Here is a 57671-nt window from a genome sequence, read left to right on the forward strand (position 1 = left end):
GCCGAGGCCAGGGCCAGGCACAACGACAGTCGGCGCAAGCGCGGAAGAAGGCCGAGGTGGAGAACAGGCGTCGTCATGTCGTGGGCGGATCTCGTCTGGCGGCCGCTCATTGTTGCGAGCGACACTCAATTGCATCTCAATGTTGATGAGACGAAACCAGGCGGCGAGATCCCCTAGCGTCCGCGCGCTTTTTTTTGCGGAACGCCGGAACCGTTTCAGTAAAGCAGGATGAAAGCGCCCACTCGGGCCGTGCGCAGGCGCAGCGACGCCGCCAGGGCGTCGATCGCGGCGTCCGGCTCGCCGACGTCGAAGACGCCCGAGACCGGCTTGGCCGCCAGGGCCTGGCCGCGCAAGAACACCTTGCCCCGGCGATAACGGCCGATCTCGTCGACCACCTCGGACAGCGGCCGGTGATAGACGACTAGGCGTCCCTGCCGCCAGGCGTCGACCGCCGCCGGATCTTCCAGGGCCGTGGCCTGGGGCGCCGCGCCGTCCAGCCAGGCTCCCTGCCCCGCCCGCACCACGGCCGCGCCGCCGCCGCGCGCCGGCTCGACCCGCACCGCGCCGCGCAGCACATCGACCCGCGCCTTGTCGCCGCTCAGCCGCACGTCGAAGGCCGTTCCCAGCACCCGCGCGCTGCCCGCCCGGCTCTCGACGACGAAAGGGCGCGTCGGATCATGGACGACGTCGAAGAACGCCTCGCCCTTCACCAGCCGCACCTTGCGCCCCTCGGGGCCATAGCGGACGTCGAGCACCGCGCCGGTGTTCAGCGTCACCGCGCTGCCGTCGGCCAGGACGTGGCGGCGCGTCTCGCCGATCCCTGCGATCAGGTGGTCGGGATCCGCGGGCGCAAGGGCCTTGAACGCCACGCCCGTTCCCAAGGCGAGCATCAGGCAGGCGGCCGCCGCCGCGGGGATCGTCCAGGCGCGGTGACGCGCCCGCGACAGAAGCGCCCTCTCGCGCCGACGCGGTTGAACCGCCGGGGTCGCGGCGGACGCGCTCATCAGGCCGAGGATCAGATCGGCCTCTTCCATGGCCTCGGCCCGCCCCGGATCAGCGGCCAGCCACGCCGCGTGTTCGGCCCGCGCGGCCTCGCCCGCGCCATCGCGCAGCCGCAGCGTCCAGCGCGCCGCCGCGTCGAACACCGCCTCGTTCTCGCTCCCGCCTTTGACCGTGTCGTTCATGTGGACTTTCGGGTCCTCCCGATCACAGGACGAACCGGAAAGCGCCCTTCCCCTAGTCTCATGCTCATGCATCGCCGCGCGCCTCCTTCAGGCGACGCCGGCAGTGGCTCATGGCCCTGGCCAGATGGTTCTCGACCGTGCGCGGCGAGATCCGCAGCCGCTCGGCCACCTGCTTCATGGTCAGGTCCTGGCCGCGGTAGAGCAGGATCACCTCGCGGCACTTGTCGGGCAGTTCGGCGATGGCGGCCTGGACGACGGCCATCTCCTGGCGGCCCGCCACCACCTGGAAGGCCGACGGCGCCTCGCTGCGCGCGTCCGCCGGCAGGTCGCCCGTCGTGACGCGGCGAGCCTGCACCGAGGCCTGCCGCTGCCGGTCGACGACGAGGTTGGCGATGATCCGGCGCAAGTAGCTGAGTGGATTGCGCACCGCCCGGCCGTCGAAGTCTGGCGAGCGGACGAGGTCGAAGAGCTTCAGCCAGGCGTCCTGCATGACGTCGTCGGCCAGGCTGGCCGACCGCGTCTTGCGAAGGGCGAAGCGCCGAAGCTCGTCGTAGTGGACTTCCAGCAGCCCCGGCAGGTCAGGCGTCGTTCCCCGCTCGCCCGTCAGCATGACCCCACGCACCCGAAATTAATGAGAATGATTCTCAGAAACTTCCGCCGGTTTAAAGGGGGCGACGGAGCGCGTCAAAGGCTTCGAGCGCGTTCCTGACAGTCGCGGCTTCTCCCCCTTCGCGAAGCCGCCATGCTGAAAGGGTTCCTAGTGGCGGGGCGCCTCGATGAGCGACAGCAGGACGATCCCGATCAAGGCCACGACCGCGAGAGGGGTCATCGACGCGACGACGGCGCCGGCGCTCTGGCTCGCTTGCAGCAGTTGTCCGCCGACCAGGGGCCCGACGACGGCGCCCAGCCGTCCCCAGGCGACGGCCGCGCCCGATCCCCTGCCCCGGGCCTCCGCCGGATAGTAGGAGGCCGCGGCCCCGTAGAGCGCATAGTTGGCGCCGAGCACGCAGAAGCCGACCGCCCCGCTCAGGGCCAGCACCGCCGTCAGGCCGTCGGCCCGGGCCAGCAGCATCAGGCTGAGCGTCAGGCCGACATAGCCGGCGATCATCGGCCAGCGCAGGCCGAAGCGATCGACCAGCCGCCCCAGGATCAGGGCGCCGACGACGCTGGCGAAGTTGAAGCAGGCCGAGGCCAGGCTGGCCTGGGGCGCGAAGCCCTTGGCGATGACCAGGGTCGGCAGCCAGTTCAGCACCAGATAGAGGATCAGCAGGGTCGGGAAGAACACCAGCCACAGCAGCAGCGACGGCAAGGCCCGCTTCTCGCCGAACAGGGCGGCGCGGTTCACGACCATGTAGGCGATGATCACCGTCGGCAGGGTCGCCAGCCAGGGCGCCAGGCCGCGCAGCGATCCCAGGCCCGGAAGGCCGCCGAGCCACAGCAGGGCCAGATAGGACAGGCCATAGAGCGGGATCAGGCCCAGCCACCGCCAGGCCGCGCCCTTGGAGGGCGCCTGCGCGGGCCGTGCGGTCTCCTTCATCAGCACCAGGATCAACGGGGCCAGCAGCAACGGCGCCAGGCCGCCGATCAGGAACAGGTGCCGCCAGTCGAGATGCGGGTTCAGCCAGCTGACCAGGGCCACCAGCCCGCCGCCCAGCGGCATGCCGCAGAACATCATCGTGCCGGTCGAACCGCGCTTGCCGGCCGGTGCCACCTCGGCGGCCAGGGCCATGATGTTGGGCAGGGCCGCGCCGAAGCCGAGTCCTGCACCCAGCCGCGCGGCGAACAGCATCGAGAAGTCGTGGGCGAACATGGTCAGCAGGGTGAAACCGCCAAAGCACAGCACCGCGCCGATCAGCACCGCCTTGCGCCCCAGGCGGTCGGCCAGCCAGCCGCCGAGCACCGCGCCCAGCACCAGGCCGATGTTGCTGGCGGCCAGGGCCTCGCCCAGCACGGCCTTGGCCAGGCCCAGCTCAGGTCCCAGCTTCGGCGCGGCTACGCCCATGGCCTGGATGTCGAAGCCTTCGAGCACGGCGACAAGGAAGCACAGCAGGACGGTGATCGCCCCGCTTTCCATGGCCGGCCGGCGCGCGGCCTCTGATCCCGTGGTCATCGTTTCCTCCAGGCCCTTCGCGGACGCTTGGTCTTTATCACTGCGTAGTCAGGCGACCTTGAAGACGCCCAGCTCCACTCGGCGCGGCCGCCGCGCCCCGGCGCTGACGAAGACGCTTTCGGTCAGCCACAGATGCGGCCCCGGCCCGACCTCGAAGACCGGCGTGGCGCGGAAATAGTAGAGCGACGGATCGACGTCCTCGCCGGCGGTCAGGCGGCGCACGACCTCGGCGTCGGCCCGGCGCACGCCGGTGTTGATGACGCCGATCGTCGCCCCGTCGCTCATCCGCACGGTGTAGCGGGCCTGCAGCAGGGTGACGCCGTCCGGCCGGATGGTTTGCCAGTCGGCCCCGCCCGGCAGCACCTCGCCCGACAGGCCCTGCCCCGTCAGGCTGCCGCCGGTAATCGGGATCACCCGCCGCCGCCCGCCGCCGACGTCGCCCAGTTCCTGGGCCGGCCCGACCTCGACGGCGAGGTCGAAGACGTGCGCCAGGGCCGGCGGCGGATTGGCGGCGGCGGCCTGAGTCGCGCTCGCCAGGCCGGCCGCGGCGACGCCGAGACCCAGCCCGCGCCGGCTGATGGGCGGCGTCTTCATGCAGGAGTCCTTTCCAGGATCAGGGCCTTGAGGATCGCCTTCTGGATCTTGCCAGACCCGGTGCGCGGCAGGCTGTCGACGATGGTCGTGGCCTTGGGCAGCTTGTAGCGGGCCAGGCGCGGCTCGAGATGCGCCAGAAGGCCGGCATGGCTGAGGATCACGCCTGGCTGCGGCACGACGACCAGGCGCCCCACCTCGCCCCAGCGGGGATCTGGCAAGCCCAGCACCGCGCATTCGGCGATGCCGGGATGGTCGGCCAGGGCCGCCTCGATCTCGGCCGGATAGACGTTCTCGCCGCCCGAAATGAACATGTCCTTCTTGCGGTCGACCAGCCAGTGGAAGCCCTCGGCGTCGGCGCGGGCGATGTCGCCGGTGCGGAACCAGCCATCGGCGGTGAAGGCACCAGCGGTGTCATCCGGACGCCGCCAGTAGCCGGCAAAGACGTTGTCGCCCTTGAGCAGCAGCTCGCCGGGCTGGTCGTCGGGGCAGTCGTGGCCGGCGGCGTCGACGATGCGGCTGCGCACCCCCGGCAGGGCCACGCCCACCGAGCCGGCGCGGGCGTCGATCTGGGCCGGATCGACCGGCATGCCGAACACCGTGCCGGTCTCGCTCATGCCGAAGCCGTCGACCACCGGCACGCCGATCGCCAGCCAGGCGCGGATGTCGGCGGCCGCGTGCGGCGCCCCGCCGGTGAAGATCGCGGTCAAGCCGACCAGGCGGTCGGGGACCAGGTCGGGGTGATGGCGCAGGGCCTGGGCCATCTGCGGCACGCAGAAATAGTGGCTGACGCCGAGGGCCGGATCGGACAGCCGCGCCAGGGTGCGGGCCGGCTCGAACCCGTCCGAGACCAGGATCGTCCCGCCGTGCAGCAGCGGCGGCCGCACCGTGGTGACCAGACCCAGCACATGGAACATCGGGGCGTCGATCAGGAAGGCGCTCTGGTGCGTCACCCGTCCCAGGCGGCCGAAATTGACCGCCGTGTGGTCGAGATTGCGCTCGGACAGCACCACGCCCTTGGGACGGCCGGAGGTGCCCGAGGTGTAGAGGATCAGAGAGGGCCGGCCGCGATCGAACGGCGCGGCTGCAAGCGGATCGGCGGCCGCGATCTCGGCGGCCAGGCGGTCGAGGGACAGGCCCTCCAGCCCGACGCGGTCGAGTTCCTGGTCGCCGACCACCAGCCGGGGATCGGCGTCCTCGACCAGGACCAGGATCTCGGCCGGGCTCAGTCGCCAGTTCAGCGGCGCATAGACCGCGCCGATCCGGGCGCAGGCCAGGTGCAGGATCACGAGCTCGACCCGGTTCCGGGCCAGGCTGACGACCCGCTCGCCGAGCGCCACGCCGCGCTCGGCCAGCACGCGCGTGCAGGCGGCGACGTCAACGTCGAGCTGGGCATAGGTCCAGCGCCTCCCGCTGGTCAGATCAACGGCCGCGAGGCGCGTGGGCTGGAGCCTGGCCTGCAGGCCGACATGGTCGATGGGGCCGCTCATGGAACCCTCCCCTTTTCGCCGTTTCCTCCCTGCCCCGTCTCAGCTCTGCTTGGCCAGATCGTAGGCGCCCAGTCCGGGCTTGTAGCTCTTGTCGTCGATGAACTGCTTGATGCCCTCCTTGCGACCATCGTTGTCGAAGGAGTTGGCCGCCTCCTGGGCCCTGACCAGGTAGTCCTCGGCGTTGTCATAGGTCATTTCCTTGACCCTGCGGACGGCGTCCTTGGTCGCCTTCAGGGCCACGGGGTTCTTCTTGAGCAGCACCTCGGCGAGTTCGCGAACCCGCGCCTCCAGCCGATCCAGCGGCACGCTTTCGTTGACCAGGCGCCATTCGGCGGCCTTGCGGCCGTCGATCAGCTCGCCGGTCAGGGCGTGGTACATGGCGTCGCGCATCGGGATCAGGTCGACGACCACCTTGGTGGCCCCGCCGCCGGGCAGGATGCCCCAGTTGATCTCCGACAGCGCGAACTGGGCCTCGTCGGCGGCGATCGCCAGGTCGCAGGAATAGAGCGGGCCGTAGCCGCCACCGAAACACCAGCCGTTGACCATGGCGATGGTCGGCTTGTTGTACCAGCGCAGGCGCCGCCACCAGCCGTAGGACTCACGCTGGGCCTGGCGCACCGCGCCCAGGCCCTTGGCTTCGGTCTCGCGGAAATATTCCTTCAGGTCCATGCCCGCCGACCAGGCCGAGCCCTCGCCGGTCAGCACCACCACCCCGACGTCGTCGCGGTATTCCAGTTCGTCCAGCACCTCCATCATACGACGGTTCAGGGTCGGGCTCATGCAGTTGCGCTTTTCGGGGCGGTTGAACTTCACCCAGGCGATGCGGTTCTCGACCGTGAAGGTGGCGGTGTCGTTGACCTGCGTCATGACGGATCCTTGAGAAGCTGAAGGTGACGCGGCGCGTCAGATCGGGAAATGGCCGGGCTGGGTCTCGATGGTGATCCAGCGCAGGTCGGTGAAGGCCTCGATCCCGGCCTTGCCGCCGAACCGGCCGTAGCCGCTGGCCTTGACTCCGCCGAACGGCATCTGGGCCTCGTCGTGCACGGTCGGGCCGTTGACGTGGCAGATGCCGGACTTGATCTGGCGGGCCACGCGCAGGCCGCGGGCGGTGTCGCGGGTGAAGACCGCCGCCGACAGGCCGTATTCGGTGTCGTTGGCCAGTTCGATGGCGTGGGCCTCGTCGCGGGCGCGGGTGATCCCCACCACCGGACCGAAGCTCTCCTCGCGGAACAGCTTCATGTCGGGCGTGACCTTGTCGACGACGGTGGCCGGCATCAGCACGCCGTCGGCCGCGCCGCCGTTGACCTGCACCGCCCCGGCGCCGACCGCGTCGGCCACCAGGCCTTGGACATGGGCGACGGTCTTCAGGTCCACGACCGCGCCCAGCGGCGTCTTGCCGGCGCGCGGATCGCCGGCCGTCAGGGTGGAGACCTTGGCCTGGAACTTGTCGACGAAGGCGTCGGCGACGGCCTCGACGACGATGATCCGCTCGGTCGACATGCAGATCTGGCCCTGGTTCATGAAGGCCCCGAAGGCGGCGGCCTTGACCGCCTCGTCCAGGTCGGCGTCGTCCAGAACGATCAGCGGGGCCTTGCCGCCCAGCTCAAGCAGCGCGGGCTTCAGGTGCTCGGCGCAGCGCCTGGCGATGATCTTGCCGACAGCGGTCGAGCCGGTGAAGTTGACGCGACGCACGGCCGGATGGTCGATCAGGGCGCCGACGATCTCGCCGGCGTCGGCCGGCGCGTTGGTCACCACATTGACCACGCCTGGCGGCAGGCCCGCCTCGGCGAAGGCCTCGATGATCAGGCTGTGGGTGCGCGGGCAGGTCTCCGACGCCTTCAGCACCACGGTGTTGCCGCAGGCCAGGGGCGTGGCGATGGCCCGCACGCCCAGGATGATCGGCGCGTTCCAGGGGGCCACGCCCAGCACCACCCCGGCCGGCTCGCGCACGGCCATGGAGATGCAGCCGGGCTTGTCGGACGGGATCACCTCGCCGGCGACCTGGGTGGTCAGTGCGGCGGCCTCGCGGACGATGCCGACGGCCAGCATCAGGTTGAACCGCGCCCAGCCCTCCGTGGCGCCGATCTCGCCCATCATCGCCTCGACGAAGGCGCCGGCCTTGGCCTCCAGGGCGTCGGCGGCCTTGGACAGCAGGGCGCGGCGGGCGTTGGGGCCCAGGGCGCTCCAGCCGGCGAAGGCGGCCTGGGCGGCGTCGGCGGCGGCTTGCGCCTGCGCCACCGTCATCGCCTCGGAGGTGCTGGCGACCGCGCCGGTCACCGGGTCGCGGCGTTCGAACGTCGTGCTCATGGTCATCTTTCCTTCGATCAGGCCTTCGAGGCGGCGATCGCGACGTCGCCCTCATCGGCGGCGTCGTCATTGAGGCGGAGCTTGGCCAGCAGACGGCCCAGTTGCGCGCGCTCGGCCGGGTCGAGCGGCGCGAAGGCGGCGATGTCATGCTCGCGGGTCACCGCCTCGACCTGATGGCGCAGGGCGGCGCCGGCGGCGGTCAGGTGCAGGGCGTTGGTGCGGCGGTCGCGGCCGGGCCGGCGTTCGAGCACGCCCAGCGCTTCCAGCTCGTCGACCGCCTTCATGGTGCTGGCGCGATTGACCCCGAGCGCGCGGCCCAGGGTGATCTGGTCGCAGCCCTCGTGCAGGGCGATATAGACGACGGCGGTGGCCCGGGCGGGCGTCACACCCAGCGGGGCCAGGCGCTCGGCCAGGGCCGCCATGGCGCGGACGTCGGCATAGTGAAGCTGAAGGCCCAGGCGTTCGCCCAGGGCGCCGAACGCCTCGATCTCTTCCACGCTTCGCTCCCTGGCGCGTTCATTGGTTGATCAATTCGTATGCCTGACAAACAGTATCGTCAACATCGATTTCAACCGTCGCCAGGACCCGTCACTCGGCCTTGGGCGCCTTGCATTGAAAGCTGCCCGCGTCCTGCAGCGCGCCTTTGCCGTCATAGCGGGCGGCGGCCGGATAGGCGCAGATCGGACGGGTCACCCCCGGGAAGGCCTGGCCCTTGGCTACGAAGAGATCCGGGCCGGGCTTGCCCTCGGTCCAGGCCACCAGGGACGGCAGCGGATCGAAATCGTCCAGCCCCGCCCCGCCGCCGCAGTGCTCCATGCCCGGCACCACGAACAGCCGTGCGAAGTCTGCGGCGGGCCGACCGGTGGCGACCTGCATGTCCGACGACAGCCGGCCGTACCAGGCCTCCAGCTGCGGGGCCGAGAAGATCGGATCCGAGCCGCCGGTGACCAGGATCAGCTTGCCGCCGCGCGCCTCGAAGGTGCGTAAGTCGGTGGCGTCGGCGTCGGTATAGGCAGCGGTGGCCGCCACGGCCTTGAGCAGCGGGGCGACGTCGTCAGTATTGATGGGCCGCTTGAGCGCCGGGAACGCGAAATAGTCGCTCAGGGAATTGGTCACCAGGTCGCGCAGCAGGGTGAAGGCGCCGCCGTTGGGAGTAGGCGCGCCGGTCTGCCAGATCCGCCAGCCCTGGCTGAACTGGCTGGCGTCGTAGGACCAGCTGCCGACCACGGCCTTGCCGTCGCGGTCGCGGGGGCCACGGAAGGCCTTCTCCACCGCCTGCGCCTTGTCGGGCGCCAGGCAGCCTTCGCTTTCCTTGCCCTTGCAGGTGATCTTGCGGATGTCGAAGCGGCAGGCGCCGAAGATCATGCCGTCCTTGGCGCCGTCGAGGTCGTCGCACTGGGCCAGGATCGCCTTTTGCAGCAAGGCGCCGTCGGCCGGGGTCAGCAGGCGCGAGGCGTCGGTCTGGCGGCGGGCGGCGGCCGCTGCGAAGACGTTGGCCGAATAGGTCGACAGGATCGCCGCGCGGCTGAGCTCGAAGGCCGGATTGGCGGCGATGACGCCGTCGAACTCGGTGGGATAGCGCTGGGCGGCGATCAGGGCCTCGCGGCCGCCGTTCGAGCAGCCCATGAAGTAGCTCTTGGCCGGCGCGCGACCGGTCAGCTCGCCGATCAGCAGCTTGGACCCGGCCGTGACCTTGCCGATCGCGGCATAGCCGTAGTCGAGCTTGGCCTGCTGGTCCCTGGCGAAGCGGGAGTCGGCGGGATTGGCGGCCTGGTGGCCGCTGTCGGTGGAAACCACCGCGAAGCCTCGCGCCAGGGCCGGCGGTTCGCGACTGCCGGACGGGGTCGGCTCGCCAAGCGCGGTCATCACCACGCCGTTCATGCCGCCGCCGCCCTGGTAGAGGAAGCGTCCGTTCCAGTCGGCCGGCACGCGCAGCTCGATCTTGATGGCGTAGGGCTGGCCGTCGGCCCCGGTCCGCCGGGCGATGTCGGCGGTGACCAGACAGTGCGCCGGCAAGGGCGGCCGGGCGGCAGGCGGGCCGCCGTTAGGCGACATCAGCGCCGGCGCCGGAGCCGGCCCCGCCGCGACCTCCTGGGCGCCGGTGACCACCAGGTCGCCGAACGCCCTCCCCTGCAGCGCCGCGCAGGTCTGGCCGAAGGCGGCGGGATCGGGCGCGGCGACGGCGCTGGCGAGAAGAGCTGCGAACAACATGCTGAAACCTCTATGAAAAACTGCGCGGCTTCAGGCGAAGGCCCGCCGGAAGGCCGAGATCTTCGCCGCCGCGAACCGCCGGGCGACGGAGGTGGCCGGCGCGATGCCGTCGAAGCCGTGGAAGGCTCCGGGCACGACCAGCAGCTCGGTCGCCACGCCGGCGTCGATCAGGCGCTTGGCGTAGTCCACATCCTCGTCGACGAAGAGATCGATCGAGCCGACGCCGATGAAGGTCGGCGGCAGGTCCGCCAGGCTGGCGGTCCGGGCGGGCACGGCCCTGGCCGGGACCTTGGATCCCCCAGGCTCCCGCCCCAGGAAGGACCGCCAGCCGAAGGCGTTGGCCTTGGCGTCCCAGCCGATCCTGCCGATCGGCCCCGACGGCAGGCGCGTGCCGCCCGTGCGGTCGTCGAGCATGGGATAGATCAGCATCTGGAACGCCAGCGGGATCTCGCCCCGGTCGCGGGCGGCGATGGCCAGCAGGGCCGCATGCCCTCCGCCCGCGCTCTCGCCCATGACCGCGATCTTCGCCGGATCGATCCCGACCTCGGCGGCGTGGTCGCGCAGCCAAAGCAGCGCGGCGTAGTTGTCCTCGACCGAGGCGGCGTAGGTCGCCTCCGGCGCCAGCCGGTACTCGACCGTGACGACGCCGTAGTCGAGCATCGCGGCCAGGTCCTGCAACGGGCGAACGCCGGACTCGGCGCTACCGCCGACGAAGCCGCCGCCATGCATGTGGACGATCGCCGGACGCGCGGCGCCCGGCCTGGCGTTGATGACGAAGATCGTGACGTCGGGCGCGCCCGGGGCTCCCTTGATCGCCAGCTTGCGGACCGGCGGCGTCGCGGCGGCCGGCGCGCCGAAGCCCGACACCAGCTTGCGCCACGGGACCAAGGTTTCCTCGGACGGCGGCGGGAACCGGGCGTCCAGGGCCTGGATCTGGCGGGCGGCGGGCCGCAGCTCGGGATCGACGAAGGCCAGCGGGTCATCGACCTCGCCGACGCCAACCGCCATGACCCTACCCGCCACGGAGGCCATGGCGGCGCTCGCGCCGAGGAGCCCCAGTCGCCGCCTGCTCAGACCCTGCATGTCAGTGACCGCGCTTGGCCTGCATGGCGGCCAAGTCCTTGTCGATCTTGGCCAGCTTCTCGGCCGTCAGGGTCGGTTCGAACTGGGCGATGTCGCGCAGCTTCAGGCCGTAGCCTATCGTCAGCTGCGGGTTGGCCACGACCTCGGGGATATTGGCGGTCAGCACGGCCTTGGCGTCGGCGTCCTTGATCAGGTCGCCGACCAGGCTGTCGACGCTCAGCCTGGAAGTCGGCGCGGCGGCCGGCGCCGGGGTCTGGGCCATGGTCGCGCCGGCGCCGCCGAGAGCGAGCGTCAGGCCGAGCATGAAGGCGGTCGCGGACTTGGACATTGGGTGTCTCCGATATGGGAAATGCCGTGGGGCTCGGGCGGGCGCTCGCGGCTACGCTGACTTCCTCCGGGCCCCGTGGCGCTGTGCTGCATTCGCGGCGGGGACAACGCCCTTCCGCTTGGGGGACGATCTAAGTCGGAGACGGCGCCTTTAAATAGCGCCCACAATTGACCGTGCGGCGGTCCCTTCAGGCTCGCATCAGACGCCTGGGGCCGGGGATGAAGATCGCCCGGGCCCGCTCGTGGCCCGCATTCGCCAACGTCGCGTCGCGCTCGGACACGCCGCGGACGATCGTCCAGCCGGCCTCGCGGATTCCGCCCGTCAGGGCGGGATCCGACGCCGGCGGCGCGGCGGCCTGGGTCCGGACGGTGAAGCCCGCGAAGCAAACGGCCAGCAGGTGCAAGGCGCCGTTGTCCGCGATCTCGTAGAGCCGCCGCTGCAGCGCGAACCAGGCCCTCGCCCTGACAGGCTCGGGAGCGGCCTCGACAAGCCCCCAGAGCCGGCCCAGGTCGTCCATCTGCGCGTTCGAGCGCGTTTGCGCCGCGCGTTCGGTGGCCCAGGCGTTGAGGTGGAAACAGACCTCGGCCTCGGGCATGGCCGCGTGGGCGACCAGATAGCCGTGGACGGTGGTGATGATCGACGCGGGATCGGGCTGGCGCAGGCGCACGCCGCCGCCCCGCCCCTTGACGCTCCTGGCCACGCCCGCGTCCTCGAGCAGGCGCACCGCCTCGATCATCACGCCCGGACTGACGCCGTATCGCTCCGACAAGGTCCAGACGGTTCCGAGGGGATCGCCGTTGCGGCAGGCCTCCGGGTGGATCTCCGCGCCGATGCGCGCCGCGACCCTGGCCGCCAGGTTGTGGCCGACCATAGCGCCGGGGAAGCTCGGGACGCTTCCGGCGACGACGGCCGGGCCCAGGCCGCGGCGGATCCTGACGCTCTCGCGGGCCAGGTCGAAGGCGCGGTCGGCGTGGCCTGAGCGCAGCGCCGCATCGAGCGCGCGGCTCAGCTCCGCCGGAGCGCTCGACATTCCGCCGCCGAAGCGCTCCAGGCACGCCAGGGCCAGGCCCAGGAACGGCGGGGTCGAAGCTTGCGCCGCCGCGGCCGCTGCAGCCAGAGGCTCGATGAGCTCGCGCGCCTCCCAGACATCGTCGTCGCGAACGCCGGTCCACAACAGGTGATTGGCCATGGCCGCGGCGATGGCCGCCTGGTCCGGCGCCAGGACGATCAAGCCGCCCGAAGGACCTCGCCGAGGCCGGCAGGAGCCCCTCGCCTCCAATATCCGCAAGGCCTGGCGAAGCACTCGCACCGAGACGTCGAAATTGTCGGCCAACGCCGTTTCCGGACCGCAGACCCGGCCGACCGGCCAGCCGGCCTGGTCCAGGGCGTCCTCGATGGCCATGGCGATCTGCGGCGCCAGGCGCTCGTCGTCGGCATGTCGTCCAGTCAGCGCGCCGTATTGGGCCAGCATGTCGGGCGTGGCGCGAAACGGGGCGGGCGCCAGATCGAACGCCAGGATCGGCACGCCCATCGCCATATGTCGCCCCCCCACACCCTCACGCCTTGAGGCCCTCACGCCTTCAGGCGCTGTTGCGGGTACTAGGTCGACGCCCGGCGCAAGTTGTCAATCGGGCCGCCCGACCAAGGTCGCGGGGCGGCCCAAGGCGACGACGCCGCTAGCCTCCCGGGTGCAGCCCCGGCGCTTCCTGGCCCGTGCGGCTGACATATTCCGTATAGCCGCCGCCGTACTGATGAACGCCCTCGGGCGTCAGCTCCAGCACGCGGTTGCTCAGGGCCGCCAGGAAATGGCGGTCGTGCGAGACGAACAGCATGGTGCCCTCGAAGTCGGCCAGGGCCGCGACCAGCATCTCCTTGGTCGCCATGTCGAGGTGGTTGGTCGGCTCGTCGAGCACCAGCAGGTTCGGCGGATCGAACAGCATCTTGGCCATGACCAGGCGGGCCTTCTCGCCGCCGGACAGCACGCGGCAGGGCTTTTCGACATCGTCGCCGGAGAATCCGAAGCACCCCGCCAGGGTGCGCAGCGCGCCCTGCCCGGCCTGCGGGAACGAGCGCTCCAGGGACTCGAAGATCGTCTCTTCGCCGTCCAGCAGGTCCATGGAGTGCTGGGCGAAATAGCCCATCCTGACGCTGGAGCCGATGCTGACCGCGCCCTGGTCGGGCTTGGTGTCGCCGGCAACCAGCTTCAGCAGCGTCGACTTGCCGGCGCCGTTGGCGCCGAGCACGCACCAGCGCTCCTTGCGGCGCACCAGGAAGTCGAGGGACTCGTAGATCGGCTTGTCGCCATAGCCCTTGTGGACATTGCGCAGGCTGATGACGTCGTCGCCCGACCGCGGCGGGCTCTGGAACTCGAACTGGACCGCCTGGCGACGGCGCGGCGCCTCGACGCGTTCGATCTTGTCGAGCTTCTTGACCCGGCTCTGGACCTGGGCGGCGTGCGAGGCGCGCGCCTTGAACTTCTCGATGAACTTGATTTCCTTGGCCAACATGGCCTGCTGGCGCTCGTACTGCGCCTGGCGCTGCGCCTCGCCGAGCGCGCGCTGCTGTTCGTAGAAGTCCAGATCGCCCGAATAGGTGATGAGCGAGCCGCCGTCGATCTCCACCACCTTGCCGATGATGCGGTTCATGAAGGCGCGGTCGTGCGACGTCATCAGCAGAGCGCCGTCGTAGTTCTTCAAGAACGCTTCGAGCCAGATCAGGCTTTCCAGATCCAGGTGGTTGGAGGGTTCGTCCAGCAGCATGCCGTCAGGCCGCATCAGCAGGATGCGGGCCAGCGCCACGCGCATCTTCCAGCCGCCGGACAGCAGGCCGACGTCGCCGTTCATGCGCTCCTGGCTGAAGCTCAGGCCGGCCAGCACCTCGCGCGCCCGCGCTTCCAGCGCGTAGCCGTCCAGCTCCTGGAAGCGCTCCAGCACCTCGCCATAGCGTTCGAGGGTGGCGTCCATCTGGTCGGCCTGGTCCGGATCGACCATGGCCGCCTCGAGCTTGGCCATCTCGGCGGCCAGGGCGCTGACGGGACCGACGCCGTCCATCACCGCGGCGACCGCGCTCTGGCCCGACATCTCGCCGACATCCTGGCTGAAATAGCCGATCGTCATGCCGGCATCGATCGCGACCAGCCCGTCGTCGGGCTGCTCCTGACCGGTGATCATGCGGAACAGCGTCGTCTTGCCGGCGCCGTTCGGGCCGACTAGCCCGACCTTTTCGCCCTTCTGGACGCCCATCGAGGCTTCGATGAACAGCAGCTGGTGGCCGTTCTGCTTGGAGATATTGTCGAGGCGGATCATGGGGCGGTCTGCTAGCCCGGGCGGGCGGAGAACGCCAGCCCCGGCGCCGCATCAATTCCAAGCGCGACGATTAGCCATCGACCCGACACCCCGACACCATGCTCCGCGCCTCTCCTCCCGACGTCCCTCTCCGCCCACCGATCAGAACCGCCAGCTGAGTTGGGCGCGAGCAGCGCGCCGCCCTGCTCGCGGGCATCGGAGCCGACCAGCGCGACATAGGCCAGGGGCGCCCTCAGTCGCTGGCGCGCCCGGTGATCGGATTGGCCCTATAGCCTTTCGGGTCGGGCGAGACGGCGTAGCCGTTGCCGAAGATGTTGGGCGCCGACGGATAGTCGGTGGAGACGATCTGGGCGCCGCTGGCCAAGGCGGCGTCGCGGCGTTTCACATCGTCATGTCGAGCTTCGTAGGTGTCGATGTCCGAGCGCGTGCGGACGATGTAACCCTGCTTGACCAGCGCCTTGATCCGCTCGCCCTGGGTCAGGGCGTTGTCGATCATGACGAAGGCGGTGTGCCCCATGCCCGGCTCGCCCTGTACGAAGGCCATGCGGCCCTCGAGGTTTGGTCGGCCCTCCAGATAGGGGGCGAAAGTCTTCAGGTTCATGCCCGGAACCAGCATCAGGAAGACGAACTTGCCTCGCGCCTTGTCGAGCGTCGGCCAGCCGCCGGCCTTGACCGCCGCTTCCAGACTAGCCTTGCCCGCCCGGACGTCGTCGGGCGCGACCACGCGCTCGCGGCCGAGCACCTGCTGGATGGAGGCGTCGATCTCGTCGAAGGCGGCCTTGTCGAACGGATCCAGCTTGGTTCCCCCTGCCCGCTCGGTGAAGCCCTGGAACTTGGGTTCGAGAAGGATGAAAACCGGCGTGTGGTCGGGATTGGCGTCCGACCAAGAGCGCAGCTGCCGCAGGCAGAGGCGGAAGGTCGGGCAACTGCTGCGGAAGTCGAGGTCGGCCATGTGCAGGACCTTGAGCCCCGGCTCCTTCAGGGCGTCGGCGTAGAGCGGCGCCAAGTCGCGCTCGCCCTTGGTCGCCAGGAGACGGTAGGCCATCGGGTCAAGGAACTTGCCGCCCTCGGCGTCGACATTGAGGTCGAACTCCAGGCTGCGCAGGCCCATCCGGAGCTGCCCTTCGAGAGGCGCGTGGACGTAGTCCAGCCCGGCCTGGATGTCGGCGGCCAGCGGATTGGGGTGCTCGTCGGCCATCTGGGCGGCCATGGCCGCCGGCATCATCTTCATCATGCCGTCGAGCATCGGCTGCAGCAGCGGTTTCATCACCGGGAACACCCGCGGATCGGCCGGCTGGCTGTAGCTGTTGTGGGTGCCGATCACCTGGATCTGGTCCAGGCGCGGCTCGGCGGCCTGGGCGGCCCCGGCCAGGAGCATCAGGGCGGAGGCGGCGGCGAAACGGCGGCTCATCGCTCGATCCTCACGCGCAGGCCGACCATCCGCGGATTGGCGCGGATCGCGGTGGGCACGCCGAAATACTTGCCGCCGTTGCCGACGTCGCGCACCCAGTCCTCGTCGAGCAGGTTCTCGCCATAGACCTCGACCAGCAGACCGTTTCCGCTCTGCGCGCCCACCCGCAGGTCGACCAGGCCGAAGGCCTTCTGCTTCTCGGTCTCCAGGTTGTCGTTGTTGAGATAGTAGGACGAGCGCCAGGAATAGTTGGCGTTGACGAAGCCGTCCCAACCGCCGGCGATCGGGCGGCGGTAGTCGGCGGTGATCGTGGCCGTGTGCTTGGGCGCCATCCGGAAGACGTTGCCCGAGCGGTCGACCAGCACGTTGCTGACCACCTCGTAGAATTCGTCGTACCGGGTGTGCATGAAGGCGTAGGCGCCCGACAGGGTCAGCTCGGGCGAGATCTTCCAGGCGCCGTTGGCCTCGACGCCCCACGCCGAAGCCCTGCCCGCGTTGACCGTACCCAAGGTCAGGTCGGTGGCCCGGGTCTGGAAGTCCTTGTAGTCGTAGGTAAAGGCGGCGATCTCGGCATAGACGCTACGGCCCAGCAGACCCTTGGCGCCGACCTCGTAGTTGACCACCTCCTCGGTCTTCAGCTTGCCGAAGATCGGTTGGGCGACGCCGTTCACGGGCGCGCCGAAGCTGGTCTGCGGATAGCCGGCCCGCAGGCCGCGCGAGACGCCGGCATAGAGGTTGACCGCGTCGGTCAGGCGCCAGGTGATCGCCGCGCGGGGCTGGACCATGTCGTAGTCGGCGCTGTTGGCGAACTCCTGGCCCAGCGAATTGCCCAGGCCGTTGGGCAGGGCGATCGGGCGCACGCCGTCGATCGTGCTGACCTTGCCGCTGTTGAGCACCGTGGCGCTGTCATGGGTGTAGCGCACGCCGGCGTCGAGGGTGACGCGCGGAATGATGTCGTAGGCGAGATTGGCGTAGCCCGACCAGCTGTCGCGGCTGTTGCGCACCGAGCTCAGGGTCGAGACGCCACGGCTCACCGGCAAGGTGACGCCGGGGGCGACGGTCAGCTGCGTCACCGGCGTGGTCGCGCGCGGGAAACCAGCCAGCAGCAGCTGCTCGTTGATCACGAACTCCGACAGGTTGAAGGTCTTGTCGTGATAGTAGCTGGCCCCGAAGGTCGAGCGCAGCTTGCCGCCCTTGTCGTAGGAAAAACGCAGTTCCTGGCTGAGGATAGACTGGTCGTCGGCAAGGTTGCGGCCGGTGAGGAAGTCGTAGGTCGTGCCGTCGACGTCCCAGGACTCGCTGAAGTCGACCTCGCGCCAGGCGCTGATCGAGCGCAGGCCCCAGCCTTCGGCGAACTTCCAGTCGGCGGTCAGGCTGGCGCCGGTTTGGCGGCGGCGCTGCGGCGGGTCGTAGCGGGTCTGGCCCGCGGCGCTGTAGGGACTGGCGTCGCCGCCGGGCGAGGCGATGTTGATGGCCTTGGTGGCGACCGCGGAATCATTGTCGGCCTGATGGTCGACGACGAAGTCGAGGGTCAGGTCCTGGCGCGGCTTCCAGCGTAGCGAGGCGCGGCCGGCCCACAGGTCGTCGTCGTTCAACGGCTTGCCGCCGGCCAGGTTGTCGACATAGCCCTCGCGCTCGCGGCGGCGCACGGAGACGCGCAGGCCCAGCTCGTCCTGCACGATCGGCGCGTTCAGCACGCCGGTGAGGCTGTAGAGGCCGTAGGAGCCGACCTGCCCCTCGGCCGACCACGAGGTCGCCGAAAGGTCGGGCTTGCGGGTGTAGACAGCGACGGCTCCGATCTGCGAGCCGCGGCCGTACAGCGTGCCCTGCGGCCCCTTGGCCACCTCGACCCGCTCGATGTCGAACAGCTCCTTGAGCATGCCGCGCGAGCGGCTGGTGTCGACGTCGTTGAGGAAGAACGAGATGCTCGGTTCCGACACCGCCCCGGCGTTGCCGGCCTCGATGCCGCGCATGACGAAGCTGGCCGAGCTGTCGGTCTGCTGCTGAACGAAGAAGCCCGGCGTGCGGGTCGACAGCCGCTCGAAGTCGGTGAAGTTCTGCTGTTCGATGGTCTGGCCGGTGAAGGCGGCGATCGAGATCGGCACGTCCTTCAGCTTCTGCTCGCGCTTCTGGGCGGTGACGACCACCTCCTCGATCTGCGGAGCCTCCGAACCCTGAGCGAACGCTTGTTCAGCCTCCAAGGCGCCCAGGCCCGACAGCAGCAGCGCGGCCAGGACGTGACGCGAACTCTGCGTCAATTGATGTTTCGCAAGCATGTGTAGCCCCAGACCTTGATCCTGGCCGCGCTTCTAGGCGCGCAGCCATGTCACAAGGACGACACTTGTACGAAGCTTTGGCGACACCAACTAACCGCAATTCGTGGGCCGGGCGCACATCAACAAAACGAATGTTCAGCTTTCGGGCGAAACACTGACGATCCAGGCGAACACCTGGTCGACCTGAAAGACCGCGCCCCGGCCCGCCGCGCCCGCGGCTTCGGAGAGCAGGGTCGATCCCAACAGCACGACCGAGGCGGCCTGGGCCGCGCAACGGTCGAAGCGCGCCGGATCGCCGCCAAGCCGAGGCAGGCGCGCGTGAAGGTTCTCGCCACGCAGGCGACGCAGGTCGATGGCGAAGGGCTTCAGGTCGAGATCGCGGGCGGCCGCCAGGGCCAAGGCGGCGGTGCCCCGCGCCACCACCGCGCCGGCGTCGGCGCCGCCCAGCTCCAGCCGCCCCTGGGCGGCGAGGTAGATGGCCGTCAAGCCGGCCCGCAGCAGGTCCAGGCGCTGATTGAAGTGGTAGGCCACCGTCGAGGCCGGCGCGCCGGCCAGCTCGCCCACCGCCCGATGGGTCACGGCGTCGGGTCCGGACTGAACGATCAGGGCGGCGGCGGCGCGGGCGATCTCGCCTGGCCTGCCCGATGGCAGCCCAGCGCCGCCCGAGGGAGTGGGCAGGGACAGGCCCGGATCCAGCCTGGCCACCACGGCCTCGAAGAAGTCCGGCTGGGAAAGCCCCGGCGCGACCGCCGGAAAGCCGGCCGTCCACCGCTCCAATCCCACGGCCCGCAAAAGCCGATAGTCATCCAGGTCACGCTGGACCAGGCCGTGGACGGCCTCGTCGCAGGCGTAGCTGAAGGCGGCCGCCGCCCAGCGGTCAGGCTCCTCGCGACGGCCCGCGAAAACGCCGCGCCAGAAGGCCCAGCGTTCCTCGATCCACGGGACCACCGCCGCCCGAACCTCCTCGTCGACGGCCGCGCCGAGCAATAGCTCGGTCCAGATGCTGGTGGTCAGCGCACCCGCGCCGGCCGCCTCGTCCAGATAGGCCTCCATGAGACGCGCCAGGGCCGCCGGCGGAAGACCCCGCAGGGCGGCGAAGCGCGCGGCGAAGGCGGCATGGCGATCGCGGTCGATCCGCCGCTCGCGCTCGGCGAGCTGCTCCACCAGTCGCGCCTTGGCGCTGAAGTGATAGGTGACGGCCGCCAGGGTCAGACCGCAGTCCTGGGCGACGGGCCGCAATGTCAGGCCACGAAAGCCGCCGCGCGCCAGCCGCAGGCGCGCCGCCTGCAGGATCAGCTCGGAGGGATCGATCTTTGCCTGGGGAGACCCGTTCATGACGCCCTTACTGAAGCCAGGCTTCAGCGAAGGCAACGAGGCTCTTGGCACGACAGCCGCGAGGAACCGCCGGCGCACCACAGCCGTCACGAAAAACTCGCAGGCTGGCTCGCCGCACGAGGATCGAGAGTCTTGCCGACCAACCTGCCCTGGACAGTCGCCGCCCTGCTGATCGCGCCCTGCGTCGGAAGCTTCATCGGCCTGCTCACGCTGAGACTGCCGGCCGGGCGGGCCTGGATCGCCTCCCGCTCGGCATGCGACGGCTGTCAGCGGACGCTGACCCTCCCCGACCTGCTTCCACTGGCCAGCTTCCTGGCGCTGAGGGGGCGATGCCGCACCTGTGGCGCGCCCATCCCGCGCCGATACCCCTTGATCGAGGCGGGATGCCTGCTGCTGGCCCTCTGCAGCGCGGCGACCCAGTCGGGGCCGATGATCCTGGCGACCGCCCTCTTCGGCTGGAGCCTGCTGGCGATAGCCATCGTCGACGCCGAGAACCTCTGGCTTCCCGACGTCCTGACCTTGCCGCTGGGCCTGACCGGATGGGTGGTCGCCGTGTCGCTGGGTCGGGCCGGGCCATTGGACCCGGTGATCGGCGCCGCCATCGGCTACGGCGCCCTGGCGCTCGTCGCCTGGACCTACAAGCGGCTTCGCCATCGGGAAGGCCTGGGCGGCGGCGACCCGTTCCTGCTGGGCGCGATCGGCGCGTGGGTCGGCTGGGAGGGCCTGCCCTCGGTGCTCCTGTGGGCGTGCGGCCTGGGCCTCGCGACAGCGGCCTTCCTCGCCCTGCGGCGCCGCTTGCCCGCGACCCAAGCCCTGCCCTTCGGGACATTCCTGGCCGCCGGCGCCTGGCTGACCTGGTTGATCGACGCGACCCCATCAGCACTGCGACTGAAATAACAGCCGGACGCCCAGCGAATATCAAAAAGAAACAGATATAGTTTTGTGAAGAAAATTTCTCAATTACCACGCTTTTGAGTGCAAACCGTTTAATGTACTGAAATCTGGGCTAGGGGGCTTGCGGCTATTTCAGGAAATACGCCATGAGCTATGGAAACGGCACTGCCGGCGACGATCAGGTAATTCTCGGAACCACCCTGACGCCGTCGAATATCTACAATGCTCAAGCGGGCAACGACACCGTCATCGGCTCCGCCGGTTTCAACCTGATTCAGGGCGGCGCGGGCGATGATCACCTGGACGGCCGGGGCGGCAGCGATGTCCTCCTGGGCCAGGACGGCGCCGACGTGATCCGCGGCGGCGCGGGCATCGACATCGTCGATGGCGGCGCGGGCAACGACACCTTCGTGTTCCACGCCGGCGACCTGACCGGTTCGGCGCTGCTGCCCGACGTGATCCTGGGCTTCAAGGGCGCGGGCAACAGCGACGCCGGCGTCGAACAGGACGTCCTGGTGCTGCACGGCTTCTCGGCCGGCTCGACCCTCGACTTCGTCGGCACGGTCGGCGGCGCGACGAACCAGCTCTACAAGGTCAACGACGCGGCCAACCCGTCGGCCAGCGGCTACGTGCTGATCAACACCGACAGCGCCGCCCACCTGACGGCCAACGACGTCCACTTCGCGCCCAAGCCGACCGAAGCGGTGACCCTGACGTTCGAGGACATCGATCCCTCGGCCGAGCCGGTGATCCTCGACGGCTATCACGGCTTCAACTTCACCCTGCCCGGCGGCGTCGAGCTGAACGCCGTCAACAAGGACGACTTCCCGGTTTCGGGCTACGCCACGGCGATCGACGGCCAGATCGGCGCCTACAATCCCTTCGCCGCCGACCCGCTGGTCATCACCCGCGCCGATGGCTCGGACTTCGTCTTCGACAAGGTGCAGATCGCCTCCGCCGCCGACGCCCAGCAGGTCGTGACCTTCAAGGGCTACAGCGACGGTTTCGAGGTCGGCTCGATCACGGCGACCATCGCGTACGGCGTGCCGACGATCATCGACGCCGACTGGGGCGTCATCGACAAGCTCGTCATCGATCGGGTCTCCACGACCGGCGACTACAGCCCGTTCGACGACATCAACGGCTCGCAGTTCGTGCTCGACAACTTCCAGTTCGTCGTCTCGGGCGGCGACTTCCACTAAGCGGCGGTGCGCCGTCGCCTCACCGGGCGGCGGCGAACTCCCGGATCAGGCCCGCAGGCTGACAAGGCCGTGGCTCACGGCGATGGCCACGGCATGGATCTTGTTGGCCGCCCGAAGCTTCTCCGTGACGTTTTTCAGGTGGAATTCGACGGTGCGGCCGGTGATGCCCAGGATGGTCGCGCTGTCGGCGACGGTCCGCCCGATCGCCGCCAGCCTCAGGCACTCGATCTCCCGAACGGTCAGGGCGCCGGCCGCCGTCGCGGCCGGGCGCATGCCGGCCAGCGCCGCTTGATGCAGGTCGGCGGCGGCCAGCATCAGCGCGCCGGCGGCGCTGGAGGCAAGAGCTCGGGCCAGGTCGAGATCCTGGCCGATCAAGGCCACGAGGCCAGGACCGGCGGCATGGTCCTGGACCGGGACCGACAACCCGACATGGCGGCCGACCAGACCGGGCAGATGCTCCTCGACGCTGCTCCAGGCGAACGGGCGGTGGGCGGTGGCGGCCCGGCGCGCGATGCTGCCGCCCATCAGGGCGGACCCGTACTGCCGCAACGCGATCGGCGAGGACGCGATCAGACGCGACGGCGGGAAGCGGTCCTGATCCTCGCCGACAGGCGCGTGGCCGAGGTGGAGATAGAGGCCGCTGTAGAAGCCGTGCCCCTGGGCCAGCCTGCGCAATCGCTGATCGAGCCCCGAGGGCTCCCGCTCGCCGAACGCGGCGGCGCGAAAGCCCCCGCCGTCTTCCGCGACGAACGCGCGCTCCAGCTCCAGGACGGCTACGGACATGGCGTGACCTCACGGAGGGTCGTCGGGACTGCGCTCATCGGGCGACGTCCTCGATCAGTTGAAAGGCGATCTGGAAGTGCTCGGACCATTCGGCGCACTTCCATTCGGTCAGGCGCGCCTTCTGGTCGCGCCGGCGCGCGGAGTCCGGCAGGGCGTAGTCGCGCACGGCGCGCGCCCAGGCCGGACCATCCAGGGGATCCAGATATTCGGCCGCCGCGCCGCCCACCTCGCGATGGGCGGGGATGTCGCTGGCGATGACCGGCGCTCCCAGCCGCAGAGCCTCGGCCACCGCCAGGCCGTAGCCCTCAGCGAACGACGGACACAGCACCGCCCGCGCGCCGGCCACGAGCGACCGCACGGCCGCATCGCCCAGTCCGTCGCGCTCGTCGATGACCCGGCTCAGGACGGAGCTGCGGTCGAGCAGGTCGAGGATGTTCTCGTTCTCCCAGCCGCGCCGGCCGACGATCACGAGGCCGGGGACCGCTTCCGCCCCCTCCAGCTCGACCCAGCGTCGCCAGATGTTGAGCAGCAGCAGGTGGTTCTTGCGGGGCTCGATCGTGCCCAGCACGAGAAAATAGGGCCTGCCGCCCCGGCCCTCGGCGGCCGCCGCGGCGAGGTCCGGCACGCCCAGCGGGGCGACCCGCAACACGACGTCGCGGCCGAGCCTGGCCAGATGCGCCCTGGTCGCCACGGCCGTGGCCTGCGAATTCACCAGCACGCCGTCCGCGAGCCTGGCCAGGGTGTCCAGCTTGCGCTGGAACCGCCCCGCCCCGCCCTCGCGCACGAACTCGGGGTGCTCCAGCGGGATCAGGTCGTGGACGAAGGCCACCATCCGCGCGCGCTCGCGCTTCAGGACGGCCTCGTAGGCGCGCAGCCGTTCCAGCCCGCGCGGCGACAGGTGCAGATAGGCGCGCGGCCGCCGTCCCGATCCGCCGGGCACGGGACGCCCGTCGAGCATCGCCAGGAACGCCAGCCGCCCCCGCCGCGCCGCGCCGCCGCCTTCACCCAGGGCCCACATCTCTTGCGTGGCCTCCAGGTAGTCGCAAACGACCGCGGTCGAGAACCGGGCGTAGCCGCCGCCCGGTCGAAGCCCGCCGAACGCCAGACGACCGGGATCCCGGCGGATCAAGGCCTGGGCGTAGGCCATCTCGACCCGGTCGATCCCGGTCGGCGTCGCCTGACGCCAACGCGACAACAGCCCGGAGATGTCCATGACGACCTCCGCCGGCCCCGAGGGCCGACGCGAAGCGCCGGTCGCGGCGACCGCCCTCGCGGGTGAAAGCGAGCCGATCATTCCGCGGCCATCATGCGAAGCTCGACGGGCAGGTCCGAGCGCGGCGCCGCGGCATGGGCGCCGCCGAGGATGCGGTCGGCCGCGCTCTCGACCAGCAGGGTGCGGGTCTCGCGGGCGTAGAACCCGCCCCAGAGCAGGCACCGATCGGCCAGCACGCGGCGAAAGGCCTCGTACAGCGGCAGGTCCGGACGCTCCGTCGCCCGCCAGAAGGTGTCGAGCGATCCTTGATGGGTCAGGCCCGGAATGTCGTAGACGGCGCGACCGAGCGTGACGACGGGCACGCCGCTCGCCAGGGCCAGGGCGCCGGTCGTGCTGTTGACCGTCACCACCCCGCGGGCCCGCCCGACCAGGACGTCGATGTCGCCGCCCTCCAGGAAGACGACCCGATCGGCCACCGCCAAGGCGCGGGCGAAATCCAGGGTGCGCCGGCGCCAGTCGCGAAGCCCGTTGTCGAGGGGGTGCCGCTTGACCACCAGCTGCACGTCCGGCGGCGCGTGGCGGGCGAACGACACGATGACCTGGGCCAGGGCCGGCTGCATGCCCTCGAAGTCGGAATGGGCCCGCAGCTGATAGTCGGAGTCCAGCTGCAACGGCAGCAGGAAGTAGGAACGGGCGGGAACAGGATCCTTCCGCCCGGCCAGGCGGCGACCCACGACCTGGCGCGCCCAGCCCAGCGCCTCGAGCGCGGGCAGCCAGGGCCGGTGCGTGCGATAGCCGGGATAGGCCAGGCCCGCGAGGAACGTCGCGAGATAGTAGGCGATGCTGGCCCGCCCGCGACGCCCGATCGCCGACGGCAGTGCCGGCCTGGACGGGCAAGGATCGAGATGGCGCGCGGCCTGGAGATACCATTGCGGGTCGTCCGGCAGCGCCGAAAACCCATTGACGCCGCCCCGCTCGAGCGTGACCCAATCGGGACGGATGTAGCCTTCCTCGAAGACGTGGATCGCCAGCCCCATGCCTCCGGCCACCGCCCGCGCGGTGCGATGGATCGGCCGGCAGTCGCCGAACAGCACCACGTCGGTGACGCCGCGGGCGATCAGCAGGCGGGCGAGAAACCCCGGCCAGCCGCCGGGGCCGCCGCGGTAGTCGACCGCCCCTCCCCGCCAGTCCAACCGGTCGCCGCCGTTGAAATTGACGCGATGAACGCCATGCCCCCGCGCCCGCAGGCCTTCCGCCAAGTCACGGAAGAACCGCCCAGGCGGTCCTTGCAGAAAGAGGATCTGCCGCCGCTCGGCGCGCCCGCCTCCCGGCCCGGTCACGACCGGCACGCCGACGCCGTGGCGCTGGACCCTCCGACCGATCGCGCCTCGGCCGGAGCCACGACCACCGGCTCGACGCCCTCGAACAGGCGAGCGACAGCGGCCGCAACGGCCGTACGGGCTCGCTGGAGTGCGACCTCGTCGGCCACGTCGCGCGTCGAACTCGCCTCGGGGGAGCGGCCGGTGTTGCGGCGATAGATCTGGTGGAAGCGCCCGAAATAGCCGAAGCCGCAGACCTGGGCGACGGCCCGGGGGCTAAGGTCGGGATCGGAGGCCAGCGCCAGGTCGACCAGCTCGACGCGCAGCTTCAGCAGCGCGCGATAGATCGACTCGCCGTGAACGCGCGCGAACGCGGCGCGCAGGATCTCCGTCGGCACGCCCAGCGCCGCGGCCAGCACATCGTCCACCAGCCGGCGCGGCAGGGCGGCGGCGACCCCGTACTCGGCCCGACGCACCAGGTCCTTGGCCGAGGATGCGGTATTGAACAGTGACGCCGACGGCGTTCCGGCATGACCTGCTGGCTGAACCGGACCCTGGACTTCTTCGTACGCCATCGCTTCTACCACCCGTACGGACATGCGCGCTTCAAGAGCGAGGGTGGCGACCGGATCCCGCCGCTCCGCCGGCCAGCCCGCCGAACACCGCCAGCGCCGCTGGTTCGTGCACGGAGGACAATGAGCAGGCGAGGCAAAGGTCTGGCGCATCCCCCCTCGGCGCGTCCCTTGTGTTCTAAGACAAAGACGGCGCACGCCCGGCGACATGCCGTTTTGTTAAATTTTTGCGTCAGCTTTCGACCGCGCCCTTTACTTGAAAGCGCACCGCCGACGAGCTCTGAAGACACGCTCGTTCACGCGGTCGACCTACATGAAAGGTTCACGAACTTCCGTGTCGTGCCCACGCCTTCCCGCCTGTCTTCTGGGGAGCGGCGACAGCATCCGGGTCGCCATTGGGGAGTTCGACGCATGGCTCGTGGGGACACGCCCGTTCATCCGACCTGCCATGGCCTGGGAGGCGTCCGTTGAGCGCCGCCCCCGCCCTGGCCGCGACCGGTGCGCCGCTCGACCCGCTGACGACCTTCCGCGCATCCCTGGCCGAAGCGGCCCTCGCCTGCGGCTTCGCCCACGCGGCGTACATGCACCTGGGCTACCAGCTGACGCGCGCGGGACAGGACGCGGCGGGACCGCAAGGCGACGGCGTCGCCAGCGAGACGCCATGCCTGCTGGTCTCCAGCGGCGGCCTGGACGAGACGCTCTATCGCAAACGCGGCTACCTGGCCTTCGACGTCCTGGCGACAAGAGCCGCGGACGCCTTCACGCCCTTCTGCTGGAGCCTGGCCGATCTCGCCGCGCCCGCCGCCAAGCCCCTGGCGCGAGCCTTCGAGGCCTGGGGCGTCAGGGCCGGCATGATCGCCCCGATCCAGGACTCGAGCGCCGGCCCCGCCTTCGTGAACTTCTTCGGCCCCGAACCGCTCGAGCAGCCCCCGGTCGGCCGCGAAATCCGCGACGGCCGCATCCTGCTGACGGCCGCGCGGCTGCACGTGGCGGCGCGAACGACCCTGCCGCCGCCCCTCCCCGCCGAAGGAGGTCTCAACGCCCGGGAGATCCACGTGCTGCGCCTCGCCGCGCAGGGCCTGACGGAAATGGAGACCGCGACCGAACTGCGGCTCAGCCGGCGGGGCGTGCAGTTTCACCTGTCGCGGGCCGGCGCCAAGCTCGCCACACCCAACAAGACCGCCGCCGTCGCGCGCGCGATCACGCTCGGACTGATAACTTCACAGTGAAAATACCAACATCAATATAGTTTCTAGCCCAACAACCCCAAATCCATAAATACGACCAGATACACTGTCGCAGTATTTACATAATGTATTTCCCAAATCTAACTACTCTAAATATTGACTCAAAACAACTCACACATATAGAAACACCCAGCGACCACAACCACCGCGAGCCTTAACAACTCTCGGACAATGGACGCTCGCACACCAAGACTGCAAGTTTTCAGAAACTACAAAGTCTACACTTCGTCACACAATTGACGGAGCGAGACATCGCGAGCCTGCGGGCTCATTTCAGACGGACAAAGGATCATACCCATGTCTATCAAACTGCACGCCATGATGGGCGTCAGCACCCTGGCCGCGATGGCGGCCTTCGGCGGCGTCGCCCAGGCCCAGATCCATGGCGGCGGCTCGTCGCTGGTCGCCCCCTATCATCGCCAGGTCGCCGACTGCTACGGCGTCGATCGCCCGCTCTATGCGCGCGGCACGCCCCCGACGCCGATCAACACAAGCGCGCCCTACACGCCCTACATCCAGCCCTTCACGGGCTGCCCGACCGCCCTGTCGACCAGCAACACCGTCGAATACCTGTCGACCGGTTCGGGCACCGGCATCGCCGCCGTCTACAGCCACGACGCCCTGCGCTACGGCGACGTCGATCCGGCCGCCGGCACGCAGAACTTCCCGTCGGTCCAGTACGGCCTGTCGGAAACCGCGCTGTCGAACGCCGACGTCACCACCTACAACAGCGGCGGCGTCATCCAGGGCGTGACCCTGACGGCCAGCCCCTCGGGCGCCAACCAATACGCGATCCCCGAGCCGCTCTACGGCAAGCTGGTCCAGTTCCCGGTCGCCGTGGCCCCGGTCGCCCTGGCCTATGACCCGGTCTACAAGAAGGTCGCCGACGCCAGCGGCGCCGTCACCTCCTACCGCTTCGCCGTCAATGCGGCCTTCGCTCGCGCCAACGGCGGCCTGCGCCTGAGCCAAGCCACCTACTGCAAGATCCTGAACGGCCAGATCACCGACTGGAACGACGCGGCCATCACCGCCGACAACGGCGGCACGTCGCTGAAGGATCCTGCCGATCCGGCCGCCTTCAGCGTGCCGATCGAACTGGTCGGCCGATCGGACAGCTCGGGCACCACCCAGGTGACCACGCGCCACCTCGCGGCCGCCTGCGGCTCGCTGGCCGGCAACGCCTTCATCACCGCCGCCGGCACCTCCACCCTGCCGGCCACGCTGATCGGCAACGCGGTCGGCGGCGCGCCGATCTCGGGCAAGTTCACCGTCGCCAGCGGCACCAACGGTTCGGCCGCCTATCTGGGCTTCACCGCCACGCCGGCCGCCAGCAGCAGCCTGACCCAGGGCCGCCTGGGCTACCTGGGCGCCGACTACACCCTGCCGAACTCGGCCAACAACAGCCTGCCCTACGCGCTGTTCACCGCCGACCTGCAGAACGCCGCCGGCGGCTACCGCGCCCCGACCGCCGCCAACGCGACCACCGCGTTCAGCGCCAACCGTCCGCCGGAAACCGCCACGGGCTCTTCGGGCGCCTATGACCCGGCGCAGACCGCCTGGGGCCTGCGCACCAACCCGGCCGACTGGACCCGCGTCGGCGGCCTGGCCAACCCGACCCCGGCGACCGCCTACCCGATCGTCGCCACGGTGAACTGGATCGGCTACACCTGCTACGCCGCCAGCAATGTCGACGTCGTGCGCACCAGCGCGGCCGGCGGCGCGACCGGCTACCTGAACTACTGGTTCGACGACGCCATCGTCGACACCAACTCCCCCAACATCCTGGGCAACGCCGGCCTGGCCGGCCTTCCGGCCGTCTGGCAAGCCGCGATCAAGAACACGTTCCTGATCCCGATCGCCACCGGCACGAACCCGACCGCCCCGCTCAACCTGGGCATCGCGACGGCCGGCACCGGCCTGACCGGCGCCAGCGGCGTGGTCAACTCGACCTGCAGCGGCAAGGTCGGCGCCTGATCCCCTTCAGGCTCCACCGCAACTTGGGGGTCCCGGCGCAAGCCGGGACCCTTTTTGCAGCACCAGATGTGTTTAGCCACAGCGACAGACCCGGCATCCGCTCCTACCGTCGCCTCAACGTGAGGACTCCACGCCGGAACGGCGTGGAACCGCTAAAGATCACAGGAGAACGCGATGCCCGCCTTCGATCCCGGCGTTCTGGAAAGCCTCGTCGGCGTGACCTTCGCCGCGGGGAGCCGCCTTCAGTTTAGCGCTCCGAGCTCCGCGGACGCCGCCGCCGGCACCGTGGAGATTACCGACAGCAGCACGCTCACCAACTCCAACGCATCAGACGAAACCGTAACGGCGGTAAACAGCGCTTATACCGCAGGTTACAGCGTATATAATGGCGTCGATTACACCTATTATTTCCCGAAATTCGGTTCGATCGACTTCGGCGGAATTCGCTACTATATATTCGCCGCAACCGAAAATGGCCTTGTACTGGGTATAAACCCATTCATGACGCAAAACTCCAGCGGCATGCTGTCGGATCCGGTAATCGTTCTCAGCAACACGCCCAACCCGACCTATCCTCTCAGCTTCGACAACGACGCCACCGCCTATGTCGCGCCGGTGTGCTTCGTGGAGGGAACCCGCCTGCTGACCGCGCGGGGCGCGGTGGCGGTGGAGGATCTGGTCGAGGGCGACGAGATGATCACCGCCAGCGGCGGCGTGCGTCCGGCGATCTGGATCGGCAGCCGCCAGGTGCGTTGCGACCGCCACCCGCGTCCGGCCGAGGTCCAGCCGATCCTGGTTCGCGCCGGGGCGTTCGGCGAAGGCCTCCCGTCGGCCGACCTGCGCCTGTCGCCGGGCCACTCGGTCCATGTCGATGGGGCCCTGGCGCCGGTCGGCCTGCTGGTCAACGGCGCCACCATCGTTCAGGAGGCCGTGGAGCAGGTCCGCTACTTCCACGTCGAGCTCGACGCCCACGACATCCTGCTGGCCGAGGGCCTGCCCTGCGAAAGCTATCTCGACGACGGCAACCGCCAAGTGTTCGGCAACGCGCCGGGGCACCTGGCCCTCTATGGCCGCCTCGACCCCCAGGACTGGGACAAAGCCTGCGCGCCGGTGCTGCGCGAGGGTCCGCGGATCGAGGCGCTGCGGGCTGAGCTGAAAGCGCGCGCCGAGGCCCTGGGCTGGACGCTGAACCGCGACGCCCAGGTCAGCCTCGAGGCCGACGGCGTGTCGCTGGCGCCGGCGTTCTCCAATGAGGGCCGCTTCTGGTTCCTGGCCCCGGCCGCCCGCCGGCTGGTGTTGCGCAGCCCTGCCTCTGTCCCCGCCCTGGCCGCTCCGGAATACCAGGATCGGCGCCGGCTGGGCGTGGCCGTGAGCGAGCTGCGGATCGGCGGCCAGGCCGTGGACCTGTCGTCCGACCTCCTGGACCGCGGCTTCCACGCCTGCGAGGTGCACGAGGCCGACGGCCGCCGCCAGGCCTGGCGCTGGACCGACGGCGCCGCCGAACTTCCCCCGCCTCTCGCCCAGACCATGGTCGAGATCGCGGTGGCCATGGTTTCTCCCCGTTGGGTCGCGCCCGACCAGGCGCTCAATCAGGCAAGCCCCTTAGCACCCCGCCTGCGCCTGGTCGAAGCGGGCTGATCCGACCCCGGCCGCCGTCCCTGGGCGGCGGCCGGGCGCTTCGGATCTTCCTACTCCCCCTCTTGCCGGACCCGCGCTTGCAAGGTCCGTGCGTTTTCGAGGACGCCTCGCGATGGCGCTTTCCCTGCCCGCGCCGCTGGTCGCCGCCCTGAGGGCCTGCCGCCCTCACCTGCTGGCCGCCGCCGTGTTCAGCGCCCTGATCAACGTCCTCTTCCTCACGCCCACGATCTACATGATGCAGGTCTACGACCGGGTCGTGCCGACCGAGGGACGGCTGACCCTGCTCTACCTGACCCTGGTCGTGGCCTTCGCCCTGGCCGTCCTGGCCGTCCTCGAGGCGATGCGCTCGCGACTGCTGGTCCTGGCGGGCCTGCGGCTGGACCGATTGATGGCGGGCGGCGTGCTGCAGAGACTGATGAGCGCCATGATCCCCGGCGCTTCGCAGCAGGGCATGCGCGACTTCGACCTCGTCCGCCAGACCCTGTCCGGTCCGGCCGCCCTGGCCCTCTTCGACGTTCCATGGACGCCGGTCTACGTGCTGGCGGCCTTCCTGATCCATCCCGCGCTGGGGGCCATGACGATCGTCGGGGCCGGACTGCTGATCGGTCTGGCGGTGCTGAATGAACGCGCCACCCTCAACCGGACTCGCGAGGCCTTCGGCGCCCAGGCGCAAGCCTACGCCTCCCAGGAGGCCGCCGCCGCCAACGGCGAGGTCGTGCGGTCCCTGGGGATGCGCGGCGCCCTGCGCGAACGGCAGCTGACCGACCGCCGCAGGGGCCTGGACCTGTCGGCCCGGGCCCAGTTCGCCGGCGGCGGCTATTCGGCGGCCACCAAGTTCCTCCGGATGTTCCTGCAATCGGCCGCCCTGGGGCTGGGCGCGTGGCTGGCGGTCGAAAGACAGATCTCGGCCGGGGCGATCATCGCCGCCTCGGTGCTGATGAGCCGCGCCCTTCAACCGATCGAGCAACTGGTCGGCTCCTGGGGCGTGGTCGGCCAGGCGCGCGGCGCCCTGAACAATCTGATCAAGCTGTTTGCGTCCTCGCACAGCCAGGAGCCATCCGGCACCCAGCTGCCCGCCCCGACGGGGATCCTGACCCTGGAACAGGTGGTCGTCCGCGCACCGGGTGAAGGCCCCGTGCTGCTGCGCGGCCTGTCCTTGCGCCTGGCGCCCGGCGAAATCCTGGGCGTCATCGGTCCCAGCGGGGCGGGCAAGACTACCCTGGCGCGGGTGGCGGCCGCGGCGATCGAGCCGGACGCCGGCACGGTGCGTCTGGACGGGGCCAATCTGGCCGACTGGGACGGCGACCGCCTCGGCCGCCACATCGGCTACGTGCCTCAGGACTCCGGCCTGCTGGCCGGGTCGATCAGGGACAACATCTCGCGCTTCGCGGCATGGGCCGGGACCGATCCGGCGATCGTCGACGCCCAGGTCATGGCGGCGGCCCGGGCGGCGGGCGTGCACGAACTCATCCTGCGTCTGCCCAGGGGCTACGACACCGTGCTGGCCGCGGGCGGGCGCGGGCTCTCGGCCGGCCAGGCCCAGCGCGTGGCCCTGGCGCGGGCCCTCTATGGCGAGCCGCCGCTGCTCGTGCTGGACGAACCCAACTCGGCCCTCGACGCCGAGGGCGAAGCGGCCCTGAACCGCGCCGTCCTGGCCGCCAAGGCGCGCAACGCCGCGATCCTGATCGTCGCGCACCGGACCGGCATCCTCAACATCGCCGACCGCCTGCTGGTGCTGCGCGAGGGCCAGCTCGACATGCTGGGCCCGCGGGCCGACGTCGCCGCCAGGATGGCGTCTCCAGCCAAGAACGTCGCCCAGATGAACGTCCAGGCGTCCGGCAAGTCCGCCTCCGCCACGACCGCCCTGCAGGCCGCGCCATGACCCGCCGTACGCCCCGCCCCCCGGCGCAGGACCCGGACGCGCTTTCCGACGAAAGCGTCGAGCAGGTTCCACCGCGCCTGTCGGACGATCCTGCCTGGGCCATTCGCGTCGGGGGCGGCGCGGCCTGCCTGTTCTTTGTCGGCTTCCTCGGCTGGGCGGCGCTGGCTCCCCTGGACGCGGGGGCCTACGCCCAGGGCGTGATCGCGGTGGCGGGCAACCGCCAGGCGGTCCAGACCCGCGAGGGCGGGGTCGTCACCGCCATCCGCGTGGTCGAAGGCCAGCAGGTGGTCATGGGCCAGGTGCTGGTCGAACTGTCCGCCTCCGAACTGCGCGCCAGCGAGCGGGGCATGACCAGCGAGGTCCTCACGCTGCTGGCGCAGCGCGCCCGCCTGGTCGCCGAACGGGACCGCCTGCCCGGCGTGATCGCCCCGCCCGAGTTCGCCTCCCTGTCGCCCGAGGACAGGTCCCTGGCCGAGGACGCCCTGCGCCTGCAACGCCGCCAGTTCCAGGCTCGCCGCAACTCGCTGCAGACCCAGCGCGGCGTGCTCGACCAGCGGGTCCTGCAACTCGACCAGCAGGCCAGCGGCGCCGAGCGCCAGCTGGAGGCCAATCGCGAGCAGCAGAGGCTGATCGGGGAGGAACTGCGGGGTGTGCAGGAGCTGGCGGCCAAGGGCTACGCGCCCAAGACCCGCGTCCTGGCCCTGCAACGCAGCGCCGCCTCCCTGACCGGCGAGGACGGCAGCTATCGCGCCCAGATCGCCCGCTCCAGCGAGGCTGTCGGCGAGACCCGCCTGCAGGCCCTGTCGCTGGAGCGGCAGATGATGGAAGAGGTCTCCGGCCAGCTGCGCGACGTCCAGGTCCGGCTGGACGATCTGCAGCCCAAGGTGCTGGCCGCCCGTGAGCAACTGGCCCGGGCCACGGTCCGGGCCCCGTCCAGCGGCAAGGTGGTGGGGCTGAACGTCTTCACCGTCGGCGGAGTGGCCGCCTCCGGCCAGACCCTGATGGAGATCGTGCCGCAGGACCGGCGCCTGGTCATCCAGGCCAGGATCTCGCCCAACGACGCCGACGACCTGAGACCCGGGCAGAAGACCCAGATCCGCTTCACGTCGTTGCATGAGCGCGACCTGCCCCTGCTGAACGGCGCCCTGACCGAACTGTCCGCCGACAGCTTCACCGACGAAAAGAGCGGCGCCTCCTATTTCCGGGCCGAGGTCGCCGCCCCGCCGCAGGAGCTGGACAAGATCCGCAAGGTGCGAGGCGGCCGATCGGGCCTTCAGGCCGGCCTCCCGGTGGAGGTGCTGATCCCCCTGCGCAAACGAACGGCCCTCACCTATCTCGCCGAGCCGCTGCTCCAGACCTTCTGGCGAACGGGACGCGAGCACTGAGGCTTCACGGCATGGTCTTGCGACTGTGCTTAGGCTCATTGCCGCCCTATCGATCGGTCTTCACGAACGGCGAGCGCCCTCATCGGTCACTGGAAGCTACGCCATGTCTCTGCTGGAAGCCGATCCTCCGCTCGTCGCTGTCGCCCCCGCGCCGTCGGGCTGCGATTGCGGCTCAGGCCTGGCCGACCGCCTCTGCTGCTCGCTCGACTTGGCGACGGCCGCCCGGACCTCGATGGATCCGGAGTTCGCCGCCCTCCTTGGCCAAATGGCCCAGGCCTATGGCGACGGCGAACTCACCTTGGCCGAGCACTTCGCCCACGCCGCGCTGCATTTGGCGCCCGGGCATCGCGACGCCTTGGGCGGCCTCTACAACGTCTGCAAGGACACGGGTCGGATCGTCGCCGCCGAGGTCCTGGTCCGGCGCATGGCGACGCTGCATCCCGACGACGCCATGACGAGAGCCAACGCCGCCCTGTTCTTCCACGCCAAGGGCGCCATGAACGAGGCCGCGCCGCACGCCCGGGTGCTGCTGCGCCTGGCGCCGGACGCCCATCCGGCTCAAGCGACCATGGGCCTCGTCTTCGGCGGCCTGAGTCAGCCGGCGAGCGCCGAGCACCACCTGCGACGGGCCCTTGAACTGGGCGGTCCGGCAGATCTCGAGACACTGGGCGCCCTGGCCGCCGCCGTGCGCGGACAGGGACGCTTCGAAGAGGCCCGCGAACTCTATGCCCAAGCGTTCGATGTGGCCGGCGCGGGGACCGCCGACCTGCTGATCGCCTGGTCGGACATGGAAGAAGCCGCCGGTCGGCTGGACGAGGCCGACGCCCTGCTGGCGCGCGCCGCCGCCGTCGCCCCGAGCGACGGACGCATTGCGGTGGGCCAAGCCGCCGTGCTGCGCCGGCGCAAGGACTTCGCCGGCGCCCTGGCCGTGCTCGACCAGATCCCGCCCTCCGTCGATCATCGGCCCTTCGAGGCGCTCGTGCACAAGGAGCGCGGCCAGAACCTGGACGCCCTGGGCCGTCACGACGAGGCGTTCGCGGCCTTCACCGCCTTCAAGCAGCGTGCGGGCGAGGTCACCGGCCATGCCTACGCCGCCGACGCAGCTTCTCGCCAGGCGGTCGCGCTGAAGGCGTTCTTCACGGCGGGCCGCACGCCCTTGCTGCCGCGCGCCGCGGTGCGGACCGATGCTCCCCAGCCCATCTTCGTGGTCGGATTCCCAAGGTCGGGAACCACCCTCGTCGAACAGACCCTGGCCACCCACTCAGCCATCTCGGCCGGAGACGAACTGCCCGTCATCGCCCAGATCGCCGAACGCCTGGGCGGCCTGCTGGGCAGCCAGGGGGCGTATCCCCAGGCGCTCAGCGAACTGTGGAGCGGTGATCGCGCGAGCACGATCGACACCCTGCGGGACCACTACCTCAACGAAGCCGAGCGCCTGGGCGCGGTCGGGTCCGGCGCGACCTGGTTCACCGACAAGATGCCGTTGAACGAGACGCATCTGGGCCTCATCCATCTGCTCTTCCCGCGCTCGCCGGTCATCCACCTGGTGCGCCATCCCATGGACGTGGTGCTGTCGGTGTTCTCCAACGGCCTGAGCCACGGCTTCCACTGCGCCTCGACGCTGGACAGCGCGGCCCGGCACTTCGCCCTGACGGCCGATCTCGTCGAGCACTATCGCTCGGTGCTGCCCATGCGCTACCTGGCCGTGCGCTACGAGGACATGGTGGCCGACCAGGAGCACGAGGTGCGTCGCCTATTCGACTTCATCGGCGAGCCCTACGATCCGGTCAGCTTGGCCTTCCACGAGAACCGCCGCCCCGCCCGGACCGCCAGCTACGCCCAGGTCACCGAGAAGCTGTACGACCGCTCGCGCTTCCGCTTCCGGAACTACAGGCGTCACCTGGCTCCGGTGGAGCCGATCCTGCGGCCGTGGATCGAGCGCCTGGGTTACGGGCAAGAGGCATGACGAGACGCCGGGGCCGATTAGTCGGTCAGGCGTCGAAAAGCATCGTCAGGACAGAACGCACAGCTCGGCGGCGACGGCCTCGCACGCGGCGAGAAGCCGGGCCACCGCCTGCTTGCGGACGTCGAAGGCCTGCCGCCGCGCGGGGTCGATCACCGGACCGACCGCCGCCGCCGAGGCGGGATCGACGGCGACGCCCCGCAGCCGCACCTCATAGTGGAGATGCGGTCCGGTCACCTGGCCCGTGGCCCCGGTCCATCCTACCACCTGTCCCTGAGAGACCACGGCGCCCGGGCTGGCGGCGGGCGCCAGGGCGGACAGGTGGGCGTACAATGTCTCCGCCCCGCCGGCATGGCGCAGGACCAGGCGTCGACCATAGCCGCCGGCCCAGCCCGCCGCGGCGACCACTCCGTCGCCGGCCGCCAGCACCGGCGTGCCCGGCCTGGCGCCGAAATCGACGCCTCGATGCATTCGCCCATACCCCAGCAGCGGATGCAGACGCGGCCCGAACGCCGAGGTGACCCTGGAAATCCGCAGCGGCGTTCGCAACAGCAGGCGATCCAGAGGAACGCCGGTCTCGTCCAGATAGGTCGGCCGGCGTCCGTCGTCGCCATCCTCGCGATAGAGCCGAAACCGAGCCGAGGCGCCATTAAGCTCGGCGTAGTCGAGTTCGACGGCGCCGTCCGGCCGCCGGCGGATCAACAGCCGCACCCTGTCTCCGAGGGCGATATCGCGCGTCACGTCCAGCCGGTGGGCGAAGAGCTTCAGGGCCTGGGCGACGGCCGCCTTGTGAGACGGATCAGCATCCGGCGCGCCATAGAACACGTCCTCGACCCCGCCCTCCAGGAGCCGTGTTTCAGCCGGCGCCTCCCCGGGATCGTCGCCCAGGAGCACCGGCAGCGGGGCGTTGTCGCGAACAGCCAGGGCCGTCGCCTCGACCTGGGTGCGCGCCGCTCCAGTGAGGAACGGCCCTACCCTGCCGACCGGCGCGACGACATTCGCGGTCGAGGCCGCCGCCAACAGGGCCGCGCCCAGGGACAGGGCCAAAGCCGCGAGGCGAACGCCACGCTTCATCCGTGATCCTCCCGTCGGCGCGGTCCCGTCCAATCTAGGCGCCGTCCATGACGGCCTGGTGATCTAGCGCCGGCACAGAGGATCGTTGGGGTCGTCGCAAGGCTCGTCGCCGAAGCCGAGCACCTCGACGGTGATGATCGAGCGCTCCGTCCGGTCTCGTCCGCCAACGGCCTGCTGCGCGGCCTGGGTGGCGGCGGAGCTGGCCGCGGCGGCCTCGGTTCCGACCACCGGCGGCGCCGGCGCGGTCGGCACCCCGATCACCGAGCCGCCCGCCTTGAAGTTGTCAGCGTTGGCGACGGTGAGGGCCGCGACGAACAGGTTGCCCGCCACCCTGACCCCGGCGTCGCCGGCGTCGACCGTGCCACGAGGCGCGATCAGATAGACATCGGGCGCGGTCACGCCGAGCGCCGGCTGGAACGCGGCGATGCCCGCCCCGCTGACCGCGCTGGCCTGGTCGAGCTCGACATAGGCGTTGTCGCTGACCTTGACGACCGCCGGCGGGAAGTTGGCCGAGGTCTTGGGGCCCTGGCCGGCGTTGAGGTCGCCGTTGGACGACCACATCGCCACGTCCCCGCCCTGCTGCGTGAACAGCCGGCTCTGGTTGAGGATGAAATCACCGTCGGTGAAGCTGGAGATGCTGCCGCCACGCAGGCTGAGCACTCCTTCAAGGCCGATGGGAATGGCGGCGATCTGCGAGATATAGCGGTTGGCCGCAATCAACGGCAGCGCCGCGCTGAACAGGTCGCGCCCCGTGAAATTGCGACGCGCGGCCTGTTGGGCGGTGCTGACGGTGGACCCGGCCAGGACCCGTCCGCCCGGTCCCAGGATCGAGATGTCGCCGCCGCGCGCCGTCTGGAGCGTGGCCAGCCGCAGGTCCAGATCGCCCGTCCTCACCTGGAGATTGGCGCCGTTGGAGCCGCCCGTCAGGTCATTGGCCGTATAGCCGAGCGCGGCCGGGAACAGCGTGTTCACCGCCGTGTAGCCGCGCGAGTACTTCTGGAACGACGCCCCCGGTATCGAGGTCTGGGTGAGCTCGTTGAAATAGACCTGCTGCAGGAAGCCCCGCTGGCGCAGGGCCGACAGTCGGACGAAGGCCTGGTAGGCCTGGTCGTAGGTGACCGCCGTGGAGCCGAAGGCTTCGGTCAGGGCCGAAGCCTCGTTGGCCCGCATCCAGTCGATCAGCTTGGCGCCATAGATCGGCTTGGACTTGTCGGCGATGAAGACCCCGTGCTCGTCCTCGGTCTGGACGAATAGATAGTCCGGCGCGGTCTTCAGGTTGGCGGGATTGACGTAGGCCTCCCGCACGGCGTCGAAGTCGGCGCCCTTGGCGACGCCGAACTGGATCCAGAGATCCGCGCCCTGCTCCGCCAGCCACGGGTTCCACTCGTTGCCGACCGACATCACGCCGCCGCCGAAGGTCAGGGCGCCCGGCAGGCCGGGGACGACGCGGCCCTCATAGCTGTCGATCGCGGAATTGAGGAACGGCCCCAGGTCGCGGCCGGCCTCGAGCGCCAGTACGCCCGGCCCGCCGATCACGAAGGTGTTGCCTTGCAGGGTCGGGCGAGCGGGGGACGACACCACGCCCGCGCCGGACAGGACGGGCGCGGCGGCGAGAACCGTGGTGGCCGTGATGTCGCGCCCCGCGACGATGCGCGTGACGTCGTCCGCGTCGAGGTTCTGGCCGAAGAACATCATGTTGACGATGTCGCGGCCCGCGCCGATCCGGGTCTGCTTGGGTGTCGCCACGATCATGTCGAGGATATCGCCGCCGGCGTAGATGCGGTTGGGCGCCTCGTCGCCGAGGTGCGGCGTCAGCGGATTGTGCTGGGCGCGGCGCTGGGCCAGCGAGGTGTTCGACAGGACCGACGGGAAGTCGAACGGCCGTCCGGCGGTGGCCGCGCCGGTCTCGACCCGGAAACTCGAGAAGACGCCCGGGAGCAGGCCCGGATCCTCGTCGAGCATCGCGATGTTCACCGGCGAGATGTCCCCGCCCGCCGCCAGCATCAGGGTTCCCCTTCCGGTCGGATAGAGCAGGACCGCCGCCTGGGCCTTGGCGCCGAACGACAGGTCGCCCGACAGGGCGACGGCGGTCAGCGAGCCGGGATAGATGGCTTCGACGTTGGCGGTTCGGCCCAGAGTGTCGGCGCCGCCGAAGCTGGTGGATTCAGGGCCGGTGTTGCTGATCGTCACCGCGCCGTTGGCCAGGATCGAAACGCCCGCCTCCGAGGAATAGAACCCCAGCGCATTGGCGTTGCTCGTGTCGATGGCGAGCCCGCCCGCGCCGGACGGGATATTCCGTCGAACACCCAGCGCCGCGATGCTCTGGACCATCGCGTCGCCGCCGACCGTCAGGTCGATGGTCGCGTCGGTCAGGCGCAGCCTGAGGGTATTGGCCGCCAACTCGGTCGCTTGGAGCACCGAGGCGCCGGTCTGGGTCAGGCCCGCCGCCGCCAGGTCTCCGCCGACACGGATCCGGGCCGCGCCCGAGCCCATGTCGATACGGCCGCCCAGCATGTCGCCAGCCACGTCGACGGTGATGTCGCCGCCGCCGAAGGTCAGCAGCGCCCGGCCGGGTCGCAGGGCGCCGTCGGCGGTGCGGACGTCGGCCGTGGTCAGCGTGGTGTCGGCCACCAGGGAGAGGTCCGAGAGATCGCCCCCGGCGAAGACCCGGATATCGCCGCCGCCCAACGTGCCGAGCCCTTCGGTGAACAGCTGCGGATTGATCCGGATGTCGGTGACCATGCCAATCTGGCCCATCCGCCAGGGCTGGCGGACCGAGCCGATGAAGGCCAGGGCGCCGTTGGCGTTCAGGGCGTTGGTCATGGCTCCGGTATAGGTGTCGCGCCGGCCGAGCACGTCGCCGCCGGCCGTCAGGGAGACGTCGCCGCCGCCCGACGCGTAGACGGGCTGGTTGCGTGCGACGCCGCGCACGACGCCGCCGGCGAGCGCGAGCGGCTGGCTGTAGGCTTCGGGGTCGAGCGTCAGGGCCGCGCCGGTGGCGGGGTCGAGGCCCTCGACGACGCTCGGAACGACGCGATGGCCCGCCGTGTAGACCGCGACGCCGCCCAGTTGATAGCCGGTCGAGGCCGTGGCGAGGGCTCCGGTGGTCGGATTGCGGTAGACCGGCGTCTCGCCATTGCGCAGGTCGATGTCGCCGGCCGCGGCCAGGCCGATCGAGCCTGTCCCCGTGCGGATGACCGGGGCGGTGACGACGGTCGTCAGGGACGGGGTCGTCGGACGCGGCGGCGTATAGGCCCCCTTCAGGGCGGCCCAGTCGTTGGCCACCGAGGCGAGGAAGGCCCCGGCCAGTTCGAGGCTGGTCGAGACACCGGTCGGCGCGTTGGCCGGGCCGGTCAGCGTGAACTTGCCGGGATGGGCGGCGAAGAAGGTCGCGGCGCGCTGGGCCAAGGCCGTCCTGACCGCGGCGGGCGCGGCGTTGAACATCAGGCGGGTGTAGGACTGCGCGGTCAGGGACGGGTTCTGCGCCAGTTGCGCCTGCACCCACTGGTCGGCCGAAACCTGTCCGCCGTTGGCGACGCCCAGCAGCAGGGTGTTCGAGAAGCTCGTGACGGGAGCGACGCCCCCGTAGCTGTAGCCGCCTGCGCCGGCCACGGTGATCCCGGCCGAGGAACCGAACTGGACGCGGGTGGTATCCACGCTGAACCCGCCGGTGTCGGAGACGCTGGCGCCGGCGGTGATCTGATAGGACCAGGATTGCACGGCCTGCTGGCCCGCCGGCGTGTCGATCAGCGGGAACAGTTCGGCGCTGCCGATCGGGTCTCCCGCGCCGTTCGTTCCGCTCCCGAGCGCGGCGGCGCTATTGGCGGCGGCGTTGTAGGGAGCCGGGTTGCCCGTCGTCACCTCGACATTGGGCAGGCTGGCCTGGGCCGGGAAGTTGACGGTGAGCGTCGTGGTCGGCGCCGCGCCGGTCGTGAAGTCGCCGACGGCGCATCCGCCCGGACAGGTGGAGGCGAGGTAGCCGTTGTAGGTGCGCACGCCCCCGCCCACCGCGCGGTTCAGGAACGCCGGATCGCTCTGGTCGGCGAAGGTGAAGAAGCCGTCCGTGACGCTGCCCTTGATATCGACGTCGCCGCCGGCCCGCAGCGTCAGCACGCCGGCCTCGCCGCTGGCCTTGCCGCCGACGCGATAGGTCATGGTCGTATAGTCGGCGAGGATGCGTCCATCCGAACCCGGCAGCACGTAGACCGCCCCGGCGATGCCCGGGTGAGCCGCCATCAGCCCGGCCGCCGTCGCGCCGGACACGTCCACCGTTCCAGCCCCGAAGTTCCAGTTCGACGCCAGGACGATCGAGCCGGCATGGTTCAGTTCCACGCCGGGCCGGGCGTGGAAATTGGCCTGCCCGGCCAGACCGCCCAGGCGACCGTACGAGTCGGACAGGTCGAATGCCTGGATGAAGTCGGCCAGGGTTCCGCTGGCGCGGTCGGCCAGGAAATTGACGCGTCCGGCCGCCGTGGCGGCCACGTTCAGCGTCGCGATATCGCCGGAAATCGACACGCCGGTGAACCGGGCGTCGCCCGCCACCGTAGCCAGGTCGAAAGCGCGGTAGCCTTCCAGCACCACGCTGTCGGCGCCGGAAACGGCGCCGGCGAAGTCGATGTTCACCGCCTGTCCGCTGGCCAGCTCGAGCACGGGGGCCCGCAGGATCAGCTCGCCGCCAAGGTCGGCGTCGACCTGGCGATAGTTGGTGACGCCGTCCTCGACCGTGGCGACCAGGCGCGACGCAGTCCTGCGGGCGCCCAGCTCGATCCTGGCGCCTTCGGCGACGCTGATCGCCCCGTCGCCGGCTGTACCGAGCCGCACGGTTCCCCCTTCGGCCACGCGGGTCGAGGAGTCGTCGTAGCCCAGGGCGCGGGCGTTCAGCAGGGCCTTGGAGCCGAGGGTCACGCCCGCCGCGCCGAACAGCCCGATGTCGCCGCCGTTGACGCCCGAGGCGTCGATCGACCCGGCCACGATCACCGCGCCGCCGTCCGCGACCAGGGCTACGTTGCGCGCCTTCAGGCCCAGGCCCTCAGCGAGCGTCAGGTCGCCTTGCCTGGTCTTGGCCGTCAGGCCGCCGTCGAAGCCGCCCTTGGTGGCGCGAACGAAATTCGAGAGATCGAAGGCGCCCGCCGTATCCAGGTCGAAGCGCGCGCCGCCGTCCGGCGTCGTCGCATCAATGGTTCCGGCGAACGTCGCCGAGCCCCTGCCCGCCTTGACCGACAGCAGGCCGCCCGCGCCGGCGCCCCCGCCCACCGAAACGGTGGAGCCGGCCCCCAGCACCACGTCGCCGTGGGTGGAGACGAGTGTCAGGGCGCCGCCTGGCGCGGAAACCGAATACGGATCGGTCGCGTCGCCGAACGCCTTGCCGTATCCGGGCGTCTCCAAGATCGCCCCGGCCCCCACCGTGAGCCCGTTCACCGCGGTGAGGGTCAGCTTGCCCGCCGTGGCGCGCAGGTCGGCGCCGCTGATCGACAGGCTCCCGCCCGAGATCGACAGCCCGGCGCCGGCCACGCCGGTCGCGGCAGGCCTCGCCCCCCCGCCGAGATTGTCGACGACCACCGCTCCGGTGGTCGCCAGAGACAGGCTGGGAACGACCTTGGCCGGCGCTCCGGCCCCGTCCTTGGTCGCCCGGTCGCCGATGAACGGCGTATGCAGGCTCAGCGGCGCTCCAGCGACGTCGAAGGTCGCCTTGCCCTCGTAGAAGACGCCCTCGCGCGCGGTCAGGACCACGCCGCCACCGGCGCCGTAGGTGCGCAGGGTCCCGTCACCGAAGGACGTGGTTCGCGTTTCCAGCGTCAGCACGCCCGAGCCGCAGGCCGCGCCGCAGCCGGCCAGCGCCGAGGCATGGTTCTCCAGGCGCAGTTCGTCGGCGACGATCCGCACCGCGCCGCCGGGGTTCGAAAGCGCCAGGCCCGGCCCGCTCAGCGTCAGGTCGCCGAACCGGTAGTCGCCGTCCGCGAATTCGATCGCGCCGGAGGTCCGTAGCGCCAGCGCCTTGGAGCGCGCCAAGGCGCCTTGGAGCTTCGGGGTGAGGACGAGACCCCCCGAGGCGTCAGGGGCGTCGGCGAAGCGGATGGCCGAGGCGCCGAGCCTGAGCGTGTCGGCGACGAGACCGGCGCCGGCGTCGATCGTGAAGACGTCGCTGGAATCCAGCAGGATCGAGCCGCCCGTCAGGTTGACGGCGCCCACCTTCAGCACGCCGCCGGCGACGGCGTCGAGATTGGCGCGGGCCACGTCGCGATCGGCGCCGCTGGCCACGCGGACCAGGGCGCCCTGCCCCGTCGCTCCGCCGGCCCCGTCGATCACGTAGTCGCCGGTCCGCTGCCCCGAACGTCCCCCGGAGGCGACGATCGTCGCGCCGTCCTCGAGCGTGATGGCGGCGCCCGCCCCATCGACGGCCAACACGATCTCGGGGCCCGACAACGGCGCGGCGGCGTTGTTGGCGACCCTGATGCTGCCCGCCGTGACCTCCAGGGCCGTCGTTCCGTCAGCCTTGTCGGTGCGGATCCCTCCGATCAGCAGGCTCTCCATGCCGAGGCCGCTGAGTTGGCGAGCGTCGAGCTGGACCACCCCCGTCGTCGGCGCTCCGAGAGACGAGACGATCTCGATGGAGCGGCCGCTGATGTCGGCCTGGCCGCCGCGTCCGCCCTCGGCCGGCGCGGTCAGGAAGCGGCCGTTCAGGTCGATCGCGACCAAGGGCGCCAGGACCAGCCGCCCCGCGTCCCGGACCAGGGCCGGCGCGGTTTCGCCGCGCTTGGCCGCAGCCGCCGCGAATGCAGCGTTCGCCGAGGTCAGGACAATGTTGGAACTGGCGCGGATGACGGCCTGGTTCTGGACCTCGAAGACGCGAACCTTGGACTCCCCGGCCCCGCCCAGGCCGCCGTAGCGACCGGTGGTCACCACCGTGCCGTCGCGGCGCTTGGTGACGCCGCCGGCCGCGGCGTTGTCGACCGCGGTGTTCTCGACCACCCTCATGCCGCCCGGCAGCATGGCGTATTGCGCCGGCAGCAGGGTGTACCAGCCCGCCGCAAGTCCGGAGCCGCCGTCCAGATAGACCCGCCGTCCGACGCCGCCGGCCTGATAGAGATCGCCATAGTCGGCCGAATAGAGGGGGTCGTAGGCCGCCACGGGGGCGTCCGAAAGCCCGGGCACGATGGCGTAGACCTGGCGTCCGTCGGCGTACTGGTAGCCGCCGTTGCTGGTGAAGGCGTCGGTGTTGTAGCGGCTGAGGACGTCGCGCGAGCCGCCCGGCCCCGGAATGAACTCGTAGGCGTAGACGTCGCCGCCGCCGCTCAGATCGACCGTCGCGCCCGTCGCGGTGGCGACCGTTCCGCCGGCCAGGGTCAGGACGCCGGTCGGCGGCGCGGTGAGCGGGTTGCCGCTGGTCGGCGTAAAGAAGTACTCGGTCTGGTCGGTGGTCACGCCGTAGGGGATGGACAGCCCGCCGGCCGAGACCGAGGTGACGCCGCCGTCGCCGAGCGTGACCGAGCGGGTGGCCGGCGCGAAGACGGCGCCGTTCGTCGTCAAGGCCGTGTTCGAGCCGAGGGTCAGCGCGCCCGCCGGCGCCCGCAGGACGCCGTTCTGGACGATGGTGTCGGCCTGCAGGGTCAGCCGGCTGCCCGCGGAATAGGGCGTGGCCGGGGTCGCGGACGATGCGCGCTCGATCCTGAGCACGCCGTTGGCCGCCGCCGAGGTCACCGAGAAGGTCGAGCCGGTCGTGGCGTAGACCTGGCCCGCCCTGAGCGTCAGGTCGCCGTTCACCGCCAGATGGCCGACCAGGCTGGGGGCCGCGTCGCCCTGGTCGAAGCGGAGCTGATACGGCGACACGCCCGACAGGCGCAGGTCGCCGGCGACGTCGAAGGTTGTCCGCGCCACCGACCGGTCGAACAGGACCGCGCCCGACACGTCCATGGTCTGGGCGTGCAGGATCACCTCCCCGCTTCCGGGCGTTCCGACCGCCGGGGTCAGCAGTGTCTGGAAGGCGCCGTCGAGCCGGACGTAGGAGGCGGCGATGTCCAGCCGCCCGCTCGCGGAAAACACGGGCGACAGGCTCTGCCGATAGGCCGCGTCGGGCAGCCTGGGAGAGCCGTCATAGACCCGCGAGGCCAGCACGAAGGCGCCGTCGAGAACCAGATCGACATCGCCCTCGGCGGTGAGCCCGCCCCGCGCCACCAGCGTGTCGAAACCGGCCGCCTGGATCTGGTCGGCCGAGATCCGGTTGCGGACCGGGGCGCCGGCGTCTGTCTGGACGAGGGTCGCATCGACCAGGGTCAGCATGCCCCCGGCCGCCGCCGGCGCGCCGCCCCGGGCGCTGATCTTCGCGCCCGCCAGCGTGGCGCCGCCGCCGAGGGTCAACGCGCCGCCATCGCTCCATTGGGCCGCCTGCACGTAGCGGCCGCCCGCCTGCAGCTGGTCGAAGGTGTCCGAGGCGCCGGAAAGGTCGAGGGACGAGCCGGGTCCGGCGATCAGATCGGCGGCCTGGGAGGAGGTTTTCAGGATGACATCGGCCAGGCTCACGGCCCGGGCGTTGCTCAGGAAGGTCGCGTACTCCCCCGTCGAGAACGGCGAAAGGGCGACGAGGTCGCCGTCGAGCTGCCGTGTCGAGGCGGTGGTCAGCGTCCCGCCGGCGTAGATCCGACCGCTAACGACCCCGCGGCCCTGCGTCGTGGCCGTGACGTATGGATTGCGGACGCTCACGCCTGAAAGGTCGGTCACGCTGCCCGCATCCAACCGCACGCCGACATCGGCGCCCAGATCGGCGGTCAGGTAGATCGGCGACTGGGCGGCGACCTGGCCGTTGGTCCGCGACGGATCGATCCTGGAAAGAGCGTTCTCGTCGATCGAGCCGTCCGGCCTGAACGTGAAGATCTCGGCGAGGCTGGCGGCGGTCAGCACGGAGCTGCGCCCCCCGTCGCGGGTGGGACCGTATAGAGACGGCAACGCCTTGACCTGGTTGATCGCCCCTCCGGCCAGGCGGATGGTCCCCTGGTTCAGAACCTGCGCCGCGCCGATGGAGGCGCCCGGCGCGCCGGTGACGAGACCGCCCTTCTCGACCTTCAGTTCGACCAGCCCGCCGAAGGTCAGGCTGACCGGCAACTGGTCCCAGGCCTCGGCCGGCTTGCCCGCCGTCAGGATCGAGGTCAGGTCGCCGCCCGTGCCAAGGGCCCTCAGCGCAGTGATCCTTTCGCCGTCCAGGCGCGGCAGGTAGCGGCTCTGCGACAGGTCCAGCACCTGGCCCTGACCGATCGTCACCACCTGGGTCGCCAGGACCGCGTTGTAGCCGCCCAGCCCGTTGGCGAAGGCGTTGGCCGACAGGTTGGTGCCGTAGGACTTGATGGCGTAGGCCGAGAAGCCCGACGCGGAGAAGAAGTCGAGGGGCAGGATCGTGCCGGTGGCGGCCTCGCCATCGCCCAGGCTGATGGCCGGGGTCGTCAGGGCGAAGGTCCCGCCGCCCGCGAAGCCGTGGGCCTTGATGACGCCGTCGCCCAGCGCGACCCGCGCCGTGATCCGGCTCGGATTGGCCTGGACGCCCGCGGCCGCCCCGCTGACCCGGAAGGCCGACGCATAGGTCCCCGCGGGGCCGATCTGGAAATAGCTGGTGTCGCTGGTCAGCGTGACGTCGCCGCCCTTGGCGTCGAGCATCAGGCTTCCGTCCGTCGCGACATAGCCGCCGGAGGAGACATCGATCCCCGAACGCACGCCGTTCACGAGGATGCTGCCGCTGATGTCGGTGTGGCTCGTGATGCCGTCGACTCTCGCGGTCAGCAGTTCGCGCGGCGCGGCGATGATCTCCACCGCGCCGCCGTCCACGAAGGCCGAGCCGAACAGCGTGTCGGCGCCGGCGCCGAAATCGTTGGTCCACAAGCCCGCCGTCGACAGTCGGCCGTTGACGACCACGTCGTAGCTGCCGGCTCCCGGAGCGTCGGTCTTGAACACCGAGCCTTTGCCGGCGTTGACGGTCTCGAGACGGATGAAGCCCGAGGCGGCGGTAATGTCGCCGTCCAGTATCTGGGCGCGGCCCGTGGTCGCCGTGAACACCCCGCCCGGGCTCAGGGTCAGGTACGCCCCGCGCTCCAGGACCAAGCCGCCCGAAGTGGACAACGAAAGCTGGCCAAGACCCATGGCCGACAGCGTGTCGGCGCCGAGGATCAACACGCCGCGGTCGCCGGCCGCCAACATGGAGCCGGCCGGCCGCGTGGGGACCGACAGGTCGCCTTGGGCGCCGATCAGGACCGTCTGGCCGTAGTCCAGGCCGTCGCCCCTCGATGGGGTCGCGCCGTCGCTGATGACGATGTCGCCGCCGCCGCTGACGCCGTTGGCCGTCAGGCCCAGTTCCTGGATCGACAGATAGCCGCCCACGGGCAGCTGCGAGGAGACCGCCTGGACCGCCCGCAGGTCGCCGTAGAGGACCGTCTTGCCCGTGCCGCGCTGGGCGTTCAGCCGCTGCAGTTCGCCCGGGAAGGCGTCGGCGTAGACCGTGCCTTCCAGCAGGGGCTGGGACGACTTGATGGTCAGGGAGCCGGCGTCCGCGCCCTCGCGATAGGCGCCCGCGAAGCCATCTCCATCGAGGATCAGGTTGGTGTACGTCCTGGTCAGGCCAAAGCGCGCCTGGACATCGACATAGCCTTCGTAGATGCCGATGTAGGTCTGGTCCGGGTCGGCATGGCCGATGTCGACGATCGCCCCCCTGGCGTCGATCAGGCGGGTGGTGCGGACGCGGCCCGCCTCGAAGGTGCGCCAGCCGCCGGAGATGTCGATGGTCGCGCCGCGCTTGACGATCACGTCCGGCGCCTGGGCCACGCCCGTGGCCGAGGTGCTTCCCGCAGCGACGCCCAGAGTGACGTTCCCGCCCTTGGTCATCAGCTCTGAGGCGCTGACGCCAACCTGGAGGGCGTAGCTCTCGGCCGAGATCAGCGGCGAGCCCACCCAGGCCACGCCGTCCTCGCGCACGCCGGAAAGGCGCGTATCCAGATAGACCGTCGCGCCGTCGAGGAACCCCTTGCGCAGCAGCGGCGAGTCCGCGAGCTCGTTGCCCTTCACCGGATCGATGACGATCATGTTCCGTGAGGCCGCGACGCTGACGTTCTTCAGCCCGGCCGCGTCAATGATCGCTCCGCTGTCGATGAAGATCCGCGACGCGCCGGGCGGCGTGGAAGCATTGAACTCGGTCGCGACGCCCGGCTTGGCGCCGATGTCGATGGTGGCGCCGGGTGCGTAGATCAGGCTGCCGGCCCCCACCTCGATCCGCGTCTCGGCGTCGCCGAGGCTGATCTTCGAAGGCTTGAAGTTGGCCAGCGAGGTGGCGTCCTGCGGGATCACGCCCGCGTCGTCGGGGGTGATGGCGATCACGCTGGACGGCGCGGCGCGGACGTCGGCGGCATTGAGCAGGACATGGCCGTTGCGCGACACGCTGGTGGTCGCGGTGATGACGCCCTCGTTGATCGCCGCGCCCGCGGCCTTGGAGGCATTGAGCGAGACATAGCCCTCGCTCGACCGGATCAGGCCGGTGTTGCGGACATAGTCCTGCACGGTCGGCGCGCCGCCGAGGCGACCCGCGCCGTTCGTGACCCGGACGACCAGGCCGCGGACGTTGGGATCGACGCTGGTCGCCGCCCCTTCCGAAGCCGTCAGCAGCACGGATCGCCCGGAGGCCAGGCTGACCTGGCCACGGGTCGCCGTCAGGCTGCCGGCGTTGACCACCCTGGGCCCCGCAAGGAGGATCAGGCCGCCGTCACCGGCGGTGATCTGCGCGCCGGCCTCGACCGTGACGGCGCCCTCGGCGAGCGAAGAGAAGCGACCATCGGCCCCGGTCAGGGCCGAGAACGTCTGCAGGCCGGTGGTGTTGCTGTCCTGCGTCCCCACGCCCAGGAGACCGCCGGTCAGGAACTCGGCGTTGCGGTCGGCGATCGAGGTGTCGCGGACCACGCCGTCGACGAGACGGCCCGGACGGCCGACCTCCAGGCTGCTGGCGATCAACGAACGCGTGTTGATCTGCGCGCCGCCGCCGAACAGGACGCCGTTCTGGTTGATGACCAGCACCGTACCCTGGGCCTTGATCGCCCCCAGGATCTGGCTCGGCGCGGCGGCCTGGGACGGGTCGCGCAGGCCGGTGACGGGGTCCAGCCCGCCGACCACCCGGTTCAGCACCACCCAGTCGGGCTGGGCGACGCCGTTCAGGCTCTGGTCGAAGTTGAGGGTGGTCTTGGCCCCGACGTTGAAGGTGTCCCACGAAAGGATGGCCCGGGAGTCGGTCTGCTTGATGTCGACCTGAACCTGGCCCGACGCCGAGGTCGTCTGGGTCGGGGCCTTGGCGCCGTACCACAGCGACAGGCCCGATCCCGTCGATCCTGCACCCGCCGGATTGAGACCGCCCGCGCCGAGACCGTTGGGGACGGTGGAGCCGAGAGCGGCGGCGGCCTGGCGCGCGGCCGCCTGGGCCTGGACCGAGACATTGACCGCCTTCTGGGCGTTGGTCGCGTTCAGCAGGCCGCGCGCGGCCGCCGTCGAGGTGCCCACGTTCGGCGTCACGCCGGGCACGACCGGAACCGCCACCGACGGAACGCCCGCACCGCTGGCCGGCACCCTCGCTCCACTGCGCAGGGTCGTCAGGCCGTCGGCGAACGCCTGGTCGGCCGCGCCCGCCGAGAGCATGACCATGGCGCTGGCGCCGCAGAACAGCGCGCGGCGAGCCCGTCCGATCGGGGACAGCGAGGGCTTGGATTTGGCGGCCATGTTCATACTCGTGTCTTGGGTGACGAAGGTGCGCCGTCCGGCGCGCTACTGGGCCTTGGGAGGTGTCGGCGGAACGTCCAGCCGCGCGCCGTAGAGGCGGTCCGCGTAGGCCTGCTCGATCTTCTCGATCTGGACGCGCTTCAGGCCGATGAAGGGCTCGCGGCGGCCCATGGCGTCGACCACCCCGACCCGCGCGTAAGCGTCGAGAACCTCGCGGGCGACGGCGAGGGCCTCGGCGTTCTTGGCGCGGGCGATCTCGGCGCCGGCCTTGGCCTCCGCCAGGGAGTCCGCGAGCTTTTGGCGCTCGGCCTGCTCCTGCTGGACCTGCAGGGCCAGGCGCGAAACCTCGGCCCGGGCGGCGGCCAGCTCGGCCTCGCCCTCGCTCCTGGCCTGCAGGGCCTGGTCGGCCTGGGCCTTGTAGCGCGCCAGCTCGGGACCGGCGGCGTCGCGGCGCGCGGCGCGGGCCTCGGCCTCCGAAGCCGCCAGGCGGCGTCGCAGGACGTCGCGCTCCGCCTCGGCGGCGCCCTTCTGGGCGACCAGGGCCGCCTGGCTGTTCTGCAACTCCTGCAGGCGACCGTTGACGGCGACGAGCTGGCTGCGCAGGCGATCTTCCAGGCTCTGAGCCTGGGCGACGCCGGCGGAGGCCAGGACGAGGGTGAGGGCTATGACCGCGCCGCGCATGGTCAGAACCTCACATTGAGGTCGATCTGACCCACGTCGATCGACAGCGGCGGACCGGCCACCTCGTTGGCGCTGAACCAGCGGAACTCAAGGTTCGCGCCGTCGAACAGCCCCAGGCTGGCGTTGAGGAAGTAGCCCTTAGCGTTGGTGCCCCCGAGGTGGAAGTCGGAGTCCGTGTAGCCGTCGAGGACCGCGTCGGCTTCCAGTCGCTTGTAGCCTCCGGCCACGTGCCATTCGCCCCAGCGGTAGGGGTTGATGTGGCCGTAGACCACCTTGCCCATGTAGGCGTTCGGCCCGGTGGCCAGGCGCGAGCCGGCCTGGCCCGCCGCGGGGGCGGGACAGGGATTGGCGTCGATGTTGTTATTCACCGGCAGGCCAAGCTCGTTGTAGCGGCAGGCGTCGCCGCGATCGAAGGCCAGGTTGCGGGCATAGGCGCCGACCAGCAGGAGGTGGCGCTTGTCGGCCAGCTTCAGGTCGAACGAGGTTGTAAGGTCCAGGACGTCGTAGTCGAAGCTGAGGCCCGCATACTGCGGCACCGCATAGTCGGTGGCGCCGGGCGGCGGCAGGATGTTGCGGATCAGGAAGAGCGTGTTGCCCTTCTGCATGAAGGCCGGCCGGGTGAAGTCGGTCGAGCAATCGGTCAGGCCTGTATACAAGGCGCACGGCTCGGACAGCAGGCCGCGATCGTACTGGAACTGATAGAAGCCCACGCTGGTGCGCCAGTCGAAGCGCTGGGTCTTCCAGTCGACCGCGCCCTGCCCGCCGAACATCCACTTGGTCTTGGTGCTGGCCTTGTTGGCCCCGTTGTTCGGGAAGTCGCCGTCGCGGTAGTCGAGCAGGAAGGCGCCGGCGGTGCCCGACACGCTGAGCCCCTGCCTGGGGAACAGGTCGTGGCGGACGCTGGCCGCCACGCCGTCGAGGGCCAGATCGTTGTCGTAGACGAGGTCGCTGAGGCGTTCGCCCTCGATCTCGGCGACGAACGGATTGGGCATCCGCCCGAGCACGCCGCTGATCCACGCGGCCGGCTTTACGTCGATATAGGCCTGATCCAGCCAGATGTCCTTCTTCGTCAGGCCGCCGCCCAGCGCCTGGGTCGTCGAGACCGGGCTGTTGTTCCGGCCAGACGCCAGGCGAACCGTGGCGGTGATCGAGTCCGAGATCTCGGCGCGCAGCTTCAGGCGGGCGCGGATCGACATCTGGCTGCCGCGATCCTGCAAGGTGTTGAGCAGGGGAACGCCGGCGGGGTTGGTGTTGGGATTGAGGTCGGTCGGCCCGCCGGCGTTGAGCGCGGCGAAGTTGACCAGGATCGGGACGTTGCCCTCGTCGTACTGGTCGAACTGGTCGCGGAACCGCACGTCGCCGCTGAGGGTGATGCGCTGGGTCCATTCGGGGATGACGTTGGGCTGCGCCCAGTTCTCCGCCTTGGCCTGCTGGATCACCTCCTGGCGGATCTCGTCCCGGATCTGGGCCTTCACGGTTTCGGGCACGTAGGGGATCCGCGTCGCCCCCAGCGCCGGCGGCGGCAAGGCCGGCGCGGCGGCCTGGGCGGAGGCGGCCTGGGCCGAGGCCGTCTGGCGCGCGGCTTCGGCCAGCAGTTCGTCGGCGGCGGCCTGGCTGATCACGCCCTGCTTGACCAGCAGTCGCGTCAGGTTGACGGCCAGGTCGTCGGACTGCGCCGACTGCGCGGCGGCCGGCCCGGCCGCGACGACGGCGAGAAGACCCGCCACGGCCGCGCCCCCCAGGGCGCCTCGGCCGGGCTTCAGGGTCGAGGGTTCGAACATTGAAAATCCCCTGTCGGTTCGTCTGTGCGGCGGAAGGGTCATGCCCTCCGTCCCCGCAGGGCCACGCGGGCCGGAAACTTCAGTTGCGGCGGCGGCGGATCCAGGCGCGGCAGGCTCTGCAGCGCCGCGACCAGGGCGCGGTCAGCGCGGTCGTCGCCGCTGGACTTGGAGATGGCGACGGCGCCGATGGTCCCGTCCGCCCTCACCCAGATCCGCACCTGGGCGTTGAAGAACAGCTTGTTGATGCGATCGTCGGCCTGGACGGCGCTCTGCAGCGTCGAACGCAGGTAGCGCTCGTATCCGGCCTCGGCGAAGCCGCCGACGCCGAGGCGGTCTGAGCCATTCGGATCCCCGCCCACGGTGAGGCCGTCGCCCTTGCCCGCGGCGACGCCGAAGGCGTCGGCGCCGGCCTGGGCCGGCCCGTTGATCGTCAACTGCTTGGGCGCTTCGCTCTTCTGCGGCGCCTCGGCCTTGGGCTCGGGGCTGGGAGACGGCGTGGTCTCCTTCTCCGGCTCGGGCGGCCGTTCCTTGGGCGGCGGAGGCGGAGGCGGCGGAGGCGGCGGAGGCGCAAGGGCGATCATCGGCGGCGGCGCCGTCGGACGGTTGACGCCGTCGGTGTCGGTCGCCAGCCGCCAGACACCGATCCCCAGCGCGACCAGGATCACGATGGGGATGGCGATCCGACCGATCGCGCCGATCTTCCGGAGAATGGGCTGGCCGCTCATCTGGCCGGGCTCAAGACGCTTCCGCCCGGCCGGTCACCAGTCCGACCTGGTTCAGGTCGAGCCGGCGCAGCAGGTCGAGGACGTCGGTGACGCGCTGGTACTGGACCACGGCGTCGCCCTTCACGACGATCGGGAACTCCGGCTCGGTCGCCTTGAGGGTGCGCAGGCGCGCCTCGAGTTCGGGCAGGGTCATCGGATAGGCGTCGAGGAAGACGTCGCCATTGCTGTTGATGGTGATCGCCTTGGTCTTCGGCTTGGCCAGGCTGGTCGCCGAACTGGCCTTGGGCAGATCGACCTTGATCCCCTGCACCGAAGCGGTCGTCAGGATGATGAAGACGATCAGCAGCACATAGGCCAGATCGAGCATCGGCGTGATGTTGATGTCGTCGTAGAGACGATCGTCGTCCTGCACTTGCATGGCGTGTCCCCCTCGTTCCGGCCGCTATTCGGCGGCTTCCGCGAAGGACGAGGCGCTGTAGCGCTCCGACGCACGCGTGATGAACTCGTCGACGAACACGAGCATGTTCGCCTGGACCGACTTGTTGCGGGTGACCACGTAGTTGTAGCCGAACAGCGCCGGGATCGCGACGCCGAGGCCGGCCACGGTGGCGAGCAACGCGGCGGAAATGCCGGGGGCGATGGCGTTGACGTTGACGTCGCCGGCCGCCGCGATGGCGGCGAAGGTGATCATCACCCCGACGACGGTGCCCAGCAGGCCCAGGAACGGACCGCCCGAAATGGCGATGGTCAGGATCACCAGCGACTTGGCCAGGCGCTGGTTCTCGCGCACCAGGGTGGCGTCCATCAGCGCGCGGATCACCTGGATCGCTTCGGCGCGCAGGATCGTCGAGCCGTGCTGGCGACGCCGCGCGATCTCGTCGGCCCCGGCGCGGTAGATGCGGTAGATCGAGGAGCTCTCCACCGTCCTGGCCTCCGACCTGGCGAGCCGGTCGGGATGGATCAGGGCCAGCAGGTCGTCGCCATGCTCGCGGAACAGCTTGACGAAGCGGTCGTTGGCGGCGTCGACGCGGCCGACATAGACCGACTTGCTCCAGATCACCCAGAATGAAGCCGCGCCCATCAGGCCCAGGATGGCGATGATCACCCAGGCGTCGAAGGTCACCGACTTGACGATCACGCCGAAGGGACCAAAGCCGGCGCCGGACTGCTTCTCGTCGCCCGCGAAGGTGGCCAGGCGGGATTCCGCGCCCTGCGAGACGGCGTCCATCTGGATCAGGGCCGGCGCTCGGGCGGACTTGGAGAAGCGCACCTCGTCCATCCCGCCGACAAAGCCGGCCAGGCCGCCTCCCGGCGCATCCGCCCCGATGGCGATCACGCTGTTCAGCGCCGGCGTGGCCGCCGGACCCGAGGCGGCCTCGCGGCCGTCGACATAGAGGACCGCCGTCCGGCCGTCGGAGACCACCGCAAGGTGGCTCCACTTGCCCTGCGCCAGCGGGGCCGAAGCGGTGAGCTTCTGGGTCCCGATCTCGACGAAGGGCGAGCCGTCCTGCAAGCCCATCACCAGGCCCTGAGCTCCATCGCGGCGAGCGACCAGGGCTGTCGAGCCGGCGATCGCGTCGGGCCTGACCCAGGCGGTGACGGTGAACGGCGCGCCCGCCGCCAGGGCCAGCGAGGGCGAGGCGGCGACGGTCATCGGCGCGCCGCCGGCGAAGCGGGCTCCGCGGCCGATCACCGAACCCTCGTCGGTCGTCGCCGGCGGGGTCTGGGCGTTGTTGGCGTTGGCGGTCTTGTCCTTCGGCGCGACGCCCGTGGCCGCATCGAAATGGAAGACGGCGGCGTAGTCGGCGTCGAAAGTGGCCGCCGTGTCGACCGCCGCCGTCGCTTCCTTGGCGCCGTAGTACATCCAGATCGTCCGGCTGGCGCCGACCGGGAACTCAGGGATGTCGACCCAGATCGTCGCCACGCCCAGCAGCGGATCGAAGCTCTCGATATGGTAGGCCAGAGGCGTCTTGTCGTCGGCGGCCACGAACCGCAGGTCCGCGCCGTTCTCGGCCGCGTCCTCGAACCGGAAATTGCCGCTGTGCAGGCGCAGCAGCAGCGGCGCGCGCCCGATCGTCCCGTTGATCGCCACGCCCTTGGCGGTGGTGTCGATGTCGATCTTGCTGCGATAGGGCCAGGTCTTGTCCCACCAGGCCAAGGCGCCCGTGGGCGCGGCGGCCGCGACCGCCAGCAGAGCCGCAAAGACGAAGCCTTTCAAACCGCCCCTGAGGGCTTGCGCGCCGCGCATCTTAGAACTCCGCTTTCAGGCTGAAGGAGAAGTACGGTCGCCCGGTCGTCCGGTTCGGCCCGTTTCGCAGGGGGAAGGCGGCGACGACGTCGCCGTCCAGGTGTTCGAAAAGCTGCAGACGCGTGCCCAGGCCGGCGCTGTAGAGGAAGAACTCCTCGCGCTGCTCCGGCAGGGGCTGGCTGACCCAGAGGCCGGCGGCGTCGAGGAAGGCGTAGGCCTTCCAGTTGTCGAGAACGCCAGGAACGCTCGCCAGCACGGGCGACTGCAGCTCGATCGCCCCCATCACGCCGCCGTCGCCGACGGCCTCCGCCGACAGGTAGCCGCGCACGCTGCTCAGGCCGCCGGCCGAGAACTGCTCGGCCGAGGGCAAGGCCATGTCGGCGATCTGGCCGGAAAATCGAGCGCTGGCCTCGAAGCCCCGCCCCACCGGGCGGACGTGCTGAAGGTCCACGTTCATATGGACGAAATTGGCCCGCGCGTCGGCGCGGCGGTCCTGGAAGCCGCCGTCGTCGTCGCCGAAACCGCGGGTGTTGGCGGTGACGGCGAGGCTGGCCGTGGTGAGGGACGCGCCCTGGCGCCGCCACGTGTAGGTCGCGTTGATCGGCCAGTACTCGATCTGGCCGTCGCTCACCGCCGTGGTGTCGAGCCGCACGAACTCGAAGTACTTCTTGTAGTCGATGCCGGCCGACAAGCTCTGGCTGACGGGGCCGGAGGACGGGATCTGGTAGATCAGCCGCGCGCCGACGGTCGTGCCCTTGCCCAGCACCGACACGCCGCCCACCGTCGCCACGTCGCTGTTGGACCGGAAGCCGTAGAGCAGCGCCGTGAACGGCGTGTTCCAGATCGGCGCGACATACGAGCCCGCATAGACCTCGGTGTCGGACCGGCGCTCGGGGGCGAACTGGTAGGTCAGCGACACGCTGTGCCCGCGCTGCCAGAGATTGTCGTAGCGGAGGTTGGTCGACAGCCGCAGGGGCATGGTCGAGGCGCTGTGGTCGTTGTTCAGCTCGACGCTGCCATGCAGGGGCGCCTCCTCGGCGACCTGCAGGTCGACATCGACCGTTCCGGGCGCCGCGCCGGCGCGGATGATCGGCGTGACCTGTCGGTCCGGCAGGCGGTTGGCGGCGGCGAGCTGCACCTGGGCGGCGTTGAGATCGGGCACCTGGCCTTCGGCCAGGGCCGGCACGGCGTCCCTCACCGCCTCCAGCGAATGGTACTTCGACCCCACCACGCGCAGGCGGCCCACGGGCGCCTCCACCACGTGCAGCTTGACCACGCCTTCCGAGACGTTCTGGCGCGGCACCTCGACCACGACGGTCTGGAAGCCTCTGGCATGATAGGCCGCCTCGAGCGCCTTCTGTGCTCCGGCGACATCCGCGCGGGTCCGGCCCGGCCCCATGAAGGGATAGATCGCCTTCTCCAGCGTGACCTGGTCGAGAACGCTGTTGCCGTCGATGTCGATGGCCTGGATGTCGAAGGTCGGTTCGGGCTGAGCGGAGGCGTCCTGAGCGGCGGCGTTGGAAGCGACCAGGGCGCAGGCCGTGGCCAGGACGCCCAGGGCGAACCGCAGGGCGCGCGTCGGCGGGTCCATTCGTCCCTCGCGCATCAGCTCACGCGGCGGCCTGCCGCTCGCGAGACACGACGTCTGTAAAGACAAAGATCAGACCCCCAGGCACAAGTAGCCGCCGCGCTTGCGCGCGACGCCCTCACAGCACGAAAGAGTGTCGAAGACGTCGATACTTCGGCCCTAGCAACCGAACTCGATGCACGATTGAAATCCCAAACTCGCCTACTGATCGCGAGTGGGTTCAAGCCCTACGAAATGTAGGGTCGCGCCGCCTTTGACAGCCCTGTTTGTGTTAAAGACAGCTCGGGCAGGAGGATCGCGACAAGAAATTGGATGAAGTTTTTGCGTCGGTCCGTGGAGGACCCGCGGCCGTCATCGAAGCAGGGATACGCCGCCGGGCAGATCGACGAGCCGCGCGCCTGTGAGATCCCGGATTTGCTCGATCGCGGTCTGGATCTGGCTGGTGCGGAAGACGCCGTAGACCGGACGTCGCGCCAGGGCCTCGCTGACCAGGAAGATCTTTCCAGGCCGATAGCGGTTCAGTTCGTCCACGACGCTCTGCAACGGAGTGTCGCGGAAGATCAGCAGCCCCTTGCGCCAGGCCGAGGTCACCAGGGTGTCGACCGCCTCGGTCGCGCCCAGGCCGTTCTGGCCATAGCGCACCTGACCGCCAGGGCTCAGGCGCGCGCGGTGCCCCTGATGCTCGACCTCCGCCGCCCCGCCGAGGCAGGTCACGCAGACATCGGGACCGTCGTGGCGGACATTGACCTGACCCTGGTTCACAAGGATGCGGCCCTCGGCGGCGCGAACCAGGAAAGGAGCGCCCTCCGGCCGGTCGGCGCTGACCATCGCCTCCCCCGCCAGCACCTCGACGCCTCCGGCGGTTCCCGCGCTCTTCAGCAGCGAGACGCTGGTGCGAGTGTTGAGCTCGAGCGACACGCCTTGCGCCGGCGAAGAGGAACCGCGCTCGCCAACGCCCGTGTGGTAGTCGGAGGTCATGCGGCCGAGGCCATCGGCCAGCAGATCCGAGCGGACGTAGATCGCGTAGCTGGCGGCGACCGCCGCCGCGGCGCTCCCGCCGACCAGCACGGCGCGGCGTCCCGGATCGAAGCGGCCGCGCGCGGCCCGGCCCCGGCGTCGGGCCAGCGCCGTCGGACGAA

38 protein-coding genes (2 of these 38 running past the window's edge) are annotated in these 57671 nt (G+C 70.4%); 8 read left to right on the plus strand and 30 right to left on the minus strand.

All coding sequences use genetic code 11. The features are described 5' to 3' along the window. From AC07N1_RS00540 to AC07N1_RS00620, 17 genes are all read right to left on the minus strand, one after another. Positions 1 to 77, minus strand: the 5' portion of a protein-coding gene (locus AC07N1_RS00540) for a TonB-dependent receptor (protein WP_494669982.1). 2905 nt of this gene lie to the left of the window's left edge; 77 of the gene's 2982 nt are visible here — the first part of the coding sequence; it begins with the start codon at positions 75 to 77; its stop codon lies off the left edge, out of view. 138 nt (positions 78 to 215) lie between these two features. Then, positions 216 to 1184 (minus strand): FecR family protein, encoded by a 969-nt coding sequence (locus AC07N1_RS00545; RefSeq protein ID WP_494669983.1) that lies wholly within the window; start codon positions 1182 to 1184, stop codon positions 216 to 218. A gap of 64 nt (positions 1185 to 1248) precedes the next feature. Continuing rightward, positions 1249 to 1794, minus strand: a complete 546-nt coding sequence (locus AC07N1_RS00550) for an RNA polymerase sigma factor (RefSeq protein WP_494669984.1) — start codon at positions 1792 to 1794, stop codon at positions 1249 to 1251. Between the two features lie 147 nt (positions 1795 to 1941). Further along, complete coding sequence (locus tag AC07N1_RS00555; RefSeq protein WP_494669985.1) at positions 1942 to 3294, minus strand: MFS transporter; 1353 nt, start codon at positions 3292 to 3294, stop codon at positions 1942 to 1944. Positions 3295 to 3342: 48 nt separating this feature from the next. Beyond that, positions 3343 to 3888: a DUF3237 domain-containing protein gene (locus tag AC07N1_RS00560; RefSeq protein WP_494669986.1), complete on the minus strand. Its 546-nt coding sequence runs from the start codon at positions 3886 to 3888 to the stop codon at positions 3343 to 3345. Beyond that, positions 3885 to 5375 carry an AMP-binding protein gene (locus tag AC07N1_RS00565; RefSeq protein ID WP_494669987.1) on the minus strand — a complete coding sequence of 497 codons (1491 nt, stop codon included), beginning with the start codon at positions 5373 to 5375 and terminating at the stop codon, positions 3885 to 3887. Before AC07N1_RS00565 ends, AC07N1_RS00560 begins: the two co-directional genes overlap by 4 nt. A gap of 39 nt (positions 5376 to 5414) precedes the next feature. Next, a complete protein-coding gene (locus AC07N1_RS00570) occupies positions 5415 to 6242 on the minus strand; it encodes a p-hydroxycinnamoyl CoA hydratase/lyase (protein WP_494669988.1) in 828 nt (275 codons plus the stop codon). A gap of 36 nt (positions 6243 to 6278) precedes the next feature. Continuing rightward, a complete protein-coding gene (locus tag AC07N1_RS00575; RefSeq protein ID WP_494669989.1) occupies positions 6279 to 7682 on the minus strand; it encodes an aldehyde dehydrogenase in 1404 nt (467 codons plus the stop codon). Between the two features lie 17 nt (positions 7683 to 7699). Beyond that, the gene (locus AC07N1_RS00580) at positions 7700 to 8179 is read right to left on the minus strand and encodes a MarR family winged helix-turn-helix transcriptional regulator (RefSeq protein ID WP_494669990.1); all 480 of its coding nucleotides are present in this window, start codon (positions 8177 to 8179) and stop codon (positions 7700 to 7702) included. A gap of 91 nt (positions 8180 to 8270) precedes the next feature. Then, positions 8271 to 9893, minus strand: a complete 1623-nt coding sequence (locus AC07N1_RS00585) for a tannase/feruloyl esterase family alpha/beta hydrolase (protein WP_494669991.1) — start codon at positions 9891 to 9893, stop codon at positions 8271 to 8273. A gap of 30 nt (positions 9894 to 9923) precedes the next feature. Continuing rightward, the gene (locus AC07N1_RS00590; RefSeq protein WP_494669992.1) at positions 9924 to 10901 is read right to left on the minus strand and encodes an alpha/beta hydrolase; all 978 of its coding nucleotides are present in this window, start codon (positions 10899 to 10901) and stop codon (positions 9924 to 9926) included. A gap of 76 nt (positions 10902 to 10977) precedes the next feature. After that, a complete protein-coding gene (locus AC07N1_RS00595) occupies positions 10978 to 11304 on the minus strand; it encodes a hypothetical protein (protein WP_494669993.1) in 327 nt (108 codons plus the stop codon). 187 nt (positions 11305 to 11491) lie between these two features. Then, positions 11492 to 12841, minus strand: coding sequence for a hypothetical protein (locus tag AC07N1_RS00600; RefSeq protein WP_494669994.1), 1350 nt, complete (start codon positions 12839 to 12841; stop codon positions 11492 to 11494). Between the two features lie 139 nt (positions 12842 to 12980). Further along, positions 12981 to 14609, minus strand: a complete 1629-nt coding sequence (locus AC07N1_RS00605; protein WP_494669995.1) for an ABC-F family ATP-binding cassette domain-containing protein — start codon at positions 14607 to 14609, stop codon at positions 12981 to 12983. 232 nt (positions 14610 to 14841) lie between these two features. Further along, positions 14842 to 16020, minus strand: a complete 1179-nt coding sequence (locus tag AC07N1_RS00610; RefSeq protein WP_494669996.1) for a Ca2+-dependent phosphoinositide-specific phospholipase C — start codon at positions 16018 to 16020, stop codon at positions 14842 to 14844. Continuing rightward, positions 16017 to 18278: a TonB-dependent receptor gene (locus AC07N1_RS00615; RefSeq protein WP_494669997.1), complete on the minus strand. Its 2262-nt coding sequence runs from the start codon at positions 18276 to 18278 to the stop codon at positions 16017 to 16019. Before AC07N1_RS00615 ends, AC07N1_RS00610 begins: the two co-directional genes overlap by 4 nt. A gap of 153 nt (positions 18279 to 18431) precedes the next feature. Next, the gene (locus tag AC07N1_RS00620) at positions 18432 to 19631 is read right to left on the minus strand and encodes a TetR/AcrR family transcriptional regulator (RefSeq protein ID WP_494669998.1); all 1200 of its coding nucleotides are present in this window, start codon (positions 19629 to 19631) and stop codon (positions 18432 to 18434) included. A 132-nt stretch (positions 19632 to 19763) separates the two neighbouring features. On the opposite strand from AC07N1_RS00620, the gene AC07N1_RS00625 reads away from it, so the two are divergent. Both AC07N1_RS00625 and AC07N1_RS00630 read left to right on the plus strand, forming a co-directional pair. Continuing rightward, entirely contained in the window at positions 19764 to 20528 is a 765-nt protein-coding gene (locus AC07N1_RS00625; RefSeq protein WP_494669999.1) for a prepilin peptidase, read from the plus strand. 143 nt (positions 20529 to 20671) lie between these two features. After that, entirely contained in the window at positions 20672 to 21727 is a 1056-nt protein-coding gene (locus tag AC07N1_RS00630; protein ID WP_494670000.1) for a calcium-binding protein, read from the plus strand. A 45-nt stretch (positions 21728 to 21772) separates the two neighbouring features. Here AC07N1_RS00630 and AC07N1_RS00635 read toward each other — a convergent pair whose 3' ends face one another. The 4 genes from AC07N1_RS00635 to AC07N1_RS00650 form a co-directional block, all read right to left on the minus strand. After that, positions 21773 to 22510, minus strand: a complete 738-nt coding sequence (locus AC07N1_RS00635; RefSeq protein ID WP_494670001.1) for a helix-turn-helix transcriptional regulator — start codon at positions 22508 to 22510, stop codon at positions 21773 to 21775. Between the two features lie 34 nt (positions 22511 to 22544). Beyond that, positions 22545 to 23723 carry a glycosyltransferase family 4 protein gene (locus AC07N1_RS00640; protein ID WP_494670002.1) on the minus strand — a complete coding sequence of 393 codons (1179 nt, stop codon included), beginning with the start codon at positions 23721 to 23723 and terminating at the stop codon, positions 22545 to 22547. Between the two features lie 77 nt (positions 23724 to 23800). Beyond that, entirely contained in the window at positions 23801 to 25063 is a 1263-nt protein-coding gene (locus tag AC07N1_RS00645; protein WP_494670003.1) for a capsule polysaccharide biogenesis protein, read from the minus strand. After that, positions 25060 to 25617: a helix-turn-helix domain-containing protein gene (locus tag AC07N1_RS00650; RefSeq protein WP_494670004.1), complete on the minus strand. Its 558-nt coding sequence runs from the start codon at positions 25615 to 25617 to the stop codon at positions 25060 to 25062. Before AC07N1_RS00650 ends, AC07N1_RS00645 begins: the two co-directional genes overlap by 4 nt. 464 nt (positions 25618 to 26081) lie before the next feature. Here AC07N1_RS00650 and AC07N1_RS00655 point away from each other — a divergent pair, with 464 nt between their 5' ends. The 6 genes from AC07N1_RS00655 (at position 26082) to AC07N1_RS00680 (ending at position 35706) form a co-directional block, all read left to right on the plus strand. Beyond that, a complete protein-coding gene (locus AC07N1_RS00655; protein WP_494670005.1) occupies positions 26082 to 26843 on the plus strand; it encodes a helix-turn-helix transcriptional regulator in 762 nt (253 codons plus the stop codon). Positions 26844 to 27158: 315 nt separating this feature from the next. Beyond that, positions 27159 to 28835 (plus strand): substrate-binding domain-containing protein, encoded by a 1677-nt coding sequence (locus AC07N1_RS00660; RefSeq protein WP_494670006.1) that lies wholly within the window; start codon positions 27159 to 27161, stop codon positions 28833 to 28835. A gap of 501 nt (positions 28836 to 29336) precedes the next feature. Beyond that, the gene (locus tag AC07N1_RS00665) at positions 29337 to 30473 is read left to right on the plus strand and encodes a Hint domain-containing protein (protein WP_494670007.1); all 1137 of its coding nucleotides are present in this window, start codon (positions 29337 to 29339) and stop codon (positions 30471 to 30473) included. Positions 30474 to 30585: 112 nt separating this feature from the next. Next, positions 30586 to 32355 carry a type I secretion system permease/ATPase gene (locus tag AC07N1_RS00670; RefSeq protein WP_494670008.1) on the plus strand — a complete coding sequence of 590 codons (1770 nt, stop codon included), beginning with the start codon at positions 30586 to 30588 and terminating at the stop codon, positions 32353 to 32355. After that, the gene (locus AC07N1_RS00675) at positions 32352 to 33740 is read left to right on the plus strand and encodes an HlyD family type I secretion periplasmic adaptor subunit (protein WP_494670009.1); all 1389 of its coding nucleotides are present in this window, start codon (positions 32352 to 32354) and stop codon (positions 33738 to 33740) included. The genes AC07N1_RS00670 and AC07N1_RS00675 overlap by 4 nt, the downstream gene beginning before the upstream one ends. A 103-nt stretch (positions 33741 to 33843) precedes the next feature. After that, positions 33844 to 35706, plus strand: a complete 1863-nt coding sequence (locus AC07N1_RS00680) for a tetratricopeptide repeat-containing sulfotransferase family protein (protein ID WP_494670010.1) — start codon at positions 33844 to 33846, stop codon at positions 35704 to 35706. Between the two features lie 45 nt (positions 35707 to 35751). On the opposite strand, the gene AC07N1_RS00685 is transcribed toward AC07N1_RS00680, so the two are convergent. From AC07N1_RS00685 to AC07N1_RS00725, 9 genes are all read right to left on the minus strand, one after another. After that, positions 35752 to 36777, minus strand: coding sequence for a M23 family metallopeptidase (locus AC07N1_RS00685; RefSeq protein ID WP_494670011.1), 1026 nt, complete (start codon positions 36775 to 36777; stop codon positions 35752 to 35754). A 63-nt stretch (positions 36778 to 36840) separates the two neighbouring features. Continuing rightward, positions 36841 to 49509, minus strand: a complete 12669-nt coding sequence (locus AC07N1_RS00690; RefSeq protein ID WP_494670012.1) for a filamentous hemagglutinin family protein — start codon at positions 49507 to 49509, stop codon at positions 36841 to 36843. Positions 49510 to 49554: 45 nt separating this feature from the next. Continuing rightward, complete coding sequence (locus AC07N1_RS00695) at positions 49555 to 50190, minus strand: hypothetical protein (protein ID WP_494670013.1); 636 nt, start codon at positions 50188 to 50190, stop codon at positions 49555 to 49557. Positions 50191 to 50192: 2 nt separating this feature from the next. Next, positions 50193 to 51971, minus strand: a complete 1779-nt coding sequence (locus AC07N1_RS00700) for a putative porin (RefSeq protein ID WP_494670014.1) — start codon at positions 51969 to 51971, stop codon at positions 50193 to 50195. A 38-nt stretch (positions 51972 to 52009) separates the two neighbouring features. Further along, positions 52010 to 52696 (minus strand): TonB family protein, encoded by a 687-nt coding sequence (locus tag AC07N1_RS00705; protein WP_494670015.1) that lies wholly within the window; start codon positions 52694 to 52696, stop codon positions 52010 to 52012. Between the two features lie 10 nt (positions 52697 to 52706). Continuing rightward, positions 52707 to 53114, minus strand: a complete 408-nt coding sequence (locus AC07N1_RS00710; RefSeq protein ID WP_494670016.1) for an ExbD/TolR family protein — start codon at positions 53112 to 53114, stop codon at positions 52707 to 52709. A 24-nt stretch (positions 53115 to 53138) separates the two neighbouring features. Continuing rightward, positions 53139 to 54944, minus strand: coding sequence for a DUF2341 domain-containing protein (locus AC07N1_RS00715; protein ID WP_494670017.1), 1806 nt, complete (start codon positions 54942 to 54944; stop codon positions 53139 to 53141). 1 nt (position 54945) lies between these two features. After that, positions 54946 to 56535 (minus strand): ShlB/FhaC/HecB family hemolysin secretion/activation protein, encoded by a 1590-nt coding sequence (locus tag AC07N1_RS00720; protein WP_494670018.1) that lies wholly within the window; start codon positions 56533 to 56535, stop codon positions 54946 to 54948. Between the two features lie 348 nt (positions 56536 to 56883). After that, positions 56884 to 57671, minus strand: partial view of a FecR family protein gene (locus AC07N1_RS00725; RefSeq protein ID WP_494670019.1) — the 3' portion only. The gene runs 217 nt beyond the window's last position; only the last 788 of its 1005 coding nucleotides appear in the window; its start codon lies beyond the right edge, outside the window — the gene reads right to left on this strand; its stop codon occupies positions 56884 to 56886.

Source organism: Caulobacter sp. GW821-FHT09B11 (genome assembly GCF_059418205.1).

Excerpts from the sequence above, each read along its gene's own strand:
- AC07N1_RS00665 (WP_494670007.1), top strand. The coding sequence starts at position 29,337 with ATGACGCAAAACTCCAGCGGCATGCTGTCGGATCCGGTAATCGTTCTC.
- AC07N1_RS00690 (WP_494670012.1), bottom strand. The coding sequence starts at position 49,509 with ATGGCCGCCAAATCCAAGCCCTCGCTGTCCCCGATCGGACGGGCTCGC.
- AC07N1_RS00705 (WP_494670015.1), bottom strand. The coding sequence starts at position 52,696 with ATGAGCGGCCAGCCCATTCTCCGGAAGATCGGCGCGATCGGTCGGATC.
- AC07N1_RS00695 (WP_494670013.1), bottom strand. The coding sequence starts at position 50,190 with ATGCGCGGCGCGGTCATAGCCCTCACCCTCGTCCTGGCCTCCGCCGGC.
- AC07N1_RS00650 (WP_494670004.1), bottom strand. The coding sequence starts at position 25,617 with ATGGCGTACGAAGAAGTCCAGGGTCCGGTTCAGCCAGCAGGTCATGCC.
- AC07N1_RS00590 (WP_494669992.1), bottom strand. The coding sequence starts at position 10,901 with ATGGCGGTTGGCGTCGGCGAGGTCGATGACCCGCTGGCCTTCGTCGAT.
- AC07N1_RS00595 (WP_494669993.1), bottom strand. The coding sequence starts at position 11,304 with ATGTCCAAGTCCGCGACCGCCTTCATGCTCGGCCTGACGCTCGCTCTC.
- AC07N1_RS00605 (WP_494669995.1), bottom strand. The coding sequence starts at position 14,609 with ATGATCCGCCTCGACAATATCTCCAAGCAGAACGGCCACCAGCTGCTG.
- AC07N1_RS00710 (WP_494670016.1), bottom strand. The coding sequence starts at position 53,114 with ATGCAAGTGCAGGACGACGATCGTCTCTACGACGACATCAACATCACG.
- AC07N1_RS00635 (WP_494670001.1), bottom strand. The coding sequence starts at position 22,510 with ATGTCCGTAGCCGTCCTGGAGCTGGAGCGCGCGTTCGTCGCGGAAGAC.
- AC07N1_RS00680 (WP_494670010.1), top strand. The coding sequence starts at position 33,844 with ATGTCTCTGCTGGAAGCCGATCCTCCGCTCGTCGCTGTCGCCCCCGCG.
- AC07N1_RS00610 (WP_494669996.1), bottom strand. The coding sequence starts at position 16,020 with ATGAGCCGCCGTTTCGCCGCCGCCTCCGCCCTGATGCTCCTGGCCGGG.
- AC07N1_RS00630 (WP_494670000.1), top strand. The coding sequence starts at position 20,672 with ATGAGCTATGGAAACGGCACTGCCGGCGACGATCAGGTAATTCTCGGA.
- AC07N1_RS00660 (WP_494670006.1), top strand. The coding sequence starts at position 27,159 with ATGTCTATCAAACTGCACGCCATGATGGGCGTCAGCACCCTGGCCGCG.
- AC07N1_RS00565 (WP_494669987.1), bottom strand. The coding sequence starts at position 5,375 with ATGAGCGGCCCCATCGACCATGTCGGCCTGCAGGCCAGGCTCCAGCCC.
- AC07N1_RS00685 (WP_494670011.1), bottom strand. The coding sequence starts at position 36,777 with ATGAAGCGTGGCGTTCGCCTCGCGGCTTTGGCCCTGTCCCTGGGCGCG.
- AC07N1_RS00550 (WP_494669984.1), bottom strand. The coding sequence starts at position 1,794 with ATGCTGACGGGCGAGCGGGGAACGACGCCTGACCTGCCGGGGCTGCTG.
- AC07N1_RS00640 (WP_494670002.1), bottom strand. The coding sequence starts at position 23,723 with ATGGACATCTCCGGGCTGTTGTCGCGTTGGCGTCAGGCGACGCCGACC.
- AC07N1_RS00720 (WP_494670018.1), bottom strand. The coding sequence starts at position 56,535 with ATGGACCCGCCGACGCGCGCCCTGCGGTTCGCCCTGGGCGTCCTGGCC.
- AC07N1_RS00560 (WP_494669986.1), bottom strand. The coding sequence starts at position 3,888 with ATGAAGACGCCGCCCATCAGCCGGCGCGGGCTGGGTCTCGGCGTCGCC.
- AC07N1_RS00670 (WP_494670008.1), top strand. The coding sequence starts at position 30,586 with ATGGCGCTTTCCCTGCCCGCGCCGCTGGTCGCCGCCCTGAGGGCCTGC.
- AC07N1_RS00585 (WP_494669991.1), bottom strand. The coding sequence starts at position 9,893 with ATGTTGTTCGCAGCTCTTCTCGCCAGCGCCGTCGCCGCGCCCGATCCC.
- AC07N1_RS00575 (WP_494669989.1), bottom strand. The coding sequence starts at position 7,682 with ATGAGCACGACGTTCGAACGCCGCGACCCGGTGACCGGCGCGGTCGCC.
- AC07N1_RS00715 (WP_494670017.1), bottom strand. The coding sequence starts at position 54,944 with ATGCGCGGCGCGCAAGCCCTCAGGGGCGGTTTGAAAGGCTTCGTCTTT.
- AC07N1_RS00545 (WP_494669983.1), bottom strand. The coding sequence starts at position 1,184 with ATGAACGACACGGTCAAAGGCGGGAGCGAGAACGAGGCGGTGTTCGAC.
- AC07N1_RS00700 (WP_494670014.1), bottom strand. The coding sequence starts at position 51,971 with ATGTTCGAACCCTCGACCCTGAAGCCCGGCCGAGGCGCCCTGGGGGGC.
- AC07N1_RS00620 (WP_494669998.1), bottom strand. The coding sequence starts at position 19,631 with ATGAACGGGTCTCCCCAGGCAAAGATCGATCCCTCCGAGCTGATCCTG.
- AC07N1_RS00570 (WP_494669988.1), bottom strand. The coding sequence starts at position 6,242 with ATGACGCAGGTCAACGACACCGCCACCTTCACGGTCGAGAACCGCATC.
- AC07N1_RS00675 (WP_494670009.1), top strand. The coding sequence starts at position 32,352 with ATGACCCGCCGTACGCCCCGCCCCCCGGCGCAGGACCCGGACGCGCTT.
- AC07N1_RS00555 (WP_494669985.1), bottom strand. The coding sequence starts at position 3,294 with ATGACCACGGGATCAGAGGCCGCGCGCCGGCCGGCCATGGAAAGCGGG.
- AC07N1_RS00600 (WP_494669994.1), bottom strand. The coding sequence starts at position 12,841 with ATGGCGATGGGCGTGCCGATCCTGGCGTTCGATCTGGCGCCCGCCCCG.